The organism is Deferrivibrio sp. (assembly GCF_055117995.1).
In genome coordinates, this window is sequence record NZ_JBSQOT010000013.1 from 1 (window position 1) to 50,735 (window position 50,735).

Below are 50,735 nucleotides of genomic sequence, written 5' to 3' on the forward strand. Positions count from 1 at the left end.
TCGGGGTTTATAAGATATTTCAAGGCGGTAAGACTTTCAAAAGAGTGCGAATGGTGTCATGGTGATCCTGCGGACTCTGTGAAGTATTGGGGTAACTCAGATGGAATTGACCCCACAGGCGTAAAGATGGAGGGGTGGAAAGCAGGTGAAGTTCATGGTGCTTTTGAAATTATGATTCCTCTAAAGCCAATATATGCAACTATCAACAAGAATTTAATAAAAGATTTTATAGTTTTGATAATTGTTATTTTGATTGTTTCTTACTTGATATTCTTCCTCAATGATAGATTCATTTTCAAACGTCTTAACAATGTAAATCTTGCCCTTGCAGAAATTTCAAAAGGTGACTTCAGTAAAATTGTTGAGGACAAGAATTATCATGATGAGGTTGGTAAAGTTGCACTTTCAGTCAATAAAATGGTAGAAGATATAAGAGAGGTGCTTAGGGTTGTAGCTGAGTCCATAGATTCCCTTGCATCTACATCTGCAGAACTTTCAAGCAACTCTGAAATGATTGCGGCTGGCGCTCAGGAACAGTCAGAACAAACTGCTACCACTGCAAGCGCCGTAGAAGAGGTAAATGCAACTGTTAATGAAGTGGCTCAGAATGCTGCCAATGTTGCAAGAAGTGCTAACGAAGCCAAGGTATCTGTTGAACAGGGTCATAAGGTTGTGGAAGATACTAAAAATATGATGGAAAGCATAGCAAATACTGTAAAGCAAACTGCCGATACTGTTAGAGCGCTTGGAGAATCAAGTGAGCAGATAGGTCAGATTATACAGGTAATTGATGAGATAGCAGACCAGACAAATTTACTGGCATTAAATGCTGCAATTGAGGCTGCAAGGGCAGGTGAGCATGGTAGAGGATTTGCAGTAGTAGCTGATGAGGTAAGAAAATTGGCTGAAAAGACAGTCAAAGCTACAAAAGAAATAGCAGATATGGTTCAGATGATTCAGGCAAATACCGGTGGGGCAGTAGCAAGCATGACTGAAGGTGTTGAGCAGGTGGAAATCGGAAAGGAAAAAGCCGAAGAAGCCAAACACGCCCTTGACACAATAAAAGTTAATGTAGAAAATGTATCTTATGAAGTCGAAAATATTGCAAGGGCTACTGATGAGCAGGCCAAAGCTACCGAAATGATGGCAAGTGCCGTTGAAAACATTTCAAAAGTAAGCTCAGAAAATTCCGTTGCTGCTGCTGAGTCAGCTCAGGCAGTAGAGATGCTTGCAAGACTTGCAAGTGATTTGCAAAGTCAGATTAACAAATTTAAAGTTAAATAATTTAAAAAGCCCTCTTTTAAAGGGGGCTTTTTTTATGAGGCAAATTTATGTATGAATATAGACTGAATAAAATAAACAATGAACTCTGCAATATTTTGAAAATACTTGGGATAGATTTGATTGAAGAAGATATTTATTCAAAAACCGAATATATTTTTTATTCTGAAAATAAACTTGATAGTATTCTAACATCTTTATCTCTTGAATATTCTTTGAAAGAGGTGGATTCTCTTGGTTGGGAAGATAAGTGGAAAGAGTATCTTAGACCAGGACAATTAACAGAAAATGTAGATTACATTTTTGATACAAAAGACAAGAAAGAGTTTAGAAAAAGCATATTGATCAATCCGGCGCTTGCTTTTGGAACAGGGAACCACCCGACCACAAAAATTGCAGCGAGGCTGCTTGAAAAGGTTTCTGCCGGAAACACTGTCCTGGATGTAGGGTGTGGAAGTGCAATACTTAGTATACTTGCAAGTATAACTGGTGCAAAAAAGGTGTACGGATTTGATATTGATAAGATAGCAATGGTGAATGCAAAAGAAAATATTTTATTGAATAATTGTAAAAATATTTGTTTATGGGCTGGTACCACAGAAAGTATCAGACAAAACATACAGTTTGATGTGGTATGCGCCAATATTATTTCCAGTGTATTGATAGATATTGGGAAAAACCTGTTTAAACATACAGGTAAGTATCTTGTAGTATCAGGTATCCTTAAAAGTGAAATGGAAGAATTTTTGAATAAATTTACAAATAGTCAATTTTCTGTTGTTGAAACACTGAGTATTGAAAACTGGTTTGGTGCAATTTATAAAAGGGTATAATGGAAGGTTTAAGCAGATTTTATTGCAATGATAATTTTTCTGAAGAATTGGAATTAAGCGGAGAAATACTCAACCATATAAGAGTGATGAGGCTTAACGTTGGAGACTTTATCGTACTGCAAAACGAAAAATTGATTGCAAAATATAAAATTTCAGAAATGAAAAAGAGAAGTGTTTTATTAAGTAAGGTTGAGGAAAGAAAATGTAGTCAACCTGGTTATCAACTTGTTTGCTTTATCTGTTTATTGAAGAGGGAATATATGGATAATTCCATTGAAAAGATGGCAGAAGTGGGGGTTACGGAAATTATTCCTGTAATATCTGAAAGGAGTTTACAAAAAATTGATACGCAGACACTTCTCAGATATCAAAAAAAGGCTATAACAGGAAGTCTGCAGGCGGAAAACACCTTTATAACACAAGTAAAAGAAACTATTTTGCTTAGAGATATACAAACAGATATGAAGGAAAAAATAATCTTTTACGAAAGGGCAGAGCAAAAATACCCTGAAATATCTTGCCAAAAGGTTGCTTTTTTTGTTGGTCCTGAAGGCGGAATTACATTTAACGAGCTCAATATCTTAAAAAGTAAAGGGTTTAAAACTTTTTCCCCTTTCAAATCTATACTGAAGGCTGAAACAGCTTCTGTGGTATTTGCCGGTCTTTTAAGGAGTGAAATTGAAAAACTTTTACTTTAATATTAAGGATAAGAAATTTATGGAAATTGCCCTTGAGTTTGCAGAAAGAGCATTTGAGCTTGGAGATGTCCCTGTGGGTGCTATAGTGGTAAAAGATGAAAAGATTATTGGCAATGGTTTTAATTTAAAAGAAAAGACCAAAGATCCCACTATGCACGCTGAAATTGTTGCAATGAGGGAGGCTGCATACAGTATTGGAGACTGGAGACTTAATGATTGTACTTTGTATTCTACTTTGGAGCCATGCATAATGTGTGCCGGTGCAATATTGCATTTTAGAATAAAAAGAGTGGTTTTTGGCGTAACTGAGCCTAAATTTGGTGGAGTGATTACAAAGGCAAATCTATTTGATATAGATACATTAAATCATAAAGTAGATTACGCCTATGGAATTTTTGAAGATGAGATAAAAACACTCATGAAAAATTTTTTCAGGAAGCTTCGTTTCGATAACATCAAGTCGTAAATATTCTCATCCTGGCAAACAAGTTAAGCAAAATATCTTGATATTTAAATCAGTTATATGGTATTGTTAAATAAAGGTGAATATATGGAAAAAGTTTTTGATATCGACAAACTGTTTAATATGGGTCCTGTTGTTATGATTGTCTGGGAAGACTTTGACGATGGGGTAATATCCTATATTTCTGAAAATGTATTGGATGTGCTTGGATATACACAGGAAGAAATTATCAATACAGAGTTTAGATATGCAAAAATTATTCATAGCGATGATTTAACAAGGGTTAAAGATGAAATAAGTAGTTACCTTGATAAGAATATAGATAATTTCAGCCAGCAATACAGATTAAAAAAGAAAAATGGTGAATATATATATGTATTTGATTTTACCAGGGTAATAAAAAACGATAACAACGACATAGTAAAAATCATTGGTTATTTTTATGATCAAACGGAATCTGTGCTTTTAAAACAGGAAATTGAGAAAAAACATAAACGTCTTGAACTTCTTATCGACTCAGCAAATCTTGGCACTTGGGTTTTGAATCTTAATAATAAAAATGTAGAATATAACGATAATTGGGCAAAAATTATAGGCTATACATTAAATGAACTTGAGCCTCTATCTTATGACACCTGGGCAAAAAGATGTCATCCTGAAGATTTAGATAAAGCTCTTAACAAGCTTGAAAAATATTTAAATGGTGAATCTGATATTTATGAAGTTGAATTTAGAATGCTCCATAAAGATGGCTATTATAAATGGATATTAAGTCGTGGCAAGGTATTGGAATATGATAAAGATGGCAACCCCCTAATCTTGTATGGGGTACATATCGATATTGATGAACAAAAGAAAATAGAAGAAAAACTTAGAAGGTTTGTAAAATATCTTAACACCGCTCAGGCTGTTTCAAAAACAGGTAGCTGGCATATAGACATAAATACAAACAATTTATGGTGGTCAAAAGAAACATACAGGATATTTGGACTTACGGAAAACAGTTTTGTAAACCTGGATAAATTTATTGAAAGGATTCATCCGGATGACAGACAAAAGGTATCAGATGCCTTAAAGCAGGCTATTGATGGAAAAGTTTATGATATAGACCACAGAATAATTGTGGGTAATGAAATAAAATGGGTAAACGAGAAGGCTGAAGTGGTATTTGATGATGACAAAGCTATTGAAGCTTTTGGGACGGTTAGAGATATTACTTTGGAAAGACAAATTTATGAAAAATTGAAAAATGAAAATAGGCTTATAGAGCTGTTGTTTGACCTGTTACCTGGTTTTTTATGGTTTGTTAATAAGGATAAAATAATACAAAAGCAAAATAAAAACGCAAAAGAGAGATTCGGCAGCAAAATTGGTGAAAAGTGCTATATGAGTATTTTTTGTGGTAAATTTTTGTCTGAAGAGCATAAAAAACTATTAAATGAAGGGATAGAGTTGCCAGAGATGAAGTGCGAATTTTGTATTGCAAATGAGTCACTCGATTTAAAAAGCGAATTTTCTATAGAAATTGAAGATAGGGAAAACAAAAAATTTTACAAGGCGTGGTGGATACCTTTAAGTGAAAATGAATATATACACTACCTTATAGACATAACAGAACAAAAAGAGGCAGAAAGTTACTTGATGGAGCTGGCTGTAAAAGACCATCTTACAAAGATTTACAACAGGAGATATATTACTGAGAGGCTTGAGGCTGATATTGAGCTTTGTAAAAGGGCAAATAGAACATTTTCCCTGATAATGTTTGATATAGACCATTTTAAAAATATAAATGATACTTACGGACATAATGTAGGGGATAATGTTTTAATAAAGTTAACCGACATTGTAAAAAGAAGGATAAGAAAAATTGACATATTCGCCAGGTGGGGTGGTGAGGAGTTTTTGATAATGCTGCCGGAGTCAAGGCTTGAAAATGCAAGATTACTTGCTGAAAATTTGAGAAAACTCATCGAAGAAACAGATATTCTCAGAGACAGAACAGTTACCTGCAGCTTTGGTGTAACAGAATATTATGAGGGCGATACGGTTGACTTTATTGTAAAAAGAGCTGATGATTGCTTGTATAAAGCAAAATTTCTTGGCAGAAACACTGTTGTATCCATTTAAGTTGAAATACATACAAAACAAGTATAAAATATTTTATGCGAATATTAACAATATTGATAACATCTTTCGTTTTAGTGTCTTTTAACTTATATTCAGCAGATATCGATATATTTTATTCTCAGTACAAGCCGTTTGTTTATACCGACTATTCAGGTAACCTGAAGGGGTTTGACATTGACCTTATAAAAGGTTTTTGTGAAGAATTGGGATATAATTGCAGATTCACCTCCAAAACATTTAATGAGCTGCTAAAAAGTGTAAGCAAAAATGAATGTGACATTGCAATTGGTTCAATTTATATAAATGAAGATAGAAAAAAAAGAGGATTGTTTAGTATACCCTATCTGAATAGTGGTCTTGTAGCGATAGTCAAAAATGATTTTCACGACAATTATAACAGTTTAATGAATAAATCTGTTGGTGTGAAAACCAATGCTACGGGGCACATACTTGCAAAAAAATTGAAAGATAAGCACCACTTGTTGGAGATAAAAGAATATATCTCGACTTATGATTCATTTATGGCGCTGGCAAAAAATGAAGTCAGTTGGGTGATAAATGACTACTACAACAGCCTGGATATGATTTATTCAAATTTCAGAGGCGAATTTAAAATTTTAACACTTGACAAAAAACCGTTATTTTTTGAAAAATCAGAAATAGGTTTTTATTTGCCACTGGAAAAGACTACTTTACAGAAAAATCTTAACAGCTACCTTGCCAGGTTAAAAGACAATAAAAAGCTCGATGAATTGGTAAATAAATGGTTTTACCTGACAAAGCCCATAACAATAAAAGAATATCTTATTTCGACAATTATAACCACTTCAGCTGGTCTTATAAGTATTTTCCTGATTGTAATCGTTGGAGTGTTAAGGATTAAAAATACAAAACTTAGGGCATATAATGCATTTTTAAGGTCTTCACTTGATTTGCCTTCTGTGGCGATTATTGCATTTGATGAAAACGGTAAAATTGTTTTATGGAATAAGGGAGCAGAAAAATTAATTGGATTTAATGAGCACGATGTAAAAAACATAAAGGAAATACTTTCCAAAACTGAAGATTATAACAGTATAACCGTTCAGGGGAATCTTATTTTGAAGATTAACACAAAATCATCATTGAAAGAGTTTTATGTAAGTATTCACAAAGCTGAGTTTTATTCGGCAAGATATATATTGTTTGGCATTGATGTAAGTGAAACAATAAAAGCCTTAAACTCAAAGCTTTTATACGAAAGCCTTTATTATAACGTTATAGAAAATTCGTCAAATGCCGTTGTTGTGCTGGAAAATGGCAAGGTATTTTTAAACAAAACATTTATTAATCTTTTCAATGTAAAGGATAAATTCACCAATTTTGAAACCCTGCCGGATAATATCAAAAAATTGTTAAAAAAATTTATAGATTCGGATAAAAAATCCATGCAATATTTTAGTATGGAAAATATAATTGCAGGAAAAATCTTTGATGTGAGTCTTATAAAAGACAGTATTGAGGCAAAAAATTATTATCTGGCAATCTTTACGGATGTTACCGAAAAACACCAGCAGCAAAGACTTGTTGAGTTGGCTGAAAAAGATGAAGCGATTGCAAATATTGTAACCAGCACCGTCTATGACATTAACAATCTACTGGGAGTAATTATTAATTATGCCTCAATAATAAAACTTAATAATGATGAAAATATTCAAGAGCCAGAAAAGATCATTGAGGTTGCAGAAAAGTGTTCACAATTTCTCAAATCTCTTAATAACTTATCAAAAGTTTCCCAGGATAGCTCAAAAATAGACATAGATAGCTTTTTATTGCAAAAATATGACTTTTTTAAAAAGGTTGCAGGATATAATATCAATCTTGAGCTAAAGATTACCGACTCAGGTGGCTATATAGTTGCCAATGAACAAAAACTTATGCAAGCTATTTTAAATCTGATAATAAATGCAAAGGATGCCATTATTGGCTCAGGGAGTATAATTATCGATAAATATATTGAGAATGGATTTATAATTATTTCCGTTACGGATACAGGGCAGGGGATACCTGATGAAATAAAGAGCAGAATATTTGAGAGGTTTTATTCCACCAAAGGGGATAAAGGAACGGGACTTGGACTTTATGCAATCAAAATATTTATGGAAAACATTAAAGGGGATATTTATTTTAAATCAAAATACAAAGAGGGGACAACATTCTATCTAAAGTTTCAAAAAGTCGATTAAATTATTTGTTGATAAAAAGTTAAGTATCAGATACAATCCGGTGAAATGTTATTGAAGGAGGAATTATGAAATCAAAACTTATTATTTTGTTACTCATTGGAGCTATTTCTGTTTTTGGTCTGTCAGGATGCGTTGCACCCGTTGTGGTAGGTGCTGCCGCAGGGGCAGGTGCTACATATTCTTTGACAGCTGATTCTGTAAGCGATGCAGTTGACGCTCCTAAAGAGGTTATTGTTGAAAAATTCATAAATATTGTAAAAAAACGTAATGGAACAATACTTTTTGCAAGTATTACCGAGGGGAGTGTCAAAGCGGAGATTGGAAATGTTAAGCTTTTTTTGAATGCAGAAAACGTCACAAAAGGTGCAGTAAAATTTACTATAAGGGCCAGAAAAGGGTATAATTTGCTTCCTGATAAAGAGACTGCAATCGAAATTTATACAGAGCTTTCTCAAGGGCTAAAGTAAATGATTAGAAACGCTAAAATAACTGATGCCAAAGAAATCCAGAATCTTGTAAACACTTTTGCCAAAAAAGGGGAAATGCTCACCCTCAGTTTAAGCGAAATATATGAAAGAATTTTTGAGTTTATTGTATATGAAGAAAACGGCAAAATTCTTGGTTGCTGTGCTCTTCACCCTTCATGGGAAGACTTAGCCGAAATCAGATCACTTGCGGTCAGTGAGGAGTATTTCAATAAAGGGATAGGCAAAAGTCTTGTGAAACACAATTTGCAAAGGGCAAAAGAGCTTGGAATTAAAAAGGTTTTTGCCCTTACATATAAACTGAAATTTTTTGAAAAGCTTGGATTTTACGAAATCCCAAAAGACAGTCTGCCCAGAAAGATATGGTCTGATTGTCTTAAATGCCCACTTTTTCCTGATTGTGATGAAATAGCTGTTATGATCGAAATTTAATTGGAGTAGTACCTGATGATTATTGAAGATTTGCTTGGTAGATTTGAAAAATTAGAAGATAAATTTAAAATGTTTATCCCTGTTGTAAATGAAGAAAAGATTGCCCGTGAAATTGAAAAAATAGACAAAATGTCAATGGAAGATGCCGATTTTTGGAATAAAAAAGAATCAAAAATCCTCTTAAAAGAACAGGCAATCAAAAAAAGATTTTTAGAAGAGTATAAATTTATAAAGAAGTTAGTGGAAGACTGTAAAGTAATGATTGAGCTTTTTGAGTCAGGAGAAGATGAGGCAGAAAAGGAACTGTATCAGCTTGTCAATGAACTTGAGGACAAAATTACTGACTTTGAGCTAAAACTTATTTTAAATGGTGAAAATGACAGTAACAATGCTATTCTCACTATACATTCAGGAGCTGGCGGCACAGAAGCAAATGATTGGGCTAACATGCTTTTTAGAATGTACACCATGTGGGTAGAAAAGAAAAATTTTAAATACGAGATACTGGACTTGCTCCCCGGAGATGAAGTTGGAATTAAATCTGTCACTATCAATGTGGTTGGCGAATATGCATATGGGTATTTGAAGGGTGAAACAGGTATTCACAGACTTGTAAGATTATCCCCATTTGATTCAAATAACAAAAGACATACGTCTTTTGCATCCGTCTTTGTTTTACCTGAAATAGATGACGACATTGAAATAAGTATCGTGGAATCTGATTTAAAGATAGACACATTTAGGGCAAGCGGGGCAGGTGGGCAGCATGTAAATACCACAGATTCAGCAGTAAGAATTACACATATTCCAACAGGTATTGTGGTAAGCTGTCAGAATGAAAGGAGTCAGCATAAAAATAAGGCGCACGCAATGAAAATCTTAAAAGCCAAGCTTTATGAACTTGAGCTTGAAAAAAGAAATAAGGAAAAAAGTGAACTTGAAAGCAGTAAGTCAGAAATAGGTTGGGGTAATCAGATAAGATCTTATGTAATGCATCCGTATAAAATGGTAAAAGATTTAAGAACCAGATATGAAACTGGAAACGTGGATGCTGTAATGGATGGAAATATTGACGATTTTATAAAATCTTATCTTTTTTATAATGCAGGAATTAAGGCTGATGGAACGCAGTAAAAGATTGAGAGCAACTTACGCAAAAGTTGACCTTGACAGATATATCAAAAATATAAACTACTTAAAGAATATATCCGGTAGTCTTGCAATTGCCACTCTCAAGGCAAATGCCTATGGACACGGAGCCACAGAGCTTGGTAAACAGCTTCTCAAAACAGGTACAAGTGATTTTTTTAGCGTTGCAACTATTGAAGAAGGGGTAACATTAAGACTTAATTTGTCAGACAAACCAAAGATTCTTGTGTTAGGCTATGTGGATGACAGATTTTTTGAGGAAGTGGTTAAGTATAATCTTATTCTTACAATTTATGATGATGAAATAGCAAATAAGTATCACAGATTTCTTGAAAAAAAAGCTGTAAAAATGCCTGTGGCATTAAAAATTGACACCGGCATGCATAGGCTTGGTTTCAAGACAAACCTTGATTATGTAGAGTTTTGCAACAGATTTCACCTATTTGATGTTACATTGGTGATGACTCACTTATCAAGTCCTGACAGTGATGATGCTTTTACAACAGCTCAAATGGAAGAATTTGATTGGTATATAAAAAAATATAAAATAAAAAATACTTCTGTATTAAACTCTTCGGCAATTTTAAAATATAAAAAGGACTATACTTTTATTAGGCCTGGTATTGCTTCATTTGGCTATGTTTACGGAATAGAAGACAAAAATTTAAAACCGGTTATGAGCATTTTTTCCAAAATAGTCCATGTAAAAAATATCAAAAAAGGGGATTCAGTAAGTTATAATAGAAGATTTATAGCAGAAAAAGATATGAAAATAGGTGTACTGCCAATAGGATATGCTGACGGTTACCCAAGACTTTTTACAAATAAGTCTTATGTATATTTTTGTGGTTATAAAGCAAAAATACTTGGAACTGTATGCATGGATATGATTATGATTGATTTGACAAATGTGCCTGAAAGATATTATAATGAAGAGGTGGAACTGCTTGGAGATAATGTTTCAGGTTATAAATGGGGAGATTGGGCAAATACAATTATTTATGAACTCTTATGCAGAATATCAAGTCGTATTCCAAGAGTGTATGTGAGTGAAAATGGAATCATTGGTTAACTTATTAACTGTTATCGGTTTACCTTTTACGCGATTAATTTTTGGCGCCGGCCGTATGTTTTTGCTTTTCATTGAAACAGTCGTTTGGGCGTTCAGACCGCCATTCAGGTTCAAGCTTCTTTTAAAGCAGGTCGAGTTTATAGGGATAAACTCCCTTTCAGTAATAATACTTACTGGCACATTTACCGGAATGGTTTTTGCATTTCAAAGCTACATAGGTTTCAGCAAATTTGGGGCGGAATATATGGTAGGTACTGTTGTAGCGCTTGGTATGGCAAGAGAATTGGGACCTGTATTAAGCTCAATAATGGTAGCAGCAAGAGCAGGCTCTGCTATTACAGCCGAAATCGGTACAATGAGGGTTACCGAGCAGATTGACGCTCTTTATGCCCTTGCGGTTGAACCTGTACAATATCTTGTGCTCCCAAGAATTTTTGCCGGAATAATTGTAATGCCCATTTTAAATGCCGTAGCTGTTTTCTGCGGTACAATTGGCGGATATTTTGTTGGGGTCAATATTTTAGGCATCAATAAAACTTTATACTTGCAAAATATGTATAGATATGTTGACCTTGCAGATTTTTATAACGGTATGGTCAAGGCAACTGTTTTTGGGCTAATTTTAACACTTGTTGGCTCATATAAGGGGTTTTACACTAAAGGCGGAGCGGCAGGTGTAGGACAGGCCACTACAGAATCGGTTGTACTTTCATGTGTTTTGATACTTGTATTTGATTATATTCTGACGGCATTTATGTTTTAGGTGAAAAATGATTAGTGGTGTTGATATACAGATAGAAGTTAAGAATCTGCATAAAAGTTTTGGAGATTTCAAGGTGCATAAAGGGATAGACCTTTTAATACCAAAAGGAGCCATCACTGTTATTTTAGGTCCTTCCGGCACCGGAAAAAGTGTACTCTTAAAGCAGATAATGGGACTTATTATGCCTGATAAAGGGGAAATACTTGTCGATGGAGTTGATATTACCAAACTTGACAAGAAAGAGCTTGTGGCAGTCAGAAAAAAATTTGGAATGCTTTTTCAAAATGCCGCGTTGTTTGACTCAATGAATGTCTACGAAAATGTTGCTTTCCCTCTTAGAGAGCATACTAAGTTAAAAGAGAAAGAGATTAGAGATATTGTGATAGAAAAATTGAGGGTTGTTGGTCTTAAAGATGTAGAATATAAAATGCCATCGGAGCTTTCCGGTGGTATGCGAAAAAGGGTAGGGCTTGCTCGGGCGATTGCCCTTGAGCCGGATATCATTTTGTATGATGAGCCTACAACAGGGCTTGATCCGATTATGAAAGATGTAGTGGATAATCTTATTTATAACACTCAAAAAAAGCTAAATATTACTTCCGTTGTCATTTCTCATGATATTGACAGTACAATTAAGATTGCTGATTATGTGGCAATGATTTATGATGGTAAAACGGTTATAAACGGGACAATAGAGGATTTAAGGACTACTGATAATCCTTATGTCCAGCAGTTTTTAAGTGGCTCAATGGATGGACCTATTAAAATTTTTTAGAGGGGTATTAGTTTATGAAGTTTGGACTTGAAGCGAAAGTAGGTGTCTTTGTGGTTCTTTCTCTGATACTAATTGGTTATATGACTACAAAAGTAGGAGATATAAGCTTTGGTAAGCAAAAAGGTAATATTATCAAGGCTTACCTTAATAATGCCTCAGGTCTTGAAAAGGATGCAATTGTGAAATTTAAAGGGGTTGATGTAGGTTATATTAAAGATATAAAACTTGAAGACTCAAAAGTTGCACTTGAATTGGTAATAAAAGAAGGTGTTATCTTGCCGTCAAACTTAAGAGTTTCTGTTCGCGCAAGCGGTTTTTTGGGTGAAAAATTCCTTGAACTTGAACAGTTAGGGGAAGATTCCGCAAGTACGTCTTTAAAAAATGGCGATGTAATTACGAACTCCAAAGAGAGTGTTGACTTTGATCAGTTAAGTGCAAAGTTGGGTGATATAGCTGACCAGGTAAATATCCTGGTAAAATCTCTCAATGATGTTTTTTCTTCTCAAGAGGGGAAAGAAAATATGACAAAAACACTTGAAAATGTAAGATATTCAACAGAAAGCCTTAAAACTATTCTGGAAGAAAATCAGAAAAAAATAAATACCATTGTTAATATTGTGGAGCAAATAACAGATACTATCAGTAAAATGACAATTGCCAATCAATCAAATATTAATGAGCTTATAGCAAATCTTACGGAAGTATCAAAAGTATTGAAATCTCAAACACCTGAAATTGCCAATAAGGTTAACAATATTACAGGAAATATAGATAATCTGATTGCTGATTCAAAGGGTGACCTTAAAGAAACAGTAAAAAATATGAAAACAGTTACAGCAAAACTTGAAAAGTCTGTGGATAATATAAATGCTATCACAGATAAAATCAATAAGGGTGATGGTACAATAGGAACACTGTTAAATGACAATGAAACTGCCAAAGATGTAAAAGAAACTGTTAAAGGGCTTAAAAATATGGTTACCCAGTTTGACAGATTTAAGTTTTACCTTTCATTTAGCGGTGAAAAGATGTGGGATACCGGTGAAACAAAAGGGTATTTCAAAGTTAAGGTACAACCTCGCAAAGATAAATACTATCTTCTTGGCCTTGCAACAAGCACCGGAGGAAAAGAGTATATTACAAATACCAACTACACATATACCGGTGATCTCCCTTACCATATTGATGGAAATACCGGTTCAACATATTCAAATTACTCTGTAAAAGAAGTGAAAAGAAAAGAAAACTCTCTGACTTTTATAGCCCAATATGTTCAGAGATTTTATGACAGACTTGATTTGAGAATAGGATTGATGGAATCAGAGTTTGGACTGGGTGCCGATTATTTTCCTTTTGATGATGAAAAACTGCAGTTTTCACTGGATGCGTATGACTTTTCAGACAGCAACACAGACAGAAAACCACACATGAAAACAAGCCTATATTACAACTTTACAAAAAATTTGTATCTAAATGTTGGGTATGATGATTTTCTAAATAGTGATACCAAGAGCGGATTTATAGGAGCTGGGCTTATATTCCTTGATGAAGACTTAAAATATCTTTTTGGTAAAGTCCCGCTTCCAACAAATTAGGATTAAAATGAGAATAAAACTTGGAATATCCACCTGCCCAAATGATACTTATATTTTTGCTCCAATCATAAATAATTATGTTAAACATGAGCTGGAGCTCAAGATAATTCTTGATGATGTGGAACTCCTCAATAATCTTGCCATTCAAAATAAACTTGACATTGTAAAGGTATCTTACGGTGTTGTTGAGAAGGTCGTTGATAATTATAAAATTCTAAAGGCTGGTGGAGCATTGGGGTTTGGCTGTGGCCCGATAGTTGTCTCAAAAAATCATAGTACAATTGATGAGTTAAAATATAAAAAGATAGGAATACCTGGCAAAAACACTTCAGCATTTAAAATTTACAAACACTTTTTCTCTGATATGGAAAATACGTTCATTGAAATGAGATTTGATGAAATCATGCCTGCTATCAATAAAGATGAAATTGATGCAGGTATTGTCATCCATGAAGGCAGATTTGTTTATAGAAGTTATGGACTTAAAAAGATAGTTGACCTTGGAGATTTGTGGGAACAAAAGCACCAAACACCAATCCCCCTTGGATGTATTTTAATCAGTAAAAAAATAGAAAATTTAAGCAAATATTTTTGTGACTTAATAAGAGATTCCATCAATTTTTCAAAAAATAACTACAATAATGTTTTCCCTTTTATAAAAAAATATGCACAGGAACTTGACGATGAAATTATTAAAAAACATATTGAGTTATTTGTAAATGAATATTCACTTGATGTCAGTAAATATGTGAATGTGTTGTCCAATTTTATAGGTACAAAAGAGTCTATTTTTGCAAAATGAATTTATACTATGTTTACGCCACAGGTCTTGTTTTTTATTGTTTGATTCACAGTCTGCTTGCTGATTTCAAAATCCTAAAAAAGTTATACTACCTATGGTGGTATAGATTGTTTTATGTAATATCATCAAGCTTACTGCTTATCCCTTTGATTTTTTTATATTTTAAACTTCCTTCAGAAAAATTTTTTTATCCCTCTTTTCCGTATGTCATTGCTCTTTATCTTTTATCATTTTTGGGGGTAATTGTCGGCTATCTTGCAGTCAAAAGCTATGATAATGATACATTTTTAGGTTTAAAACAAGTCAGGGATTATTTTAAAAACAATAGGCGATATTTTAACGAAAACGGCAACTTGATAACAGATAAGGGGATTTTAGGTATAGTCAGACATCCCTACTATCTTGCTAGCCTACTAATCCTATGGGGTAGGCCTCTTTACCTGAAAGATTTTATCACCAATGTTATTTTTACTCTCTATTTTATACTGGGGTCAATAAATGAAGAAAGAAAGCTTTTGAAAATTTATGGAGAAGAATATATAATCTACAAAAAAAATGTTCCTATGATTATCCCTTTTTTGAAGAGAAAGAGATGAAAGTTTACGGTATTTATAATCCAGCAAGCGGCAGCTTTGATATTTCACAAATAAATTATTGCGTATCGTATCTTGAAAAAAAGTATAAACTTAAAATTGAAATCGTAGAATCAAAATATCCAAAATTTTCAAACGATTTTTTTAAAAACAATTTTGCTGATTTGGTCATAGTTTTTGGTGGGGACGGATTTATCAGAGATGTTGTAGAAGGGCTTTATATCAATAAAATCAGTTGTCTTGTATATTTTATACCATTTGGAACTGTGAATGTATTGTGCAGAGAGCTAAAAATTGGAACGAGCTACAAAAAAGCATTAAACAATTTTTCATTAAATAGCAAAAAACTCCCTTTGAATATCGGACTGGCAGGGGATAAAGTTTTTGTACAAATGTTTGGGATTGGATTTGATGCGGCTTCAGTAAAAAATGTCAATATCAGATTGAAAAAAAATATCGGAAGATATGCTTACGTTATTTCCGCTCTCAAAAATATTTTTGGTAAGTTTGATATCCACCAAATTTATTTTGATAAAAAAAAGTTTCAGACAGAGCATTTGATAGTTAATATCGGAAATTTTTATGCCGGATCATATAAAATATACAATAAATTTTCAGATAAATTTAAAATTTTGATTTCAGAAGATATTGGATTTTTTGGTTTGATAAAATTTTTAATTCATATATTTACACCATTTAAAATATTGGATATAAAACTTGCCGGTGTAGTTAAAATAGAAAATGTAACAGATGCCCAAATTGACGGAGACTATGTAAACTTTGATGGGAAAGGTATTTATGTTAGGCTAATAAACACAAAAATATTCATTTTAAAACCAGGTGATTAAATGAAAGAAAAATTTGCAAAACTTTTTAAGATACAATTATTAAACTTTTTCATAATTTTTTTGCTGCATATCCTGTTCTTTTTGATTACACCCAAAAGCAGCTTAATATATTCAAATTTATTCTTAGTCTTATCTGCTCTGTCCAATGCCTTTATGTTTACATTTTTGCTTATTCTTATAAATATACCTTTTGTCTTTTTGGGCAATACATTACAAAAGATAATATTATTTGTTACAAATTTTATAGTATTCGTTTTTATCTTCGTGGATTTCGCTATTTTTAGAATCTACAATTTTCATTTCAATGGGATGGTCATTGGAATGATAACCACTCCTGGTTTCTGGGATTCAGTATCACTTGGCTTTTCTACAATTTTATTATTTGTTTTAGTGATTTTATCTATTGTATTAATTGAATATTTTATAGTAAACTACTGGTATAATAAGATAAAGTTTAGACATTTAATCTATTTTTATATACTCTGTATTCTATTTACCGCATTTGAAAAGATAGGTTATGCAATTTCAGATATTTACAATCTTCAGAGTATTACAAGATTTACAAAAACTTACCCTTTATATCAGCCTTTGACTGTAAGAGGCTTTGCCAAAAAAATACTTAAAATAGATGTAAACAAAGAGGATGGCTTTAAAATCACGAAATCATTACTGCACTATCCAAAAAATAAATTAAATATAGCAAAACCTGATAAAAAATTGCCGAATATCATAGTAATTGCTATCGATAGCCTCAGATTTGATATGATAAATGATGAAGTTTCTCCCAATATCAATATGATAAGAAAAAAATCCTATGATTTTGCCAACCACTACTCAGGTGGTAACTCAACAAGATTTGGTATATTTTCACTTTTTTACGGTCTTTATGGATATTACTGGCATGATTTTTTAAACAACAGGCAGGGCACTGTATTATTTGATGCTCTCAAAGAAGCAGGTTACGATTTTAAAATTTTATCCGCAACCCTTTTAACATTTCCGGAATTTAGAAAAACTGCCTTTATAAAAATTCCAGATTCAATTGAAGACACTTTTGATACAAATGACAGTACAAAAAGAGAGCATATTGTTCTGGAAAGATTTATCAAATACAGAGATAGCCTAACTTCAGAAAAACCGTATTTTTCATTTATATTTTTTGATGCGCCCCATGCCAGGAAATTTCCAAAGGAGTTTAATAAGTTTAAATCGAGCGGTAAAGATGCAAACTATCTTATTATTGGAAAAAATAATATTACGGACATTAAAAATGCTTATATGAATTCAGTTTATTTTGATGATTTCCTTGTGGGAAAGCTTTATAACTATCTGGAAGAAAAGGGGGATCTAAAAAACACTATAATAGTTATAACAGGAGACCATGGAGAAGAATTTTATGAACAGGGGCATTTTGGACACAACAATAGTTTTGGAAAATACCAAACAAAGGTGCCTTTCATTGTGTATATGCCAGGACAAGGGTATAAAAAAATAAGCTCAATTACCAGCCATTATGACTTTGTGCCAACCATTCTCAGTATGGTTGGAGTAAAAAATGATTACAAAGATTATTCTTTTGGGACAAATTTGTTCGAACCTGAAAAAAGAGACTATGTGGTAAGCTGCAACTGGAGTAACTGCGGAATAATTGATAATGAATCGGTATTGTATTTCTCATATGAAACTCATAAATCCTTCAATATGACTGTTTATGATGAAAATTACAAAGAAGTAACTGACAAAAATTTTATCAATGAGAAGAAAAAAAGGCTTAATAAAATTATCAAAGAATTTACGTATTTTTATAAGTAAAAGCCCCATAAGGGGCTTTTATTTTAAATAGCTTGTGTTCGCAATTCCGTGTCACCCTAACTATCGTTATCCACATTATTATATTTTTAAATATCCTGAATTTTTAATACAATTTTACCAAAATGTTTATCTTCTTCCATCATTCTGTGAGCATCAGCAACTTCATCAATAGTGAAAACTTTTGAGATCAAAGGCTTTATAGTGCCATCAGCAAATTTTGGCAGTGCAACTCTTGTAAACTCTGATACTATTTCACCTTTTTCACTTACAGGTCTTGACCTTAAAACTGAACCGATAATCTGCTGTCTTTTTACCATCATAAGGGCAAGATTGAGCTCAGCTTTTATTCCACTTATAACACCAATAATTATAAGCTTACCTTTATAGGCTAAAGAATTCATGTTTGGTGCAAGATATTTTGCTCCCACATGATCTAAAATCAAATCTACGCCTTTTTTATTGGTGAATTCTTTAACAATTAGGGCAAAATCATCTGTTGAAGTATAATCAATTACAAGGTCCACGCCGAGATTTTTTACATTTTCAATTTTTGAAGGGTGTGCCGTTACAATAAGTTTTGAGTTTGGAGCAAGTGCTTTGCACAATTGAATGCCGGCTGTATTTACCCCACCGCCACCGCCGTGTAAAATTGCCGTTTGTCCATCTTTGAACTCACCTATCATGAATATATTCAAAAATGCAGTAATATAAGATTCACATATGCATGCAGCTTCCTCAAAGGTCATATTCTCAGGAATTGGCATAAGGTGATTTGCATATGCAACTGCATATTCAGCATATCCACCACCACCTACAAGACTGATTACTCTGTCACCTTTTTTCCACCCGGTAACATTTTTACCTACCTCTTCTATTACACCAGCAACCTCGAGCCCCAAAATTTCAGAATCGCCTGGGGGAGGTGGGTATTTTCCTTCTCTTTGAACCAAATCTGGTCTGTTGATAGAAGTTGCAGCTACCTTGATTAAAACTTGCTCATCATTTGGTACAGGTTTTTCAGCTTCTCCAACAGTCAAAACTTCAAGTCCCCCAAAACCTTTTAACAAAACAGCCTTCATACAATCCTCCTTTTAAACTTTTATTTCTACATTAAGCCCCAACTCGTCCTTATACTTTTCAATTATCGGATTAACCTCAGAGTTGATAAAATCCATTACCTGTTCAGGAGCTCTCCCTATAAAATCCTTTGGATTAAGCATATTCTCAATCTCTTCTTTGCTCAATGGTATGTTTTTATCATTTATCAGCCTTTCAATGAGGTCATTTGGTTTGCCATCAACTTTTACAACTTTCCCGGCATCCATTGAATGCTGCCTTATTATTTCGTGCATCTCCTGCCTGCTTGCCCCTTTTTTGACTGAAGCCATTATGATATTTTCTGTTGCCATAAATGGAAGCTCTTCCTGTATATGTTTTAAAATCATATTTTCATATACAACAAGCCCATTTGTTACATTGTATAATAACTCCAATATGGCATCAATAGTCAAAAATGCTTCCGGTATTGATATTCTTCTGTTTGCCGAGTCATCGAGCGAACGTTCAAACCACTGTGTTGCATGAGTAAAATAAGGGTTTATGGAAAGTGTAATTACATGTCTTGCAAGAGAACAAATACGTTCACTTCTCATTGGGTTACGTTTGTATGCCATCGCGCTGGAACCTATCTGGCTTTTTTCAAAAGGCTCTTCTACCTCCTTTAAGTTTTGCAATAACCGCAAATCCGTAGCCATCTTGTGAGCAGATTCTGCAATGCCTGCAAGGGATTTTAACACTCTGGTGTCTTGTTTTCTTGTATAGGTTTGCCCTGCAATTTTTAAAACTTTTTCAAATCCCATCTTTTTTGATACAATTTCGTCTAATTTTTTGACTTTTTCATGGTCACCTTCAAATAGACTTAAAAAAGATGCCTGAGTACCGGTAGTCCCCTTAACCCCCCTAAATTTTAAATTATCCTTTACAAACTCAAGTTCCTCAAAATCAAGCACAAAATCCTGGAGCCAGAGACATGCTCTTTTTCCCACAGTAGTCAGTTGAGCTGGCTGATAATGAGTAAATCCTAAGGTAGGCACATCTTTATATTTAATGGCAAAATTCTTAATATTATTGATAACATTAACAAGTTTTTTCAGGACGATATTAAGTCCTTCTTTCATCACAATCAAGTCAGTATTATCACCAACATATGCGCTTGTGGCTCCCAGATGAATTATCGGCATAGCCTTTGGGCAAACTTTACCGAAAGTATGCACATGAGCCATAACATCGTGCCTGAATTTTTTCTCCATCTCGGCAGCATATTCAAAATCTATATTTTCAATATTCAACTTCATTTCGTCTATTTGTTCCTGAGATATATTAAGCCCGAGCTCTTTTTCTGACTCTGCAAGCGCAATCCATAGTTTACGCCAGGTAGTAAATTTCTTTTTGGCAGAAAAAAGCTCAAGCATCTCACGACTTGCATATCTCTCTGAAAGAGGGTTTTGATAAACGGTATAATCTTTCATCTTAGCTCCTTATTTTTTTATTCCAATACTTTGCTTTTTCTTTTACTTCTTTTATATCTATTGTTACAAATTCTCTGTTTTTCATCAAACATTTTCCATTAACAAACACATCTGTTACATTCGATGGTTCTGCGGTGTATACAAGATGCGAAACAGGGTTGTAAACCGGTAACATGTTTATGTCATCAAAAGAGATAATCATAAAATCGGCATAATTACCTTTTTTTAATTCACCGCATTTGTCAAGATTAAGGGCTTTTGCTGCATTTTTTGTTGCCATATTAAATACTTCTTCTGCATTCATCACCGTAGGATCTAAGTTTAGACCTTTTTGCAACTTTGCAAAATAGGACATTTCTTCAAACATATTAAGACTGTTATTACTTGCATTGCCATCGGTGGCAATGGTGAGATTTGCGCCTGCTTCTTTGAGTTTATTAGCCTTAATAAAACCACTTGCAAGTTTTAAATTACTTTTAACGCAAGCAGCAATATTTGCTTTCTTACTACCCAATATCTCTATTTCTTCATCATCAATCCATATAACATGGGCAAAAATAGTGTTGGCATCCAGTAAACCTATCTCATCAAACAACTTTACGGGAGATTTTCCATACCTTTTAATTATTTCATCAACTTCCCACTTTGTTTCAGCCAGATGTGTATGTATCTGTATTTTGTGCCTTATTGAAAAATCTATACATTTTCTATAATTTTCAGGACTAACGGTATAAGGAGCGTGAGGACAAACAGAAATTTTTATAAGTTCATCAGATTTAAATTCTTCAATTAAATCCTCAATCCTTTTTAAATAATCATCGGAATTTTTTGCAAATTTTGTTGGAAAATCAAGTACACCGCCACCTACTACACCTCTTAGACCAACATCACTAAGCGCTCTTCCAATATTTTTTGAAAAAAAATACATATCGTTTGCACAGATTGTCCCTGACCTTATCATTTCAGCTGCTGCCAAAATTGTAGCGTCGTATACAAAATGCTCATCAAGCATTTTACTTTCAGCAGGCCATATGTGCTCTTCAAGCCAGTTTTTTAAAGGCAAATCATCAGCAAGTCCTCTAAAATATGACATTGGAAGATGTGTATGTGAGTTTATGAAAGCCGGAAAAACACCAGAATTACCTCTTTCAAGTATCTCGTATGTTTTATCGGATAGGGTTTCAGTAATGCCTTCGATAATATTGTTATTTACAAGCAGATATTTATCTTGATGAAGTTTATTGTTATAGTAAATAAATTTTGCTTTTATAGCCAATTTACCCATCATTTCTCCCTTTATTTGCATATATTGAGCAAATCTTTCACTTTTTTTACACTAAAATCTGGCTTGACATCTCTTAACTTACCATAACCATATTCACAAAAACAAGTTTTTATATTGGCGTTTTTCCCTGCTTCTATATCTGTGTAATTGTCCCCTATAATTATTGCTTTTGAAGGGATTAATTGATTATTATTCAATATAGTATTAATCGGAGTAGGGGATGGTTTCTTTTCCGGAAATGAGTCAGCACCATACCATTCATCAAAATATTTATCTAATCTGTAATATTTAACAAGATAATCAGTATTATCAAAAGCTTTATTTGACAGTATGATTAATTTTTTGTCATTATATTTAAGTTGCTCAAAAACTTCGAAAATATTTTCAAAAGGTTTTGTTTTATTGGTTTGATTTTTTTGATAAATTTTCCTGAAATGTGTTTCGTATTCTTCTTTAAAGACAGTATCACCTATTGCCCTTTGAACAAGAGCTTTAAAACCGTCCCCAACATAGCTCTTGGTAGTCTCAATATCAAATGTTTGCAAATTAAAAAATTGTAGAGTTGAAGTAAGGGAATCGTGAATATCTTCTATTGTATCAAGGATTGTACCATCAAGGTCAAATATGAACAATTCAAACATTTTTCACCCTCAATTATTAATTTTAAGAGGATACAAAAATAAAATTTAAAATCAACAGATTTTGAAAAAAATAAAAAAGAAAGTTTGATAAAAAAAGCGGGCCTAAGCCCGCTTAAATTTTAAATTAAAGACTTACAACATTAACTGCTGCAGGTCCTTTTCCGGTTTTTTCAATTTCAAACTGCACTTTCTCACCTTCAGCAAGAGTTCTGAAACCCTCTTTTTGAATTGAAGTGTGATGAACAAATACATCCTCACCATTTTCCTGTGTGATGAAACCAAAACCTTTTGTGTCGTTAAACCACTTAACTGTTCCTTTGAGCATTTTTACCTCGCAAATTATAAAATATTTTACAGCATAAAAAAAATGCCGTGCTGGATGCACGGCTCTTTAGTCTTTTTAAACTGCTGTACTACCAACTCTTGCATAACTATACACCAATAATTTATTTATGCAAGCTTTTTATTTAAAAAATAAAAATAATTGACAACTTTTTTAAAAATTAATATAAACAAACCTCACTTGTCTTTATGATGCGCCCTTAGCTCAATTGGATAGAGCGTTTGACTACGGATCAAAAGGTTGGGGGTTCGACTCCTCCAGGGCGCGTATTCAAATATTTTGACTGGGCGTATATATGCAAAAAATATTTATATCTGATATAGTTTTTTCAGAGCAGTACTTCCCTGAACTATCTAAAAATACTGGTTTTTTTGTGCCATATATAGATTATATTGATATGATTGAAGAAAACTTAATAAAGGGTGGAGAAATATTGGTGGGGTGGTCAGCAGGCGCACATTTGATAAGTAAAAATATAAATACTTTTTGCAATAAATGGAAAAAAATAATTCTCATTAACCCATACTCAAGACTTACCGACAACATATCAGAGCAAAGTATTGATACGCTAATAAAGGGGCTTGGCAAAGATTTTACCAAAACAATCAGTTATTATCTTTCAAAAACCGGGGCAAATACAAAAATTTTACCTGATGAAAGTATAAAAAAGCAATTGATCGAAACTCTCCTATATTTTAAAGAATCTGAAGTTAAATCAGAAAGCAGTGCTTCAAATATTGATATAGTTTATGGTAGTGCAAATCAGATTATAAAAAGGTCTACTATATTAAATTTTCTTAAAATATTTAAAAATGCAAGATTCATGGAGGTAGATCAGCCTCATTTTATTTCTGAGTCATTATTATTAAGCCTTATTCATTAATCTGTTTAGTTATCCTGAAAATATTCATAAATTGCTTGACAAAGCACTCAAGTTTTATTTAAACTGAAAAAAGATAAATCTAATCAAACAGGAAGTGGAGCATGGGAAACTTTGATATCAATATCGGAGAAAGAGTAAAGAAACTCAGAAATGAAAGGGAACTTACACTTCAGGATGTTGCCAACCTTACGGGATTTTCAAAGGCCTTGATTTCACAAATTGAAAATAATGTTGTTACCCCTCCCATAAATACTCTGGCAAAAATTGCAAAAGTATTAAACGTAAAGATGACATATTTTTTTGAAGAAGAAATCAATTATAAGGACTACTACCTTGTTGCTTCCGATAAAAGAAAGTTTGTTTTCAGAGAGGGAGCAAAACATGGTTACCTTTATGAGGAGCTTGCATCGATAAAAAACAATGACCTTTTTGAAACCTTTATTGTGTCTGTTAAGCCTGGCACCGGGGAGAAAAAGCTCTTCAGTCATGATGGATACGAATTTATGTTTTTATTGAAAGGGCATATCAGAATGTACCTTAATCAAGATATAGTTGAACTGAAAGAAGGGGACAGCATCGCATTTAATTCAAAAATTCCCCATTACGCTGAAAGTCTCATAAATGATGATTCAAAAGTGCTTTCTGTGAGGGTTAAAAATATAAACTTGAAATAATCAATACAATTTCAAATCGAGATAAATATCTTTATATTTTAAGTACCTTTGTGCATTATTTTTAATCATTTCAAGATCTGATTCTGTAAGATGCCTGGCAACCTTTGCAGGGTTACCGACTATAAGGCTATTTTCAGGAAAATTTTTATTGGGCGGAACAACCGCCCCGGCAGCCACCAGGGAATTTCTTGAAATTACTGAGTTATCAAGTATAACGGCACCAATTCCTATAAGACAGTCATCTTCAATTTTACAGCCATGAAGTGTAACACTGTGGGCTATACTTACTCTTTTCCCTATTTCAGTAGGGTATTTGTCTTTGGTTACATGTATAATTGAGCCATCTTGTATGTTTGTATCATCATCAATTTTAATATAATTTACATCCCCTCTTATTACAACATTATACCAGATACTTACATTATCTCCTATTGTCACATCACCAATAACAACAGCATTTTTTGCGATAAACACATTTTTTCCGAGTTTTGGCTTCAATAATAGTCGATTTCTTACATTTTCCATTATTATACTCTCTTGAGTTTAATTTTTATTGTTGTACCAAAATCTTCCTCTGAATGTATGTAAAAAATACCACCCATCTTTTCTATCAAATATTTTGCAATTGCAAAACTAAATCCTTTCTTTTCAGAATCAAGCTGTTCGATTCTGCCATACTCATTAAATTGAGCGATAAAAGGTTCCATTATTTCATTAAGCTTGTCTTGCGGAATACCTTTACCCGTATCTTTAATTATTATCTCAACATTTTCATTATCAGATGTAATCCTAAAAAGTATTTCACCTTTTTCGGTATATTTAACTGCGTTGTCAATAAACTGAGTCAATGCCCTGAGAAGATTTTTTTCATCAGCAATAACATTTGGTACATTTTCATCAATTTCATAATTAAAAATTATCTTCTGGTTATCTTTCAAAAGCCCTTTTGCAAGAGAAACAATCGATTCATAAACCACATGAAGTGAAATCTCCTGCGGCCTTATTTCAGTAATATTGGTTTCAAGTTTTGCAATATTTAGTATGTTGTTAATTAAGTTTAAAAGCCTTTTGCTGGAGTCATGAATAACCTTAATCATTTCTTTAAAATCGTCGCCATCAGGTCTGTAATTTTCATCAGTCATTATGGTTGTAAATCCTATAATTGCATTAAGAGGAGTCCTTAACTCATGGGAAACATTGACCAAAAACTTACCCCTATAGTCTGAAACTTCCTGCAACTCTTTTTTTGACTTTATCAATTGTAAATTCAGTGCTTTCAACTCTGCATTTGATGTTTCAAGCTCATTTAATGCTTCTTTGTTTTTTGCTGCTTCTTTTTTGTAATCATCTCTAACCTTTTCAAACTGAATATTTAAAGTGTTTAGCTTATCTTTTAACTTTATATATTTATTTAAAGTGTAGTATATTGAGACAGAATACCCGATGATAGAAATTGTAACAATAATTGAAAGAAAAATATAAAATTGATTATTTATTAAATACAGTACCAGAGATATGTTTAAAAGCGCAATAAACAAAATAATTAACAGATTCAATAAATTTAACTTAAATACTTGACTATTTCCCATAAGTTTAATATATAATTCAAATATAAATAAATTGCAAGGAGATAAGATGAGTTACGGAGCCAAATTAAAAGATATAAGAAAAAAACTTGGTATGACACTGGAAGATATTTCGCAAAAAACCGGCTTTACAAAAAGTTTTATCAGCCAGATTGAAAATGGAAAAAATTCACCATCTATCTCATCTTTGAAAAAAATATGTTATGCATTGGGGACTACTATAAGCGAACTATTTGAAGATGAAAGGAATATTGTTCACAAATTCACAAACTCCGATTACAAAATTTTAAAGAATAAAAGTCTTTCCATGGCTTTTCTTGCATCCAAGCTTGTTAATCGAAAGCTTGAGCCGATGCTAATAGAAATTGACCCGCACTCAGAAACAGGCTCTGATTATTACAGACATACCGGTGAAGAATTTGGATATGTCCTTGAGGGGACTTTAACGGTTGTAATAGGTAACGATGAATACGTGTTAAAAGAGGGGGATTCTATTTACTTTAGCTCAAACCTCCCTCACAAGTTAAAAAATAAAAACGACACAAAATTGAAAGCTTTTTGGGTAGGTACACCACCAAGTTTTTAAAATTTGTTATCGGATTTTCCGATACATCTTATTAGTATTGACAAAAAAAATAAAAGTCTATATTAGGATTCTGGATGCAACTTTTGTGCATACCTTGACTTTTTTGGTTATTGAAAGCAGATACGCTTGGATCCGACAGGACCGAGACGAAGGATAAATTTAAATGTCAATAAAAGCCTTCCGGTTATGTCGGAAGGCTTTTTTGTTAATACGCAAATGGAGGATAATTTGAGTAAACATGCCGAAGTAAAAAAAATAACTGTCAACAATATCAAAAATATGAAGCATAAAGAAAAAATTGTTTGCCTTACTGCTTATGATTATACATCAGCAAAAATTATAGACGAAAGCGGTGTGGATTTGATACTCGTAGGGGATTCACTTGGGATGGTAATGAACGGATATGAAAGCACTATCCCTGTAACTGTTGATGAAATTATTTACCACACAAAATCTGTCAAGAAGGGGATAAAAAGAGCCTTTCTTGTGGCTGATATGCCATTTGGCAGTTATCAAATTTCAGATGAGCAAGCCTTAACAAATGCTGTCAGAATTATAAAAGAAAGTGGGGCGGAAGCAATAAAGCTGGAAGGGGGAAAAGAATTTGCACCACTTGTAAAAAAAATGGTGAAGATGGGTATTAATGTAATGGGACATATCGGTCTTATGCCACAGCAGGTTTTGGCTGAAGGTGGATATAAAATTCAAGGAAGACATAATGAAGAAAAATTAATTGAAGATGCTATTGCTCTCGAAGAGGCAGGGGTCTTTTCAATAGTATTAGAAGGTGTTGTGGATGAGGTCAGTAAAAAAATAACTGAAAAAATAAGTATACCCACAATTGGAATTGGAGCAGGAATTCATTGCGATGGTCAAATACTTGTTTTCCAGGATATATTCGGGATGTTTGATGATTTTGTCCCAAAATTTGTAAAGCAATATGCAAATGTTGGTAAAATTATCAAGGAAGCTGCTATGACTTATTGCAAAGAAGTCAAATCCTCTGAATTCCCTGAAGATAAACATTCTTTCAAGAGGTAGAATATGCAAGTTGTAAAAAAAATAGATGAATTGAGAAACATTATCAAACAAGAAAAGATTAAAGGCAATAAAATAGGTTTTGTCCCTACGATGGGATATTTGCACGATGGGCATTTAAGCCTTATAAAAAAATCAAAAGAAGACAATGATGTCACTGTTTGCAGCATCTTTGTAAATCCGACACAATTTGGTCCTGGTGAAGACCTTGACAAATATCCAAGAGATATTGAGAGAGATATGAAGCTCTTAAAAGAAAACAAATGTGACATCCTTTTTTATCCTGATGTAAAAGAAATGTATCCCAATGGATTTTATACCAAAGTAACATTATCTATTTTAACTGACAAGCTTTGCGGTAAAAGTAGACCGGGACATTTTGACGGGGTAGCAACAGTTGTTACCAAGCTAATAAATATTGTCAATCCTGATAGTGCTTACTTCGGTATGAAAGATTATCAGCAATTGCTTGTAATCAAAAGAGTTGTTGAAGACTTAAATTTAGATGTAAATATTGTGGGTTGTCCCATTGTCAGAGAAAATGACGGGCTTGCAATGAGTTCAAGAAATGTTTATCTCACCGAAAAAGAACGTGAATCTGCACTGTCTTTAAGCAAGTCTTTTAAACTTGTTAGTCAGTTAATCGAAAAAGGTATCAAAAATCCACAAGAAATAAAACAAGAGGTTTGTAAATTTATAGAAACCCATCCATTTACCAAAATTGACTATGTTGAATTGGTTGATATTGATACCCTCGAAAACCTGAATGAATTAAAAGATAAGTTTTTGCTTGCCTTGGCTGTTTTTGTGGGAAAAGCAAGACTTATTGACAATAAAATCTTTGAAATAAAATAAATTGAGGTGTGTTATGAAAAGAACAATGTTTAAATCAAAAATTCACAGAGCAACAGTTACTGATGCGGATTTGCACTATGAAGGGAGTATTACTATCGACAAAGATTTGATGGATATGGCAAATATCCTTACATATGAAAAAGTTGATATATATAATATAACAAATGGCGCAAGATTTTCAACATATACTATTGATGGTAAAAGAGGAAGTGGTGAGATTTGTCTGAATGGAGCTGCTGCAAGGTTAGTCCAGCCTGGAGATATGATTATAATTGTGTCATATGGTCAGTATGATGAAGAGGAGATTAAAAACCACAATCCAATTGTTGTCCAGGTGGATGAGAAAAATAGACCAATTAAAAAAGACAGGGTGCTTGTTTAAAAAAATATCCTGTTAATTCGGGGGCTTTTTAAAACCGTATTTTTGTAATGTAGTGGTTATGTAAATTAAAAAACGGATTTACAATTATATTTACATACACTATAATTGGTTAAAACGCAGGAGGCTGTTGAAATGTCCAAAATTAGTCAGTTTGTGGGTTTTAAACTTGGTAAAGAAAAATACGCCATCGATATAATGGTAATAGAAGAAATTTTACGAAAGACAGAAATCACCCCTGTGCCTAAAGCTCCTGATTTCATACAAGGGATTATTAATATAAGAGGGCGTGTTATCCCTGTTGTGGACTTGAAAAACAAATTAAACCTTGGAATGGTTGATGATTCCCAAACTTCAAGAATTATTATTACAAATATTGGTGGTAAAAAGGTGGGCTTTTTGGTTGACGAAGTTGATGAAGTATTGAGGATTGAAAAGGATATAATTGAAGACGCTCCGGCACTGGCTGTAAATATTGACTCACAATATATAAAAGGTGTTGCAAAAACTGAAGGTGGGATGGTAATACTTTTGGATATTACAAAAATATTTTCACCTTTTGAACAAAAACAATTTAACTCTTTTTAGACTAAATGGATTATAAAAGTGAACTTAAAAAAAGGATAATCTTACTAAGGAAAAATCCTGCTTCTCTTTACAACGATCCGGAAAATACCTTAAACGCTCTATATATTACGCTAAAAAATATTAACCCTTGGCTTGCAGACAAAATTCTATCTACAATAAAGTCAAAAAATTTCAGTACCAAAATGTTGGACAATCTTATAACTGAAATTTATCTTAATTTTATAAACATTGATGAGCCTACATTTTTCAGTGAAATTAATACCCCAATTGAAAAAATCAAAGGGGTAGGGGATAAGTTAAAAGAAACACTTCACTCTTTAAATATTAAAACAATAAATGAGCTTTTATTGTTTTTCCCTGACAGATATGAATATATTTCATCCGGTACCTCTTTTGATAAAAAAATTTTAATCGGCCAATACCATTTTCACGAATATGTAAAGTCAAAATTTGGTAAATCTTATTTGTTTGTAACTTTTAAGACAGATAACAATAAAACATTTGCTGGTGTCTGGTTTAACTTTAATAAAAAATACCCACTCCCTTTTCTACAGAGCCAGGAGAGGCTAAACCTTTATGGCGAAGTAAAAAACTTTAGGGGAATAATGGGTATTGTTCATCCGGAGTTTGTAAATGATGAAGAAATTGATAAAATCAGAGTCAGATATCCTGTTGGCAGTAAAATAAAAAATAAAACTTTTGCTAAACTTATTAAAACAGCTTATGAAAATTATAGTGAAACAATTTTTGATACACTCCCTTTTTTTATTGTGGATAAATATAAATTTCCTCACATCAGAGAGTCTTTGAAAGGTATCCATTTTCCTGATAATCCTTCAATTGTCAGTCAACTTAACTCTTTTAACTCAATTTATCATAAAAGATTTATTTACGAAGAACTTTTTTATCTTCAGCTTGGCTTTATAATAAAAAAACACAGTTACCAAAAAAACAATGGAATTATCTTTAAAATTGACAACACTTTTTTAGAAAAAATCAAGCCTTACATCCCCTTTAAACTGACAGCATCACAAAAAAGGGTTCTATCAGATATTTTTAATGATATGAAGAGTCAAAACCAGATGAACAGGCTTATTCAGGGTGATGTCGGAAGCGGAAAAACTATTGTGGCATTTATTGCTGCACTCGTTGCTATTTTAAACGGTTATCAGGTTACAGTTATTGCACCTACAGAAATACTCGCAGAACAACATTTTTTAAATTTTAACAAACTTATGGGAAATAGTTTTAAAAGTGTGCTCTTGACCAGCTCAGTGAAAAAGTCAGAAAAACAGCTGATTAAAAATAAAATCAAAGAAAATAGTGTCGATTTTATCTTTGGTACGCATGCTATAATTCAGGATGATGTAGAATTTAAAAATTTAGGACTTGCAATTATCGACGAACAGCACAGGTTTGGTGTTTTGCAGAGAAAAGCTCTTTGCGACAAAGGGATAAACCCTGACATTTTACTTATGAGTGCCACACCAATCCCCAGGACTTTGGCACTTACCCTCTATGGTGACCTTGATGTATCCACTATAGACGAATTGCCACCAGGGCGAAGACCTGTGGAAACTAGGGCATTTAATGAAAAAGAATCTCAAACCATTTTAAAATTTATGAAAAATGAAATTTTAAAGGGTAATCAGGTTTATGTTGTTTACCCTTTGATAGAGGAAAGCGAGAATCTCGATTTAAAAGCAGCTGTAACGGGATACGAAAAATTGTCAAATGTATTTGGAAAAGATAATATTGGGCTCTTACACGGGAAAATGAAAAGTGACGAAAAAAGGATCATAATGGAGAAGTTTAAAAATAAAGAGATTAAAATACTGGTTTCCACAACAGTTATTGAAGTGGGTGTGGATGTGCCTGATGCTACCGTAATGGTAATACAAAATGCTGAAAGATTTGGTATTGCACAACTCCACCAGCTCAGAGGGCGAATTGGCAGAAGCGATAAAAACTCTTACTGTTACCTTATTTATAGCGACAAAATAGGAGAGGATGGACTTAAAAGAATAAAGGCGATGGAAAAATACAGTGACGGTTTTAAACTTGCAGAAATAGACCTTGAAATGAGAGGACCAGGTGACTTTTTTGGTGTGAGGCAATCAGGACTTCCGACCTTTAAATTTTCAAATATAGTTCGTGATTATAAAATTCTTGTTGATGCAAGAGAAGATGCTTTAAAAATTGTAGAAAATGACCCTTATTTGGAAAAACCGGAGCACAAAATTCTCAAACAGGTTTTACTTGAAAAATGGAAAAATGAAATAGATTTAATAAAGGTTGGATAATTTAATTGATATATCCGTTTCTATGTATTATAATTTGTTAACTAAAATAAGGAGGAGCCAATGCAGCTATTAAAACTCACCGAAGAACAGCTCAGAAATATCTCTACAAACATAAACATCCAGAGAGCTGAAAACTATGTGGGCAAGTTTTTTGATTGTAAAATTGAGGATAATATTCTTAAAGGAAAAATAAGAGGAAATCATGGTGTTTATGAGGTTGAACTTAGAATAGATACTGACCCTTTGACCTTTAAATGCCAGTGTGAAACTTCAAAAGAAATGTTTTGCAAACACGCAGCGGCTTTAGGTCTTACTTACATTTATACCCCCTGGGTATTTGAAAGTAACAAGAAAATTGAAAGAGAAGAGATAACGAGCATTGAAGAGCTACAATTTTACTTAAGAACAACCAAACTTAAAACTCTCCTTGATGATTTAAGAAAATGTTGTCTTGGAGTTGCCCAACTTTCAGAGCTAACCGGAATTTCTGTTCAGCAAATTTCTGCTATTGTAAAAGATGACTTAAACGGCAAGTATCACACATTAACTGATCCTTTGAAACTTGCTTGTTTGTTTTTGATAGAAAAGGGTGTAAACACAAAAAAATAGAGGCAGATTAATTCTGCTTCTATTTCAATATTTATTTGCAAGATGAAAATGCCAGAATTTGACATTTTATCTTGTCATTTCATACAACATTTGTTAAAAGTCTTCAATTTGTGCTTTTAAAATGGAGGATAATGTGCCTAAAAGGGAAGATATCAAAACTATAATGGTAATCGGCTCGGGACCAATTGTTATAGGTCAGGCCTGTGAATTTGACTATTCAGGGACTCAGGCTGTAAAGGCTCTGAAAGAAGAAGGGTATAAAGTGGTACTTGTAAACTCAAACCCTGCGACAATAATGACCGACCCGGAATTTGCAGATGCTACCTATATTGAGCCAATACACGTGGAAGTTCTTGAAGCAATAATAAAAAATGAAAAACCTGATGCTATTTTACCAACTGTTGGAGGACAAACAGCCCTTAATGCGGCTCTTGAGCTTCACAAGAAGGGGATTCTTGAAAAATATAATGTTGAACTTATAGGTGCAAACGCTGAATCCATTAAAAAAGCTGAAGACAGAGAACTTTTCAAACAAGCAATGGCAAAAATTGGCCTTGATATGCCCAAAAGTGCCTATATAAGAAATTTTGAAGAAGCAATGCAGGCAATTGATTCTATTGGATTTCCTGTAATTATCAGACCATCTTTTACCCTTGGTGGAACCGGTGGCAATGTTGCATACAATATGGAAGAATACAAAGAATACGTAAAATGGGGACTTGAAGCATCCCCTGTAGGAGAAATTCTTGTAGAAGAATCAATTATAGGCTGGAAAGAATATGAACTTGAAGTGATGAGAGATTTGAAGGACAATGTTGTTATTATTTGTTCGATAGAAAACTTTGATCCAATGGGTGTTCACACAGGTGATAGCATAACAGTAGCTCCGGCCCAAACCCTTACTGACAAAGAATATCAGGAATTAAGGAATTCTGCAATCAAGGTAATGAGAGAAATAGGAGTTGACACTGGTGGCTCCAATGTTCAGTTTGCAGTTAATCCTGAAGATGGAAGACAGGTCATTATTGAAATGAATCCAAGGGTTTCAAGAAGCTCCGCACTTGCATCTAAAGCCACAGGTTTTCCTATTGCCAAAATTGCAGCCAAACTTGCTGTAGGATACACACTTGACGAAATCCCAAACGATATTACCAAAAAAACACCGGCATCCTTTGAGCCTACAATAGATTATTGTGTAGTAAAATTTCCTCGATTTACTTTTGAAAAATTTCCAGGAACTGATGATACCCTTACTACCCAGATGAAATCTGTAGGTGAAGTAATGGCAATCGGAAGAACTTTCAAAGAATCGCTTCAAAAGGCTCTTGTTTCCCTTGAAATAGGAAAAACCGGCTTTGATGAAATATTTGCCATGGAAGATTTATCAAAATCAGAAATAAAGGAAGAAATTATCAATTACCTGAAAAGACCAACAGATAAAAGAATGTGGTACATAGGGGAAGCATTTAGGGCCGGCTTTACAATAGATGAGGTACACGGATATACAAAAATTGACAGATGGTTTCTAAATAAGATTTATGAAATTATAAAGTTTGAAGAGCATCTTAAGGGTTTAAGTATAGAAAAAATTGGCACAGATACCTTAAAACTTTCCAAAGAAATGGGATTTTCGGATAAAAGACTGGCAAAATTATTAAAATGCACCGAATCCGATGTGGAATCAAAAAGAAAAAGTGCCAGAATAACACCAGTTTATAAAAGGGTTGACACCTGTGCAGCTGAGTTTGAGTCATACACTCCATATCTTTATTCTACCTACGAAGAAGAATGTGAGGCTGATACTACCAATAAAGAAAAGGTTGTAATTCTTGGAGGTGGTCCAAACAGAATAGGGCAGGGGATAGAGTTTGACTATTGTTGTGTTCATGCCTGCTTTGCACTGTCTGAAATAGGTTATGAAACAATAATGGTAAACTGCAACCCTGAAACTGTAAGTACCGATTATGATACATCAGACAGATTATATTTTGAACCGCTTACAAGAGAGCACGTGTTAAACATAATAAAAAAGGAAAAGCCAGTCGGGGTTATTGTCCAGTTTGGTGGACAAACACCATTAAAGCTGGCCGTACCACTGGAAAAAGCGGGGGTAAAGATTCTTGGTACTTCTCCTGACAGTATTGATATTGCAGAAGACAGAGAAAGATTTAAAGTGCTTGTAGAGAAACTTAATCTTCTTCAGCCACCAAACGGAATAGCCAAAAACGAAAACGAAGCTTATGAAATAGCAAAAAGAATAGGTTATCCTGTCGTTGTAAGACCTTCATATGTTTTGGGCGGCAGGGCAATGGAAATTGTTTATGATGAAATATCTCTTAAAAGATATATGAAGTATGCCGTTGAAGCAAGTGAGGAGCACCCTGTTTTAATAGATAAGTTTCTTGAACATGCCATGGAAGTAGATGTAGATGCAATTAGTGATGGTGAAACTATTGTTGTAGCAGGAATTATGCAGCATATAGAAGAAGCCGGAATACATTCAGGTGATTCGGCCTGTTCAATCCCGACCAGATCAATTCCTGAAGATGTTTTAAAAAGATTAAAAGAACAAACAAAAGCGATTGCAAAAGAATTAAATGTAATAGGATTGATGAATATACAATATGCCATTAAAGGTAAAGATATATACCTTCTTGAGGTTAACCCGAGAGCTTCAAGGACTATACCTTATGTAAGCAAATCGATAGGTGTACCCCTTGCAAAACTTGCGGCAAAAGTAATGGTTGGAAGAAAACTAAAAGAATTGGGCTTTACCGAAACAAAAGAGTTAAATTACTATTCTGTAAAAGAATCTGTATTTCCATTTGTAAAATTTCCCAATACTGATGTTATATTGGGACCTGAAATGAAATCTACAGGTGAAGTTATGGGGATAGATACAACTTTTGGAAGAGCTTACTACAAAGCCCAGATGGGAGCAGGTAACAGGTTGCCTACAAAAGGAAAAGTTTTTATAAGCATAAAAGACAGCGTAAAAGATCAGATATTGCCCGTTGCCAAAAAACTTTATGAGCTTGGTTTTGAAATAATAGCGACAAAAGGTACTCATAAATTTCTAAATGACAATAATATACCTGCTCAACTTATACTAAAGGTTCAGGAAGGTCGTCCAAATATTGTAGATCTAATAAAAAATAGAGAAGTTAACTTTATAATCAATGTCCCTGAAGGGAAAAAATCAAGACTTGATGCTGATTCTATGAGAAGAGCAATGTTAAACTATAATATACCTTTCGTTACAACCGTTGAAGCAGCAGAAGCATCGGTAAACGGTATTAAACAATATCTTGAAACAGGCATTACGGTAAAATCTATACAAGAGTATTACAAGTAGGTATATATGAAAGGAAAAGTTGTAAGCAATACAAAACTGAATGACAAATATTACCTTATGGAAATTGAGTGTGAGGAGTTTGTAAATAAAGCAAAACCCGGACACTTTATGATGGTAAAAGCGCAACAATATGACTATTTATATGACCCACTCTTAAGGCGACCATTTGGTGTATGCGATATAGAAAGAGGAAGGTTCAAGATACTGTATGTTTTAATCGGTAAAGGTACAAACCTTCTTTCTCAAATCAAAATAAACTCAACAATTGAGTTTTCGGAGCCACTTGGAAATACATTTAAATACAACGGTGGAAAAAAAGTAGCAATGGTTGGTGGCGGAGTAGGGATTGCACCATTGTTATTTCTTGCCAGATATCTTAAAAATCAAGGCACTGAAATTGATCTATACTATGGTGGCAAAACAGAAGATGATATATTGATGATAGATGAATTTAAAAAATACTGCAGTCATATAATAGTAACAACAGAAAACGGCAAAGTCGGTCAAAAAGGGATTGTAACGGAGCCGTTACAAAAAAATATTCTGCAATATGATAAAATTTATGCCTGCGGGCCCAAGAAAATGCTTGAGGCAACAACTAAAATTGCTGTCGAAAATAAAATCCCTATTGAAGTTTCTTTGGATGAAAGAATGGCTTGTGGAATGGGTGCCTGTCTTGGATGCCTGATATATTTAAAAAATGACAATGGCGAAATTGAACAAAAAAGATGTTGTGTGGAAGGCCCGGTATTTGATGGCAGCAAAATAGTATGGAGCAATCAATGAGCAAAAGTCCTTTAAGCATAAATCTTTGCGGAATCGAGTTTAAAAATCCAATAATAACTGCAAGTGGTACATTTGGATACGGAATTGAATATTCAAGATTTATAGATATCAATAAACTTGGTGGAATATCGGTTAAAGGTATTTCTCTGAAAGAAACTTCCGGAAACAAAATGCCAAGAATTATGGAAACCAATGCTGGCATGCTTAATGCAATTGGGCTTCAAAATGTTGGAGTAGAAAAATTTATCAAGGAAAAGCTGCCTATTTTAAAGAAATATGACACAAAGATTATAGTTAATTTTTGGGGGAAATCTGTTGAGGAATATGTAGAAGTAGCAAAAATACTGGATAATGAAAATGTAGATATGCTTGAAATGAATATCTCCTGTCCAAATATAAAAGAGGGTGGGATAGCATTTGGAACTGACCCTAAAATGACTTACACGGTAGTATACGAAACAAAGAAAGCTATAAAAAACAAACCATTAATTGTCAAGCTGTCTCCCAACGTTACAGATATTAAAATTTTTGGCAAAATGGCACAAGAAGCGGGTGCTGATGCAATAAGCGCAATTAACACGTTACTTGGAATGGCAATCAATATTGAGACAAAAAAACCGTACATTTCAAATATTACCGGAGGATTAAGCGGACCGGCAATAAAACCTGTTGCAATCAGAATGGTTTATGAATTATTTAAGACAGTTGATATACCAATTATTGGAATTGGTGGAATAATGAATTATAAAGATGTAATAGAATTTTATCTTGCCGGAGCAAAAGCTGTACAAATAGGTACCGCAAACTTTGTAAACCCTGAAATTTCTTTGAAAATTATAGATGACCTCGAAAAATATATGGCAGATAAAAATATTGAAAATATCACAGACTTTACCGGAAAAGTTGAAATCTAATCGCTTTTCAAAATTTTAATTTCTAACTAACTTCATTCATAATTACTGTTTTAAGAAACAGAAATAAGCCAAAAAATAATTTTAATAACAACATAGTATCACCACATTAAAAACAACATATAACGTCCGATAAGATATATTATGTTAAATAAATTAAGAATAATTTCTATATCCCCTGGTAAACATATTGATTCTGTCTAAAGTTTTTATTTGCCGTTTTTTATAATTTGATAATGCTTGATTTTTTTATGAAGGTATGTTCTTTCAATATCAAGTATTTTGGCAGCTTTGGAGATGTTGCCATTTGTTTTTTCAAGTACTTTAGAAATATAATCTTTTTCAAAGATATCTTTTGCATATTTAAGCGGATAATACTCAGTAATTAGATTTTCAAAATCCAATGATTTGCTTGTTGCCTGGGAATCAAGTAAAAATGATGGTGCGTCATCTGTTGTTATCAACGAGCCATCGGATAGTACTACCATCCTTTCTACGGCATTTTTAAGCTGCCTTACATTGCCAGGCCAATCATAATTTATCATCTTTTCCATTAAATCATCATCAAAACTCTTTTTTTCCAAACCGTTAACAACGCAAGCCTCATTGATAAAATGTTTTACAAGAATCGGGATATCTGTTTTTCTTTCTCTAAGAGCAGGAACATGTATAGGCACAACATTAATTCTATAATATAAATCTTCACGAAAATTATTCGCGGCTATTTCATCCTCAAGGTTTTTATTGGTTGCAGCTATAAGTCTGAAGTCACTCTTTATAGGCTTTACTGACCCAACTCTTGTAAATTCACCTGTTTCCAGTACTCTTAGAAGCTTTGCCTGTAAGCTCAAATCCATGTCCCCTATTTCATCAAGAAAAATCGTCCCATTGTTGGCTGCCTCAAAAAGCCCCATCTTATCAGTTATTGCACCGGTAAAAGCCCCCGCCTCATATCCAAACATTTCACTTTCCATTAATTCAGAAGGAATTGCGGAACAATTTATTTCAACAAATCTTCTACTGCTTCTTTTGCTAAGCAAATGAATCAATCTGGCCACATGTTCTTTCCCTGTTCCGTTTTCTCCTGTGATAAGGACTCTCGCGTTGGTTTGAGCAATTTTTTTGATTTTATTTCTAAGTTCAACAACCTGAGGGCTATTGCCAATTAGCTCATATTTTTTAAGATAATCGAGTTTGTATTCCTTGATATGTTGCGTAAGTTCAATTTTATCTTTTAAGTTTTTGACAACCAACAACAATCTGTCAAGTGACAATGGCTTCTCAAGAAAATCATAAGCACCATACTTTATAGACTCTACAGCATTTTCAATATTTCCATGCCCACTTATCATAACCACTTCTATTTCAGGAAAATAGGTCTTTATATCCTGCAGACCGGTTATACCATCCTTGTCGGGAAGCCATATATCAAGGAAAACTATGTCATATAGCTCACTTTTCAATTTTTTAAAACCATCGCTAAAATTCTGCGAAAAGTCCGCATCGTACCCTTCATCATCGAGAATGTCTTTAATAGTTGTACAGATGTTTAATTCATCATCAATAATCAATATCTTCATATCAACTCTCTAAAGGAAAATTTATTATAAATTTAGTGTACTCATTATATTGACTTTTCACAAAAATCTTCCCATTGTGATTTTCAATAATTTTTTTAACTATCGCAAGCCCCAACCCTGTACCATCAGGTTTGGTGCTGAAATAAGGCAAAAATAGTTTTGAAATATTTTCTTCTTTTACACCTGTGCCATTGTCCTGAAAAATAATTTCCAGCACCCCCCCTCTTACACTTACAAAAATAGAAATTACGCCTTTGTCATGCTTTATACTGTCAAGCGAATTTGTCATCAAGTTCATAAATACTCTTTTTAACTGATTTTTATCTGCATTCAAAAAGATTTCCTCTTCAGGCACATTTAATACTATTTCCACATTTTTATCATTTTTATCATAAAGGTCAATTATTTCCCTTATTAGTTTTACTATGTTCAATGGTGACTTGTTAATGCTCTCATACTTTGAAAAATTACTAAACTCCTGTACAAGCTGATAAAGGTCATTTGCTTCGTTAATTATTTTTTCCATACTTTTGACTACTGTTTCTTTGATTTTATCATTATCAATTTGTTCTGCCTTTTTTATCACCCTTTCGGCGTTTAACTTAATGGGGGTAAGAGGATTTTTTATCTCATGTGCAATTCTTGTGGCCATTTCTCTCCAGATATTTATTCTTTCTACATTTACAAGGTCTGTAATATCATCAACCACTATTACAAAATTTGTTACAATATTATATTCATCAAAAATTTTATTTAGATTTATCGAAAATGTTTTTATCTCTCCATTGTGTGTAATTTCGGATTGAATATTCATAAAATGTTTTTCTGATAAGTAAAAAGTATCAACTATTTCTTTAAGTTTTTCATTTAAGCTATTATTCTGTATATATAAATCTGCCATATTGTTCGTTTTGAGTATTTTTTTGGAACTATCGAGCAGAAAAATAGCAGAATTTACATTTTTAAATATAGTATCAATATATTGTTTATCTTTTGCGATTTGTGAATACATTTCAGACAAGGTTTCGTTTTTATTTTTTAGCTCTTCGGTATGAGTTTTTAATTTTTCTGTCATCTCATTAAATGCTTTGACAAGAATTCCAACCTCATCATTAGAGTTTATGTCTAACTTTATATTAAGCTCACCCTGGGAAACCTTTTCTGCTGCAATAGCAAGCTGTTCAAGAGGGTTGGTAATATTCTTGGCATAAAGCAGGCTCCCCCATATTCCTGCAAATATAACAAGCAGAGTCATCAATATAAGAAGTATCTTGTAGGAATTTTTTACAGGCTCAGCAAAGAATTTTATCTGGCTGTAATTTCTATATGAGTCAAGTATTTTTGATACCTGCTCTGCCTGATCAAGTGGAACAAGTTTGTAAACTATCATTGCCCCAAGTATGATATTTTCGCTGGTCAATGCCGAAACGGGCGCTCCTACCCAATATATCTGTGTATTACCAACAAATGAATATTTAGCAATCTGTTTCCCTGCGAGTATCTCTTTTAAAGTATCTTCATCTGCAATAAAATTCAGATAATACTCTTTATCTTCATGCAAAATTTTAATCATTTTGTTATTGTATATAAGAATGCCATCAATTTTGTTTCCATTTATATATTCTTTACCAAACTTCGTCAGTTCATCATAATTTTTTTGTAACATAAATCCCTTGGAAGCAATAAGTTTTGCCAATATATTTGTCTGTTCAATCAAATCTCTTTCCACCTGATTTTGATATTTCTGCATTAAATCAACGGAACTTTTTAATGCTTGTTCAATCTGGACGTCAAACCACTTGTCTATACTGTTGTTAATAATATTACTTGAAAAAACAAATACGACAAAAACCGGAAGTACTGTAATTGTAATTGCAAAAATAACCAGTTTTGTTTGTATCCTGGTTCCAAATATTGCCTTTTTATTCCCAAAAAACAGTTTGCTTATATTCCTGAAAATAACAACAAGGAGGACAAGAAGCAGAATAATATTTATATTTATGAGCAAAAATATTGTAATACTGGAGTATAGCGGGATGTTGGTGTTTACAATTTTAGAACTGGCGATAAAATTTAATACGGCAAGCAGCAAAAATAAAACTAAATATTTAAATAAGTTTTTATTTTTTATAAAAAAGCTTTTTTTGGATTCAATATTCATTAAAGTCCAAGATCCACTGCTACCTGTTCTATGATTTTTTCATCTATTGTTTCACTCTTTACCAGATATGCTTCAAACATTGCATTATCACAGATTGTATTTATTACCCTTGGGATTCCACCTGAATGTCTGTAAACCCCTTTTATTGCATTATCACTAAAAAATATTATCTTTGCACCCGCAACTTTTAGTCTGTGTTCTATATAAACCTTAACTGCCTGCAGATCAAATGGCTTCAATAAAAATCTCATGGCAACCCTTTGCCTTAAAGGTTCATCAAGTCTTAAATTATCTTCAAGTTCCGGCATTCCAAAAAGAACAAAATTTATCAACTTCCCCGTCTCAGTCTCAAAATTCAAAATCCCTCTTAGCTCCTCCATTACATCTTTATTCTTTAGCATCTGAGCTTCATCAAACATTATTACAACTTTTTTGCCAGACTCCATAAGACTACTAAGTTTTTGATAAAGCTTGCTTAACATTGAGGGCTTGTCTGTGGGAATTTCGTCCACCCCAAGCTGCATAATGAGTTTCTTTAATATCCATTCAGAAGTCACTTCAGAATGCACCACAATAATTAGCGCAACTTCATAACTATCTGTGTCAAACTCATCCAATATTAACCTTGCAAGCGTCGTTTTCCCTGTTCCTATTTGACCAATTACAGTAACAAGTCCTTTATTGTTTTCAATTGCATATACAAGACGTTTTATTATCTCTTCATGTTCTTTGGATTTATAAAAAAACTTAATATCTGGGGAATTATTAAAAGGCAGTTCATTTAATCCGAAAAAATCTTTAACACTCATTAAATATGCTCCTTACAAAAATGATATCTTTTTCTTCTTTTTTCTCCCCTCCCCTTCTTTGGTATCAATATTTTCCTGAACAATTTCTTTGTATTTTTCCTTAACATCTCTAAAATCCGGATCAAGTTTGAAGACTTTCTCAAAATAGTTATTTGCTCCCACCTGATCATTTCTAAGCTCTAACAATACTCCAATTTCATAAAGAGAGTTAAGCATTTTTTCCCTTTCTTCATAATCAACTATTATCAATTTATGTATATTTATTGCATCATCTATAAGCCCCATTCGTTTATAACACTCAGCAAGTAAAAATAAACTTTCATACTTTTTAGCCCCGGTCGCTGATTTTTTTAGCTCTGAAACCGCATCTTCAAAAAGTTCCATTTCCATATATGCTATAGCAAGATCATAGTGAGTTTCATAATCATCTTCAGAAACCTGTTCATTTATACTTTTTCTTATAGATTCAGCTATACTTCTTATTTCTTCCGTTATAACTTCAGAATAATTTACCTTTTCTTCCGTTTTGCTGGCTGAGTCTTCACCCTCCATCATTATCAGTCTTGCAGCTAAATCTTTTACTTTTTCATTATCAGGATATAGGATTATGAGTTGGTCAACTTCAGTTTTTGCTTCCTCAAGTTTTTTATTGTTAATTAGTGTATTAATATGTTCTATTTGCTCTGAAATATTTTCTTCAAAATCATCCTGGAAAATATTATTATTCGTAAGGTCAATATCACCAAAATCATCAATTGAGCTTGAATCATTTTGTTTAATCTCTTCAGTGGCAAAATCGTCAAGACTAATTTCGATATCAATATCATCAGTTTCAACATCACCCTTAAATGAATCTATACCTTCTGCTGATTGTTCAATTCCGGCATCATCAACTTCCTGTTCATTGTCATCTTTTGAAACTTCAGCATCTGTTGTATCAAGGTCAAGATCAAGCTCAAGGTCAAAATTAGACTCACCCGTTGAGTCAGTATCAAAAGAAGTAAGTTCGAGATCTATATCACCAAAATCTGAAGTGTCGTCAAGGTTTAGGATATTTTCACTGTCACGAAAGTCAATGTCTGAATACTGATTGGTATTGTCATCAAACCTTTTCTCAGTAAATTCAAGTTCATTGATAAATTTCTCAATATTGGTCGCTTTGTCAATATCACCCAGCTCTTTATACAATTGAACTAATTTTTCATATATTTTTAGCTGAACATCTTTAAGAGAGCCTTTTGATGCCAATAAAACAAGCATATCAAGCAATTCGGGATTATTTATTTTTTCGTAATAATCTTCTGCTATTTTTGATAGTTCAGGTTTAAAGTCAAAATCAGGCAGGTTGATGATTTCATTGATTTCAATCTTAAAATCATCGATATTTGTATGAACGAAGTAATCAAGAATACACCTGTAGGTTTCATAATTTTTGTGCTTATTTTTAATTGCCTGGTAAAATTCGATATTTTTCTCAAGAGGTTTTACCTCAAGGCAGTATCTAAAAATATCATTATCAAAATTCTCAAGCAAAAATTCTTCAGCATATTTTAAGAAAATATCAGCTTTGTCATTATTTCTTTTAAAAAAGTCTATAGTGTAAGCAAAAAAAGTTTTAAAGTCACATTCGCATTCAATTGCAATATTACAAAAATAGTCAAGAGATTCCCTATCTTTATTGTTGTGAGCAAGCTCTATACAATAATGCATAAACTTACAAACATCATATTTTTTCCCAAAATCAAAAAGCTTTTGTATTATTCTTTTATAGTTTGATGTGCTATTTCTGTCCAATTCAGCAATCTCTTTCAAAATATCAATCGCCTTTTCATCAAGCCCCTTTTTTTCGTAAATATCTGCCAACTCATATAAAGTGTCAAGCTGCTCTGCTTTTATATTTTTCTTCTGGAAAAGTTTTGATAGTTTTCTGTACATGTCATACTGGTCAGGAAACAACCTGATAATCTTCTTTGTTACCGCTATAGCCCGGTCAAGATACTTGTCTTCTTCCATGCTTGTAGCAAGTTGTTTAAATATCTCAAGGGACTTAGTTTTATCCCCCATTTTGTAATATATGTCACCCAAAAGGTTGGTAGCATCAAAGTCATTTTTATGCTCTTCAAGATAGGTTTTACACGAAGACAGGGCAGATTTATAATTACCTTTTGCATACAATAACTTAACATCCTGAATATTTACATTCTTATTTTTCTTGGAACCAAAGAAAATCATCTTATCCCCACCAATTTGTGCATTTGTGGTACAAAAAAACAATTTATACCACTACCATAGAATATTTTCATTATATCACTTAATAATTTAAATTCAACTAAATTATTTTTAGTATGAAGATAAATTTCATCAAAACCTTTACTTTTTAACAAGTCAACCACATTAGCTATTTCAAATTGCTCTATCTTATTGTCAACTATAAGTTTGAAATATGATTTATTTTTTTCTATAAAATATGCATTTTTAAGAGCGTATATATTGTCATCCACCCCAAAAGTCGATTTAAGCTTTATATCAATACTCACAATATCCAATAAATCATAAATTTCTTTCAAAATATCTAAGTGATAACCACTGGTTTCCAGGAAATATTTTGTTTTTTTACCAAAGCTTGAAATCATAAATTTGATTGCCTCTAAACTTAAAAGAGGCTCACCGCCGGTAAAGGATATGCTGTGTATTTCATTAAAAATATCATAACCTTTTATATCTTCAACAAACTGAAATATGTTTACCGGATTGTAATATATCTTGTCAAAGAAGATAAAGCTTTCTTTGGATGAATAATCGGTATCGCATCCCTGACAATTTACATCACAACCAGAAAATCTTATAAACAGCTGCCTTGCTCCAATGTACTTGCCCTCCCCCTGAAACGATATAAAAGCCTCTGATATATTTATATTATTCAAAGTATTCTGCAGCTGCATTTTCACTTTCCCAGACAATCACCTTAAATACAAGGTCCCCAAAACTCTCTTTCAATCTATTATAGATGTATTGAGCCATATTCTCACTTGTTGGATTTACCTTACTGAAATATTCCGTATCGTTGAGATATTTATGGTCAAGCTCATCCAATATCTGTTTCAAATGTTTCTTGAGTATTTTGAAATCCACAAGCATGCCTATATTGTCTAACCTTTCCCCTTGAAGTATTGCCTCGACCTTCCAGTTATGACCATGAAGATTTTCACAGTTTCCATTGTAATTTCTCAAGTTGTGCGCTGATGAAAAATACATATAAGTTTTTACTCTATACATAAAATGTCTCCTTGATAATTTTTTCTGGTATCTCTTTAATCCCTCCAGGTTTTAAATCCCCAAGAGATATGTTTCCTATTCTGGTTCTTAAAAGTCTAATTACCTTTATGCCAAAATATCCAAACATATTTCTTATCTGTCTATTTTTACCTTCATACAAAATTATTTTATATCTATTGTCAGTAAGCCTAAATATTTTACAACTATTATAAACAAACTTGTCAGTTTTTAGACCATTTTCAAGGATTTTCTTTTCCTTTTGAGTCAAGTTTCTTGTCACCTCAACAAAATACTCTTTCTCAATTTTATATTTTGGAGTTTGTAGCTTATACACAAACTCACCATTATTTGTAAAAATAATCAACCCTTCACTTTTATAGTCAAGCCTGCCAGAATATGCCAGATTGTTGTTTTTAAAAAATTCAAAGTCTTTAAGGCACTTTCTTCCCCTTGCATCATCATAGCTTGTCAAAACATTAACAGGTTTATAAAAAATATAATATTTATAAGATATTATAGAAACTTCATTACCTTCTACTTCAACTTTATCATCTTCGCCAATTTCATAGCCGGGGAATAAAATTGGTTCTTTGTTGACAGTCACTTTACCCATAAAAATCAATTCATCTGCTTTTCGTCTTGAACAGTAGCCTGTTGAAGCAATAAATTTATTCAGTCTCATTTGTTATTTTTAAGTTCCTGCCATTCCCTGAAAGTAGGCAAGTCAGAAAGAGAATTAAGCCCGAAATATTCCAGAAATTCTTTTGTAGTACAATACAAAAGAGGTCTTCCTGGAACATCTTTTCTCCCCACCACCTTGATAAGATTTCTATCCAAAAGATTTTTAATTATCCCTGAGCTGTTAACTCCTCTTAAGTCTTCTATTTCATTTTTTGTTATAGGCTGCTTGTATGCAATCGCAGCAAGTGTTTCAAGTGCTGCCCTGGACAAAGATTCCCCTTTTTCACCAAAATGTTCTGACAATTCTTCAAAAATTACACTTTCAGTAACCATCTGATAGCCATCTGAAACAGTGCGTATCTTCAAACCAAGCTCAAGATGGTTAAATTCTTCAATGTACTCACTTATTCTGTTTTCAAGGTTTATTGGATTTTCGGATATTTTTACAAAAAAAGATTTACTAAGAGGTTTACCGGAAAGAAACAAACTGGCGTAAAATATTTTTTTTTCTTTATTATCCATAGACAGATACCCTTATTTCAGCAAAATTATCAGCCTGAAACACTTTTATTAGTTTCAGTTTTACCATTTCCAGAGTTGCAAGAAATAATACCACTATCTCCCTTCTACTGCTTACCATTTTAACCATGTCAGACCAGAGGTAGCTCTCATTTACCTTTAAAAGTCTCTTTATTTTTTCCATCATAGTCCCTATGTCTATAATGTCCTTTTTGATAGAAATTTTACTTTCCTTAACCTCTTTATCCAATAAATTAAAAAGCACACTTGCCAGTAAATATGAATCAGCTTCAACTTTTTCTGTTCTTGGCAGCATTATACTATCTGAACGTTTTAAGAATCTTCCTGAAAACAGCTCCTTTTCCCTCAAGATTTCAGAAATGTCCTTATAGAATGAATACTCGATAAGTTTTTGGGTTAGAAGAAATTTTTCCTCCTCCGGATCTATATCCTCCTCATCCGCAATACTTTCCGGAAGCAACATCTTAGATTTAAGGTATAAAAGATATGAAGCCATTTGAATAAACTCACCAGCTACATTCATATCAAGGTTTTTCATATTCTCAACCGCTTCCACAAACTGATCGGTGATAACAGAAATGGATATATCATATATGCTCATCTCATTTTTATAGATAAGATGGATAAGCAAATCCAGAGGTCCTTCAAAATTTTCAAATTTTACTTCTAAAAAGCTGTTCATATTCTTAAAACTTTTCTAACCTTTTTAACAGTCCCGGCAGCAACATCATTGGCTTTTTGCTGAGTTTTAGATAAAAATTCATCCAAATCATCAATAATTTTTTCATATTCAGCTCTTTTTGCCTGAATAGGCTCAAGAAAGCTCAAAATATTTTTTATAAGAACCTTTTTACAGTCTATGCATCCGATTGTAGCGTTTTTACAGCCATCAGTAACAAATGACCTTTCTTCTTCATCTGAAAAAACCTTATGATAGTCAAAAACAGGACACACTTCCGGGTTCCCCGGATCAGATCTTAATTTTCTGTTGGTATCAGTCATCATTGTTTTTATCTTCTTTTCTACCGACTTTGGCTCCTCAGAAAGCATTATTGCATTGCCGTATGACTTGCTCATTTTTCTTCCGTCTGTACCGAGCAGTTTAGGCACATTTGTCAAAAGACCTTCAGGCTCAACAAACAAATCGCCATTATAAAGGTAGTGAAACCTTCTTACTATCTCCCTCGAAATTTCAAGATGAGGCAGTTGATCTACGCCTACCGGTACATATTTGGCATTGTAAATAATAATATCGGCAGTCTGCAAAACAGGATAACTTAAAAAACCAAGATTTGACAAATCCTTGTCTTTTATCTCATTTCTAATCTCCTTATACGTGGGACATCTTTCCAGCCAGCTGACTGGAGTTATCATTGATAATAAAAGAAAAAGCTCTGCGTGATATATATTCTTTGACTGAACAAACAGCGTTGATTTTTTTATATCTATGCCAACTGAAAGCCAATCAAGTATCATCTCTTTTCTTAAAGCTATTATATCTTCCGGATTTTCATAATTTGTTGTCAGAGCATGCCAGTCGGCAATAAAATAAAAACAGTCATATTTGTCCTGAAGCTCCACCCAGTTTTTAAGTGCTCCAAAATAGTGACCAATGTGAAGTTTGCCTGTTGGCCTCATACCGCTTAAAACTCTATCCATACACACTCCTTAAATAAGTAATCTTATGAAAAAGTTTATTATTGGGAATATAACTGTATCAATAACATTAGTTATCAAAAGACCCAGGATAATAAAAAATCCATACTTTTCCGTTCTGGAATATTTATAGGCAGCATTAAGAGGCAAAAAAGATTGTAAAATCCTGCCACCATCTAAAGGTAAAATCGGAATTAAATTGAAAATCCCGAGTGCAATATTTATCTGAACCGAAAAAATAAGCATTAACACAATAGGTTTTACAATTTTTGAGGCAACAAAAGGGTTAAAATCAATTGAAGTAAGTATATTAAATAAAACAGACGACACAATCGCCATGACAAAATTTGACAAGGGTCCTGCAAAAGCTACAACTGCAGGCCCGTATTTCCTGTATTTCAACCTGGTAAAATCAACAGGCACAGGCTTTGCCCAGCCAAACAATCTCGTCAAAAATAAAAATAAAAGACCCATTATATCAATATGTTTAAGCGGGTTAAAAGTTAATCTTCCATGCCTTTTTGCAGTATCATCACCCAAAAAATATGCAGCGTATCCGTGCGAAGCCTCATGTACAGTAATAGCAAACAAAAAAGGCAGCGCCATAATAGATAAATCTCTGAAAAAACTGTTTATATCAAATCCCATAAGCAAATAAATTAGCAGAATAGTACAGCCATGTCAAATTCAGAATCATCTATTTATTAAATACTCAAAATATTTTATATCATCATACTCAGTAAGTTTTACATTACTGAAACTTGACAATGAAATATATACTTTATGTCCCAACATCTCCACCATACTTGCCTCATCAGTGACAAAAATGTTATTTCTCCTCTGATAATCAAAGGCCTCTCTTAAAATTTCCTTTTTAAATACCTGAGGAGTGTGCACCAAAAATACTTTTTCTCTGTCAATAGTTTTATCAACTTCAAAACCATTGACCAATTTTACTGTATCTCTCGGTTTGACGCCACATATGGCAGCCTGATATCTAAACGCATTTGAGATACATTCATTTACAATTTCTCTGTTTATAAATGGTCTGACGGCATCGTGTATCAAAATATACTCTGAAGTAGATTTAAGAAAGCAATTATAAACTGTATCAAACCTTTCTTTACCACCTTTTACAAACTCACAGTTTTTTATATTTAAGCTTTCTACCACTTCTTTTAAAAGGTCCAAATCATCCTGACCATAACCAATCAAAATTTCGTCAAAACCATAAGATTCATTTAAATTTTTAAGAGTATAATAAATTACAGGTTTACCGTTAATAAGAAAATATTGTTTTTTAAATTTATCAGAAAATCTCTTTCCAGCCCCTGCAGCAGGAATAATAGCAGATATTGTACGGTTCATTTTAGTTTTGTAAATATAATCCTGCCAGATTCTGTCTGAAGCAAACTTGAAACAGTCACATCAACTTCGCTTCCAATAAGACTTCTGCCGTTTTCAACAACCACCATTGTCCCATCGTCGAGATAACCTACCCCCTGAGAATATTCTTTACCTTCCTTCTGGATGGTAATATGCAGATTGTCTCCAGGTAAAACATTTTGCCTTAATGCAAGTGCAAGCGAGTTAATATTAAGGGCTTTAATTTCCTGTATCTCAGCTACCTGCAATAAATTAAAGTCTGTAGTAATTATTTTTCCTTTTAATTTTTTGGTAAGAGCTATCAATTTTTCATCCACAGTGCCTAAGTTTGTAAAGTCCTCATTTATAATTTCCACAGGAACTATTTTCTGTTCCTGCAATTTTTTTAACACATCAAGCCCTCTTCTCCCCTTTTGCCTTCTTAAATGATCGTGTGAATCCGCAATATTCTGTAATTCTTTGAGCACAAAAGTAGGAATTACGATTCTCCCTTCCACAAAACCTGTATTCACAATATCAGCAATTCTCCCATCAATTATTGTTGATGTATCAATTATTTTTGGGATTGAGATATATTTTGGTTTCCCTTCTTTTTTTGCTTTTCTTGAGAATATATTTTCGAGAATAGTGTAATTTTTATACCCAATAAGTATACCAAGATAAACTACAAGAAAATAAAACCCAAGTTTAAGAGATTCATTTGAAAAAACAGCATCAAAAGCACTTGTAATAAGGTATGCGATAATCAAAAACAATACGCCACCTATGAACCCCATAATAACTTTAAAACTTTTTAAATCACTAACCAGCAACTCGATAAGGTTTATCGAAAGAACAATTCCAAGAGCATAACTGATTGCATGATTAATATCTATACCAAGCTGATTTCTCAGTAAAACGAATGCCCCAAATATAGCTATAGAGTAAATTATTCTAAATATCCACATAATTACCTCAAGATAATTTTCCTAACTGTTCAATATCATTTGTTTGCCCCAAAGCTATGACGGTATCACTTGCTTCAAAAATCGTTTCAGGTCCAGGGTTATAAATAAACTCCCCGGACTTCTTTTTGATACCTACTACTGTTATACCAATTTTTCTTATATTTGACTCTATAATTTTTTTGCCAACAAGTTTTGAATTTGCAGATTCAGCACCAGCCCAAAACATTTTTGTAGCCGACTCATCACCCGAAGCTCTTGCAATTACATATAAATTTTTACTGAAACCTTTTGCTGTAAGTACAATATAAACATTTTCAGCATCGCTGTTAACCACTGCCACAAGCCCTTTTGCTTCCAATATGTTTGCATCCAACAAGACCGACTCCTTCGTAGCAT

Annotated in this window: 50 protein-coding genes and 1 tRNA gene; 30 read left to right on the forward strand and 21 right to left on the reverse strand. The window is 33.1% G+C overall.

The genetic code is table 11. The annotated features are described in order from the left end of the window. The 17 genes from ACTCAF_RS05200 to ACTCAF_RS05280 form a co-directional block, all read left to right on the forward strand. On the forward strand, positions 1 to 1,284 hold a 1,284-nt coding region (locus ACTCAF_RS05200; RefSeq protein WP_463062230.1), incomplete at its 5' end, for a methyl-accepting chemotaxis protein. Between the two features lie 47 nt (positions 1,285 to 1,331). Further along, positions 1,332 to 2,114, forward strand: coding sequence for a 50S ribosomal protein L11 methyltransferase (locus ACTCAF_RS05205; RefSeq protein ID WP_463062231.1), 783 nt, complete (start codon positions 1,332 to 1,334; stop codon positions 2,112 to 2,114). Continuing rightward, a complete protein-coding gene (locus ACTCAF_RS05210) occupies positions 2,114 to 2,812 on the forward strand; it encodes an RsmE family RNA methyltransferase (protein ID WP_463062232.1) in 699 nt (232 codons plus the stop codon). The genes ACTCAF_RS05205 and ACTCAF_RS05210 overlap by 1 nt, the downstream gene beginning before the upstream one ends. Next, positions 2,793 to 3,278 carry a tRNA adenosine(34) deaminase TadA gene (gene tadA, locus ACTCAF_RS05215; protein ID WP_463062233.1) on the forward strand — a complete coding sequence of 162 codons (486 nt, stop codon included), beginning with the start codon at positions 2,793 to 2,795 and terminating at the stop codon, positions 3,276 to 3,278. Before ACTCAF_RS05210 ends, tadA begins: the two co-directional genes overlap by 20 nt. An 84-nt stretch (positions 3,279 to 3,362) precedes the next feature. After that, on the forward strand, positions 3,363 to 5,402 hold the full coding sequence (locus ACTCAF_RS05220) for a sensor domain-containing diguanylate cyclase (protein WP_463062234.1): 2,040 nt from the start codon (positions 3,363 to 3,365) through the stop codon (positions 5,400 to 5,402). Positions 5,403 to 5,437: 35 nt separating this feature from the next. Next, entirely contained in the window at positions 5,438 to 7,627 is a 2,190-nt protein-coding gene (locus tag ACTCAF_RS05225) for a transporter substrate-binding domain-containing protein (protein ID WP_463062235.1), read from the forward strand. 65 nt (positions 7,628 to 7,692) lie between these two features. Continuing rightward, positions 7,693 to 8,094 (forward strand): hypothetical protein, encoded by a 402-nt coding sequence (locus ACTCAF_RS05230; RefSeq protein WP_463062236.1) that lies wholly within the window; start codon positions 7,693 to 7,695, stop codon positions 8,092 to 8,094. Beyond that, positions 8,095 to 8,544 (forward strand): N-acetyltransferase, encoded by a 450-nt coding sequence (locus tag ACTCAF_RS05235; protein ID WP_463062237.1) that lies wholly within the window; start codon positions 8,095 to 8,097, stop codon positions 8,542 to 8,544. 15 nt (positions 8,545 to 8,559) lie between these two features. Then, the gene (gene prfB, locus ACTCAF_RS05240) at positions 8,560 to 9,678 is read left to right on the forward strand and encodes a peptide chain release factor 2 (RefSeq protein ID WP_463062238.1); all 1,119 of its coding nucleotides are present in this window, start codon (positions 8,560 to 8,562) and stop codon (positions 9,676 to 9,678) included. Then, positions 9,665 to 10,765: an alanine racemase gene (gene alr / locus ACTCAF_RS05245; protein WP_463062239.1), complete on the forward strand. Its 1,101-nt coding sequence runs from the start codon at positions 9,665 to 9,667 to the stop codon at positions 10,763 to 10,765. Before prfB ends, alr begins: the two co-directional genes overlap by 14 nt. 55 nt (positions 10,766 to 10,820) lie before the next feature. Further along, on the forward strand, positions 10,821 to 11,528 hold the full coding sequence (locus tag ACTCAF_RS05250) for an MlaE family ABC transporter permease (protein WP_463062240.1): 708 nt from the start codon (positions 10,821 to 10,823) through the stop codon (positions 11,526 to 11,528). 7 nt (positions 11,529 to 11,535) lie between these two features. Next, on the forward strand, positions 11,536 to 12,303 hold the full coding sequence (locus ACTCAF_RS05255) for an ABC transporter ATP-binding protein (protein ID WP_463062241.1): 768 nt from the start codon (positions 11,536 to 11,538) through the stop codon (positions 12,301 to 12,303). Between the two features lie 14 nt (positions 12,304 to 12,317). Then, positions 12,318 to 13,898, forward strand: coding sequence for an MlaD family protein (locus tag ACTCAF_RS05260; RefSeq protein ID WP_463062242.1), 1,581 nt, complete (start codon positions 12,318 to 12,320; stop codon positions 13,896 to 13,898). Between the two features lie 7 nt (positions 13,899 to 13,905). Then, positions 13,906 to 14,700 (forward strand): 1,4-dihydroxy-6-naphthoate synthase, encoded by a 795-nt coding sequence (locus ACTCAF_RS05265; RefSeq protein WP_463062243.1) that lies wholly within the window; start codon positions 13,906 to 13,908, stop codon positions 14,698 to 14,700. After that, complete coding sequence (locus tag ACTCAF_RS05270) at positions 14,697 to 15,296, forward strand: methyltransferase family protein (protein WP_463062244.1); 600 nt, start codon at positions 14,697 to 14,699, stop codon at positions 15,294 to 15,296. Before ACTCAF_RS05265 ends, ACTCAF_RS05270 begins: the two co-directional genes overlap by 4 nt. Next, positions 15,293 to 16,141: a diacylglycerol/lipid kinase family protein gene (locus ACTCAF_RS05275; protein ID WP_463062245.1), complete on the forward strand. Its 849-nt coding sequence runs from the start codon at positions 15,293 to 15,295 to the stop codon at positions 16,139 to 16,141. Before ACTCAF_RS05270 ends, ACTCAF_RS05275 begins: the two co-directional genes overlap by 4 nt. After that, positions 16,142 to 17,953 (forward strand): sulfatase-like hydrolase/transferase, encoded by a 1,812-nt coding sequence (locus ACTCAF_RS05280; RefSeq protein WP_463062246.1) that lies wholly within the window; start codon positions 16,142 to 16,144, stop codon positions 17,951 to 17,953. A gap of 86 nt (positions 17,954 to 18,039) precedes the next feature. Here the strand turns inward: ACTCAF_RS05280 and ACTCAF_RS05285 are convergent, their stop codons facing one another. The 5 genes from ACTCAF_RS05285 to ACTCAF_RS05305 all read right to left on the reverse strand — a co-directional run bounded on the left by ACTCAF_RS05285 (position 18,040) and on the right by ACTCAF_RS05305 (position 22,732). Beyond that, complete coding sequence (locus tag ACTCAF_RS05285) at positions 18,040 to 19,032, reverse strand: NAD(P)H-quinone oxidoreductase (protein ID WP_463062247.1); 993 nt, start codon at positions 19,030 to 19,032, stop codon at positions 18,040 to 18,042. 12 nt (positions 19,033 to 19,044) lie between these two features. Continuing rightward, positions 19,045 to 20,481 (reverse strand): adenylosuccinate lyase, encoded by a 1,437-nt coding sequence (gene purB, locus ACTCAF_RS05290; RefSeq protein WP_463062248.1) that lies wholly within the window; start codon positions 20,479 to 20,481, stop codon positions 19,045 to 19,047. Position 20,482: 1 nt separating this feature from the next. Beyond that, the gene (locus ACTCAF_RS05295) at positions 20,483 to 21,766 is read right to left on the reverse strand and encodes an amidohydrolase (RefSeq protein WP_463062249.1); all 1,284 of its coding nucleotides are present in this window, start codon (positions 21,764 to 21,766) and stop codon (positions 20,483 to 20,485) included. Positions 21,767 to 21,777: 11 nt separating this feature from the next. Next, positions 21,778 to 22,407 carry an HAD family hydrolase gene (locus ACTCAF_RS05300; protein ID WP_463062250.1) on the reverse strand — a complete coding sequence of 210 codons (630 nt, stop codon included), beginning with the start codon at positions 22,405 to 22,407 and terminating at the stop codon, positions 21,778 to 21,780. Positions 22,408 to 22,531: 124 nt separating this feature from the next. Continuing rightward, positions 22,532 to 22,732 carry a cold-shock protein gene (locus ACTCAF_RS05305; RefSeq protein ID WP_463062251.1) on the reverse strand — a complete coding sequence of 67 codons (201 nt, stop codon included), beginning with the start codon at positions 22,730 to 22,732 and terminating at the stop codon, positions 22,532 to 22,534. A gap of 211 nt (positions 22,733 to 22,943) precedes the next feature. On the opposite strand from ACTCAF_RS05305, the gene ACTCAF_RS05310 reads away from it, so the two are divergent. From ACTCAF_RS05310 to ACTCAF_RS05320, 3 genes are all read left to right on the forward strand, one after another. Further along, positions 22,944 to 23,017 (forward strand) — tRNA-Arg (locus ACTCAF_RS05310). A gap of 28 nt (positions 23,018 to 23,045) precedes the next feature. Further along, a complete protein-coding gene (locus ACTCAF_RS05315) occupies positions 23,046 to 23,633 on the forward strand; it encodes a hypothetical protein (RefSeq protein ID WP_463062252.1) in 588 nt (195 codons plus the stop codon). 101 nt (positions 23,634 to 23,734) lie between these two features. Beyond that, entirely contained in the window at positions 23,735 to 24,307 is a 573-nt protein-coding gene (locus tag ACTCAF_RS05320; RefSeq protein ID WP_463062253.1) for a helix-turn-helix domain-containing protein, read from the forward strand. On the opposite strand, the gene ACTCAF_RS05325 is transcribed toward ACTCAF_RS05320, so the two are convergent. Together ACTCAF_RS05325 and ACTCAF_RS05330 are read right to left on the reverse strand one after the other, a co-directional pair. Further along, positions 24,308 to 24,832, reverse strand: a complete 525-nt coding sequence (locus ACTCAF_RS05325) for a gamma carbonic anhydrase family protein (protein WP_463062254.1) — start codon at positions 24,830 to 24,832, stop codon at positions 24,308 to 24,310. A 2-nt stretch (positions 24,833 to 24,834) separates the two neighbouring features. Next, complete coding sequence (locus tag ACTCAF_RS05330; RefSeq protein WP_463062255.1) at positions 24,835 to 25,896, reverse strand: sensor histidine kinase; 1,062 nt, start codon at positions 25,894 to 25,896, stop codon at positions 24,835 to 24,837. A 46-nt stretch (positions 25,897 to 25,942) separates the two neighbouring features. Between ACTCAF_RS05330 and ACTCAF_RS05335 the strand changes: the two genes are divergently transcribed. The 10 genes from ACTCAF_RS05335 (at position 25,943) to ACTCAF_RS05380 (ending at position 37,306) form a co-directional block, all read left to right on the forward strand. Next, complete coding sequence (locus ACTCAF_RS05335; RefSeq protein ID WP_463062256.1) at positions 25,943 to 26,479, forward strand: cupin domain-containing protein; 537 nt, start codon at positions 25,943 to 25,945, stop codon at positions 26,477 to 26,479. A gap of 228 nt (positions 26,480 to 26,707) precedes the next feature. Beyond that, complete coding sequence (panB, locus tag ACTCAF_RS05340; RefSeq protein WP_463062257.1) at positions 26,708 to 27,520, forward strand: 3-methyl-2-oxobutanoate hydroxymethyltransferase; 813 nt, start codon at positions 26,708 to 26,710, stop codon at positions 27,518 to 27,520. A gap of 3 nt (positions 27,521 to 27,523) precedes the next feature. Beyond that, positions 27,524 to 28,372 (forward strand): pantoate--beta-alanine ligase, encoded by an 849-nt coding sequence (panC, locus tag ACTCAF_RS05345; RefSeq protein ID WP_463062258.1) that lies wholly within the window; start codon positions 27,524 to 27,526, stop codon positions 28,370 to 28,372. 13 nt (positions 28,373 to 28,385) lie between these two features. Further along, complete coding sequence (gene panD / locus ACTCAF_RS05350) at positions 28,386 to 28,754, forward strand: aspartate 1-decarboxylase (RefSeq protein ID WP_463062259.1); 369 nt, start codon at positions 28,386 to 28,388, stop codon at positions 28,752 to 28,754. A 132-nt stretch (positions 28,755 to 28,886) separates the two neighbouring features. Further along, positions 28,887 to 29,339, forward strand: coding sequence for a chemotaxis protein CheW (locus ACTCAF_RS05355; protein WP_463062260.1), 453 nt, complete (start codon positions 28,887 to 28,889; stop codon positions 29,337 to 29,339). Positions 29,340 to 29,344: 5 nt separating this feature from the next. Then, positions 29,345 to 31,642, forward strand: coding sequence for an ATP-dependent DNA helicase RecG (gene recG / locus ACTCAF_RS05360; protein ID WP_463062261.1), 2,298 nt, complete (start codon positions 29,345 to 29,347; stop codon positions 31,640 to 31,642). Positions 31,643 to 31,702: 60 nt separating this feature from the next. Continuing rightward, positions 31,703 to 32,251 carry an SWIM zinc finger family protein gene (locus ACTCAF_RS05365; protein ID WP_463062262.1) on the forward strand — a complete coding sequence of 183 codons (549 nt, stop codon included), beginning with the start codon at positions 31,703 to 31,705 and terminating at the stop codon, positions 32,249 to 32,251. Between the two features lie 133 nt (positions 32,252 to 32,384). Then, complete coding sequence (carB, locus tag ACTCAF_RS05370; protein WP_463062263.1) at positions 32,385 to 35,606, forward strand: carbamoyl-phosphate synthase large subunit; 3,222 nt, start codon at positions 32,385 to 32,387, stop codon at positions 35,604 to 35,606. A gap of 6 nt (positions 35,607 to 35,612) precedes the next feature. Then, the gene (locus ACTCAF_RS05375) at positions 35,613 to 36,392 is read left to right on the forward strand and encodes a dihydroorotate dehydrogenase electron transfer subunit (protein WP_463062264.1); all 780 of its coding nucleotides are present in this window, start codon (positions 35,613 to 35,615) and stop codon (positions 36,390 to 36,392) included. Then, complete coding sequence (locus tag ACTCAF_RS05380; protein WP_463062265.1) at positions 36,389 to 37,306, forward strand: dihydroorotate dehydrogenase; 918 nt, start codon at positions 36,389 to 36,391, stop codon at positions 37,304 to 37,306. Before ACTCAF_RS05375 ends, ACTCAF_RS05380 begins: the two co-directional genes overlap by 4 nt. A gap of 206 nt (positions 37,307 to 37,512) precedes the next feature. Here the strand turns inward: ACTCAF_RS05380 and ACTCAF_RS05385 are convergent, their stop codons facing one another. The 14 genes from ACTCAF_RS05385 to ACTCAF_RS05450 form a co-directional block, all read right to left on the reverse strand. Further along, complete coding sequence (locus tag ACTCAF_RS05385; protein ID WP_463062266.1) at positions 37,513 to 38,883, reverse strand: sigma-54-dependent transcriptional regulator; 1,371 nt, start codon at positions 38,881 to 38,883, stop codon at positions 37,513 to 37,515. 1 nt (position 38,884) lies between these two features. Further along, positions 38,885 to 41,044 (reverse strand): sensor histidine kinase, encoded by a 2,160-nt coding sequence (locus ACTCAF_RS05390; RefSeq protein WP_463062267.1) that lies wholly within the window; start codon positions 41,042 to 41,044, stop codon positions 38,885 to 38,887. Beyond that, positions 41,044 to 41,853, reverse strand: a complete 810-nt coding sequence (locus ACTCAF_RS05395) for an ExeA family protein (RefSeq protein WP_463062268.1) — start codon at positions 41,851 to 41,853, stop codon at positions 41,044 to 41,046. Before ACTCAF_RS05395 ends, ACTCAF_RS05390 begins: the two co-directional genes overlap by 1 nt. A gap of 12 nt (positions 41,854 to 41,865) precedes the next feature. Further along, positions 41,866 to 44,085, reverse strand: a complete 2,220-nt coding sequence (locus ACTCAF_RS05400; protein ID WP_463062269.1) for a tetratricopeptide repeat protein — start codon at positions 44,083 to 44,085, stop codon at positions 41,866 to 41,868. Next, on the reverse strand, positions 44,082 to 44,795 hold the full coding sequence (locus ACTCAF_RS05405) for a 7-carboxy-7-deazaguanine synthase QueE (RefSeq protein WP_463062270.1): 714 nt from the start codon (positions 44,793 to 44,795) through the stop codon (positions 44,082 to 44,084). Before ACTCAF_RS05405 ends, ACTCAF_RS05400 begins: the two co-directional genes overlap by 4 nt. After that, positions 44,770 to 45,129, reverse strand: a complete 360-nt coding sequence (gene queD / locus ACTCAF_RS05410) for a 6-carboxytetrahydropterin synthase QueD (protein ID WP_463062271.1) — start codon at positions 45,127 to 45,129, stop codon at positions 44,770 to 44,772. Before queD ends, ACTCAF_RS05405 begins: the two co-directional genes overlap by 26 nt. Then, positions 45,122 to 45,811: a pseudouridine synthase gene (locus ACTCAF_RS05415; protein ID WP_463062272.1), complete on the reverse strand. Its 690-nt coding sequence runs from the start codon at positions 45,809 to 45,811 to the stop codon at positions 45,122 to 45,124. The genes queD and ACTCAF_RS05415 overlap by 8 nt, the downstream gene beginning before the upstream one ends. Beyond that, positions 45,808 to 46,332, reverse strand: a complete 525-nt coding sequence (gene scpB, locus ACTCAF_RS05420; RefSeq protein ID WP_463062273.1) for an SMC-Scp complex subunit ScpB — start codon at positions 46,330 to 46,332, stop codon at positions 45,808 to 45,810. The genes ACTCAF_RS05415 and scpB overlap by 4 nt, the downstream gene beginning before the upstream one ends. Continuing rightward, a complete protein-coding gene (locus tag ACTCAF_RS05425) occupies positions 46,325 to 47,032 on the reverse strand; it encodes a segregation and condensation protein A (protein ID WP_463062274.1) in 708 nt (235 codons plus the stop codon). The genes scpB and ACTCAF_RS05425 overlap by 8 nt, the downstream gene beginning before the upstream one ends. Continuing rightward, entirely contained in the window at positions 47,029 to 48,009 is a 981-nt protein-coding gene (gene trpS / locus ACTCAF_RS05430) for a tryptophan--tRNA ligase (RefSeq protein ID WP_463062275.1), read from the reverse strand. The genes ACTCAF_RS05425 and trpS overlap by 4 nt, the downstream gene beginning before the upstream one ends. Before the next feature lie 9 nt (positions 48,010 to 48,018). Next, the gene (locus ACTCAF_RS05435; protein WP_463062276.1) at positions 48,019 to 48,654 is read right to left on the reverse strand and encodes a site-2 protease family protein; all 636 of its coding nucleotides are present in this window, start codon (positions 48,652 to 48,654) and stop codon (positions 48,019 to 48,021) included. A gap of 45 nt (positions 48,655 to 48,699) precedes the next feature. Beyond that, positions 48,700 to 49,374 carry a 2-C-methyl-D-erythritol 4-phosphate cytidylyltransferase gene (ispD, locus tag ACTCAF_RS05440; RefSeq protein ID WP_463062277.1) on the reverse strand — a complete coding sequence of 225 codons (675 nt, stop codon included), beginning with the start codon at positions 49,372 to 49,374 and terminating at the stop codon, positions 48,700 to 48,702. Further along, the gene (locus ACTCAF_RS05445) at positions 49,371 to 50,339 is read right to left on the reverse strand and encodes a PIN domain-containing protein (RefSeq protein WP_463062278.1); all 969 of its coding nucleotides are present in this window, start codon (positions 50,337 to 50,339) and stop codon (positions 49,371 to 49,373) included. Before ACTCAF_RS05445 ends, ispD begins: the two co-directional genes overlap by 4 nt. 7 nt (positions 50,340 to 50,346) lie before the next feature. Further along, the coding region (locus ACTCAF_RS05450; protein WP_463062279.1) for a TrkA C-terminal domain-containing protein at positions 50,347 to 50,735 on the reverse strand (389 nt) is incomplete at its 5' end.

Excerpts from the sequence above, each read along its gene's own strand:
- ACTCAF_RS05320 (WP_463062253.1), top strand. The coding sequence starts at position 23,735 with ATGGGAAACTTTGATATCAATATCGGAGAAAGAGTAAAGAAACTCAGA.
- ACTCAF_RS05210 (WP_463062232.1), top strand. The coding sequence starts at position 2,114 with ATGGAAGGTTTAAGCAGATTTTATTGCAATGATAATTTTTCTGAAGAA.
- recG (WP_463062261.1), top strand. The coding sequence starts at position 29,345 with ATGGATTATAAAAGTGAACTTAAAAAAAGGATAATCTTACTAAGGAAA.
- ACTCAF_RS05330 (WP_463062255.1), bottom strand. The coding sequence starts at position 25,896 with ATGGGAAATAGTCAAGTATTTAAGTTAAATTTATTGAATCTGTTAATT.
- trpS (WP_463062275.1), bottom strand. The coding sequence starts at position 48,009 with ATGGATAGAGTTTTAAGCGGTATGAGGCCAACAGGCAAACTTCACATT.
- ACTCAF_RS05285 (WP_463062247.1), bottom strand. The coding sequence starts at position 19,032 with ATGAAGGCTGTTTTGTTAAAAGGTTTTGGGGGACTTGAAGTTTTGACT.
- scpB (WP_463062273.1), bottom strand. The coding sequence starts at position 46,332 with ATGGATAATAAAGAAAAAAAAATATTTTACGCCAGTTTGTTTCTTTCC.
- ACTCAF_RS05255 (WP_463062241.1), top strand. The coding sequence starts at position 11,536 with ATGATTAGTGGTGTTGATATACAGATAGAAGTTAAGAATCTGCATAAA.
- ACTCAF_RS05280 (WP_463062246.1), top strand. The coding sequence starts at position 16,142 with ATGAAAGAAAAATTTGCAAAACTTTTTAAGATACAATTATTAAACTTT.
- ACTCAF_RS05365 (WP_463062262.1), top strand. The coding sequence starts at position 31,703 with ATGCAGCTATTAAAACTCACCGAAGAACAGCTCAGAAATATCTCTACA.
- alr (WP_463062239.1), top strand. The coding sequence starts at position 9,665 with ATGGAACGCAGTAAAAGATTGAGAGCAACTTACGCAAAAGTTGACCTT.
- ACTCAF_RS05405 (WP_463062270.1), bottom strand. The coding sequence starts at position 44,795 with ATGCAGCTGCAGAATACTTTGAATAATATAAATATATCAGAGGCTTTT.
- purB (WP_463062248.1), bottom strand. The coding sequence starts at position 20,481 with ATGAAAGATTATACCGTTTATCAAAACCCTCTTTCAGAGAGATATGCA.
- ACTCAF_RS05415 (WP_463062272.1), bottom strand. The coding sequence starts at position 45,811 with ATGAGACTGAATAAATTTATTGCTTCAACAGGCTACTGTTCAAGACGA.
- ACTCAF_RS05235 (WP_463062237.1), top strand. The coding sequence starts at position 8,095 with ATGATTAGAAACGCTAAAATAACTGATGCCAAAGAAATCCAGAATCTT.
- ACTCAF_RS05400 (WP_463062269.1), bottom strand. The coding sequence starts at position 44,085 with ATGATTTTCTTTGGTTCCAAGAAAAATAAGAATGTAAATATTCAGGAT.
- panC (WP_463062258.1), top strand. The coding sequence starts at position 27,524 with ATGCAAGTTGTAAAAAAAATAGATGAATTGAGAAACATTATCAAACAA.
- ACTCAF_RS05275 (WP_463062245.1), top strand. The coding sequence starts at position 15,293 with ATGAAAGTTTACGGTATTTATAATCCAGCAAGCGGCAGCTTTGATATT.
- ACTCAF_RS05225 (WP_463062235.1), top strand. The coding sequence starts at position 5,438 with ATGCGAATATTAACAATATTGATAACATCTTTCGTTTTAGTGTCTTTT.
- ACTCAF_RS05315 (WP_463062252.1), top strand. The coding sequence starts at position 23,046 with ATGCAAAAAATATTTATATCTGATATAGTTTTTTCAGAGCAGTACTTC.
- ACTCAF_RS05220 (WP_463062234.1), top strand. The coding sequence starts at position 3,363 with ATGGAAAAAGTTTTTGATATCGACAAACTGTTTAATATGGGTCCTGTT.
- ACTCAF_RS05395 (WP_463062268.1), bottom strand. The coding sequence starts at position 41,853 with ATGAGTGTTAAAGATTTTTTCGGATTAAATGAACTGCCTTTTAATAAT.
- ACTCAF_RS05265 (WP_463062243.1), top strand. The coding sequence starts at position 13,906 with ATGAGAATAAAACTTGGAATATCCACCTGCCCAAATGATACTTATATT.
- panD (WP_463062259.1), top strand. The coding sequence starts at position 28,386 with ATGAAAAGAACAATGTTTAAATCAAAAATTCACAGAGCAACAGTTACT.
- ACTCAF_RS05250 (WP_463062240.1), top strand. The coding sequence starts at position 10,821 with ATGTTTTTGCTTTTCATTGAAACAGTCGTTTGGGCGTTCAGACCGCCA.
- ACTCAF_RS05260 (WP_463062242.1), top strand. The coding sequence starts at position 12,318 with ATGAAGTTTGGACTTGAAGCGAAAGTAGGTGTCTTTGTGGTTCTTTCT.
- ACTCAF_RS05425 (WP_463062274.1), bottom strand. The coding sequence starts at position 47,032 with ATGAACAGCTTTTTAGAAGTAAAATTTGAAAATTTTGAAGGACCTCTG.
- ACTCAF_RS05270 (WP_463062244.1), top strand. The coding sequence starts at position 14,697 with ATGAATTTATACTATGTTTACGCCACAGGTCTTGTTTTTTATTGTTTG.
- ACTCAF_RS05355 (WP_463062260.1), top strand. The coding sequence starts at position 28,887 with ATGTCCAAAATTAGTCAGTTTGTGGGTTTTAAACTTGGTAAAGAAAAA.
- ACTCAF_RS05385 (WP_463062266.1), bottom strand. The coding sequence starts at position 38,883 with ATGAAGATATTGATTATTGATGATGAATTAAACATCTGTACAACTATT.
- ACTCAF_RS05300 (WP_463062250.1), bottom strand. The coding sequence starts at position 22,407 with ATGTTTGAATTGTTCATATTTGACCTTGATGGTACAATCCTTGATACA.
- ACTCAF_RS05445 (WP_463062278.1), bottom strand. The coding sequence starts at position 50,339 with ATGTGGATATTTAGAATAATTTACTCTATAGCTATATTTGGGGCATTC.
- prfB (WP_463062238.1), top strand. The coding sequence starts at position 8,560 with ATGATTATTGAAGATTTGCTTGGTAGATTTGAAAAATTAGAAGATAAA.
- ACTCAF_RS05335 (WP_463062256.1), top strand. The coding sequence starts at position 25,943 with ATGAGTTACGGAGCCAAATTAAAAGATATAAGAAAAAAACTTGGTATG.
- ACTCAF_RS05380 (WP_463062265.1), top strand. The coding sequence starts at position 36,389 with ATGAGCAAAAGTCCTTTAAGCATAAATCTTTGCGGAATCGAGTTTAAA.
- ACTCAF_RS05390 (WP_463062267.1), bottom strand. The coding sequence starts at position 41,044 with ATGAATATTGAATCCAAAAAAAGCTTTTTTATAAAAAATAAAAACTTA.
- ACTCAF_RS05435 (WP_463062276.1), bottom strand. The coding sequence starts at position 48,654 with ATGGGATTTGATATAAACAGTTTTTTCAGAGATTTATCTATTATGGCG.
- ACTCAF_RS05205 (WP_463062231.1), top strand. The coding sequence starts at position 1,332 with ATGTATGAATATAGACTGAATAAAATAAACAATGAACTCTGCAATATT.
- ACTCAF_RS05295 (WP_463062249.1), bottom strand. The coding sequence starts at position 21,766 with ATGGGTAAATTGGCTATAAAAGCAAAATTTATTTACTATAACAATAAA.
- ACTCAF_RS05375 (WP_463062264.1), top strand. The coding sequence starts at position 35,613 with ATGAAAGGAAAAGTTGTAAGCAATACAAAACTGAATGACAAATATTAC.
- ispD (WP_463062277.1), bottom strand. The coding sequence starts at position 49,374 with ATGAACCGTACAATATCTGCTATTATTCCTGCTGCAGGGGCTGGAAAG.
- ACTCAF_RS05305 (WP_463062251.1), bottom strand. The coding sequence starts at position 22,732 with ATGCTCAAAGGAACAGTTAAGTGGTTTAACGACACAAAAGGTTTTGGT.
- queD (WP_463062271.1), bottom strand. The coding sequence starts at position 45,129 with ATGTATAGAGTAAAAACTTATATGTATTTTTCATCAGCGCACAACTTG.
- ACTCAF_RS05325 (WP_463062254.1), bottom strand. The coding sequence starts at position 24,832 with ATGGAAAATGTAAGAAATCGACTATTATTGAAGCCAAAACTCGGAAAA.
- ACTCAF_RS05230 (WP_463062236.1), top strand. The coding sequence starts at position 7,693 with ATGAAATCAAAACTTATTATTTTGTTACTCATTGGAGCTATTTCTGTT.